Source organism: Paenibacillus sp. OK076 (assembly GCF_900110055.1).
Lineage (GTDB): Bacteria > Bacillota > Bacilli > Paenibacillales > Paenibacillaceae > Paenibacillus.
This window is the reverse complement of record NZ_FOCH01000001.1, coordinates 4035984-4093654: the sequence shown is the minus strand read 5'-3', so window position 1 is coordinate 4093654 and position 57671 is coordinate 4035984. Positions and strand designations below refer to the sequence as shown.

56 protein-coding genes and 1 other annotated feature (2 of these 57 cut by a window edge) are annotated in these 57671 nt (G+C 46.4%); of the genes, 52 read left to right on the top strand and 4 right to left on the bottom strand.

Features of this window, described 5'->3' with window-relative positions:
• The 4 genes from typA to BMY78_RS18330 form a co-directional block, all read left to right on the top strand.
• Positions 1 to 30, top strand: the 3' portion of a protein-coding gene (gene typA / locus BMY78_RS18345) for a translational GTPase TypA (protein ID WP_090901554.1). The gene continues 1815 nt to the left of window position 1, outside the view; only the last 30 of its 1845 coding nucleotides appear in the window; the start codon falls outside the window, past its left edge; the stop codon is at positions 28 to 30.
• A gap of 307 nt (positions 31 to 337) precedes the next feature.
• On the top strand, positions 338 to 634 hold the full coding sequence (locus BMY78_RS18340) for a YlaH-like family protein (RefSeq protein ID WP_053781242.1): 297 nt from the start codon (positions 338 to 340) through the stop codon (positions 632 to 634).
• Between the two features lie 90 nt (positions 635 to 724).
• Positions 725 to 1786, top strand: coding sequence for an LCP family protein (locus BMY78_RS18335; protein ID WP_090901551.1), 1062 nt, complete (start codon positions 725 to 727; stop codon positions 1784 to 1786).
• Between the two features lie 98 nt (positions 1787 to 1884).
• Entirely contained in the window at positions 1885 to 2337 is a 453-nt protein-coding gene (locus BMY78_RS18330) for a pyridoxamine 5'-phosphate oxidase family protein (protein WP_090901548.1), read from the top strand.
• A gap of 7 nt (positions 2338 to 2344) precedes the next feature.
• Here the strand turns inward: BMY78_RS18330 and BMY78_RS18325 are convergent, their stop codons facing one another.
• Positions 2345 to 3040 carry a YhcN/YlaJ family sporulation lipoprotein gene (locus tag BMY78_RS18325; protein WP_090901544.1) on the bottom strand — a complete coding sequence of 232 codons (696 nt, stop codon included), beginning with the start codon at positions 3038 to 3040 and terminating at the stop codon, positions 2345 to 2347.
• A gap of 153 nt (positions 3041 to 3193) precedes the next feature.
• Here BMY78_RS18325 and BMY78_RS18320 point away from each other — a divergent pair, with 153 nt between their 5' ends.
• Both BMY78_RS18320 and BMY78_RS18315 read left to right on the top strand, forming a co-directional pair.
• Positions 3194 to 4528 carry a PhoH family protein gene (locus BMY78_RS18320; RefSeq protein WP_024628438.1) on the top strand — a complete coding sequence of 445 codons (1335 nt, stop codon included), beginning with the start codon at positions 3194 to 3196 and terminating at the stop codon, positions 4526 to 4528.
• 222 nt (positions 4529 to 4750) lie between these two features.
• Positions 4751 to 6031: an ABC transporter substrate-binding protein gene (locus BMY78_RS18315; RefSeq protein WP_090901541.1), complete on the top strand. Its 1281-nt coding sequence runs from the start codon at positions 4751 to 4753 to the stop codon at positions 6029 to 6031.
• On the opposite strand, the gene BMY78_RS18310 is transcribed toward BMY78_RS18315, so the two are convergent.
• Together BMY78_RS18310 and BMY78_RS18305 are read right to left on the bottom strand one after the other, a co-directional pair.
• On the bottom strand, positions 6023 to 7102 hold the full coding sequence (locus BMY78_RS18310) for a coiled-coil domain-containing protein (protein ID WP_090901538.1): 1080 nt from the start codon (positions 7100 to 7102) through the stop codon (positions 6023 to 6025). The genes BMY78_RS18315 and BMY78_RS18310 overlap by 9 nt on opposite strands.
• Before the next feature lie 188 nt (positions 7103 to 7290).
• Entirely contained in the window at positions 7291 to 7527 is a 237-nt protein-coding gene (locus tag BMY78_RS18305) for a DUF2626 domain-containing protein (protein ID WP_053781237.1), read from the bottom strand.
• Between the two features lie 317 nt (positions 7528 to 7844).
• Between BMY78_RS18305 and BMY78_RS18300 the strand changes: the two genes are divergently transcribed.
• From BMY78_RS18300 to BMY78_RS18115, 37 genes are all read left to right on the top strand, one after another.
• Positions 7845 to 8495 (top strand): RsfA family transcriptional regulator, encoded by a 651-nt coding sequence (locus BMY78_RS18300; protein ID WP_063567002.1) that lies wholly within the window; start codon positions 7845 to 7847, stop codon positions 8493 to 8495.
• 141 nt (positions 8496 to 8636) lie between these two features.
• Positions 8637 to 9599: a ketopantoate reductase family protein gene (locus BMY78_RS18295; RefSeq protein ID WP_090901535.1), complete on the top strand. Its 963-nt coding sequence runs from the start codon at positions 8637 to 8639 to the stop codon at positions 9597 to 9599.
• The gene (locus tag BMY78_RS18290) at positions 9599 to 9973 is read left to right on the top strand and encodes a DUF3397 domain-containing protein (protein WP_090901531.1); all 375 of its coding nucleotides are present in this window, start codon (positions 9599 to 9601) and stop codon (positions 9971 to 9973) included. The genes BMY78_RS18295 and BMY78_RS18290 overlap by 1 nt, the downstream gene beginning before the upstream one ends.
• A 151-nt stretch (positions 9974 to 10124) precedes the next feature.
• Positions 10125 to 11822, top strand: coding sequence for a peptide ABC transporter substrate-binding protein (locus BMY78_RS18285; RefSeq protein WP_090901528.1), 1698 nt, complete (start codon positions 10125 to 10127; stop codon positions 11820 to 11822).
• Between the two features lie 189 nt (positions 11823 to 12011).
• Positions 12012 to 12944 (top strand): ABC transporter permease, encoded by a 933-nt coding sequence (locus tag BMY78_RS18280; RefSeq protein ID WP_090901526.1) that lies wholly within the window; start codon positions 12012 to 12014, stop codon positions 12942 to 12944.
• A gap of 47 nt (positions 12945 to 12991) precedes the next feature.
• A complete protein-coding gene (locus tag BMY78_RS18275; protein ID WP_371121656.1) occupies positions 12992 to 13873 on the top strand; it encodes an ABC transporter permease in 882 nt (293 codons plus the stop codon).
• 17 nt (positions 13874 to 13890) lie between these two features.
• Positions 13891 to 15654: an ABC transporter ATP-binding protein gene (locus tag BMY78_RS18270; RefSeq protein WP_090901523.1), complete on the top strand. Its 1764-nt coding sequence runs from the start codon at positions 13891 to 13893 to the stop codon at positions 15652 to 15654.
• Between the two features lie 155 nt (positions 15655 to 15809).
• On the top strand, positions 15810 to 17441 hold the full coding sequence (gene bshC, locus BMY78_RS18265; RefSeq protein WP_090901519.1) for a bacillithiol biosynthesis cysteine-adding enzyme BshC: 1632 nt from the start codon (positions 15810 to 15812) through the stop codon (positions 17439 to 17441).
• Between the two features lie 45 nt (positions 17442 to 17486).
• Positions 17487 to 18752: an adenosylhomocysteinase gene (locus BMY78_RS18260; protein WP_076288121.1), complete on the top strand. Its 1266-nt coding sequence runs from the start codon at positions 17487 to 17489 to the stop codon at positions 18750 to 18752.
• Between the two features lie 276 nt (positions 18753 to 19028).
• Positions 19029 to 19466 (top strand): division/cell wall cluster transcriptional repressor MraZ, encoded by a 438-nt coding sequence (gene mraZ / locus BMY78_RS18255; protein ID WP_017687291.1) that lies wholly within the window; start codon positions 19029 to 19031, stop codon positions 19464 to 19466.
• A gap of 18 nt (positions 19467 to 19484) precedes the next feature.
• On the top strand, positions 19485 to 20435 hold the full coding sequence (gene rsmH, locus BMY78_RS18250; RefSeq protein ID WP_090901516.1) for a 16S rRNA (cytosine(1402)-N(4))-methyltransferase RsmH: 951 nt from the start codon (positions 19485 to 19487) through the stop codon (positions 20433 to 20435).
• A 27-nt stretch (positions 20436 to 20462) separates the two neighbouring features.
• Positions 20463 to 20891, top strand: coding sequence for a hypothetical protein (locus BMY78_RS18245; protein WP_090901513.1), 429 nt, complete (start codon positions 20463 to 20465; stop codon positions 20889 to 20891).
• 50 nt (positions 20892 to 20941) lie between these two features.
• Entirely contained in the window at positions 20942 to 23272 is a 2331-nt protein-coding gene (locus BMY78_RS18240; RefSeq protein ID WP_090901510.1) for a penicillin-binding transpeptidase domain-containing protein, read from the top strand.
• 93 nt (positions 23273 to 23365) lie between these two features.
• Positions 23366 to 25330, top strand: coding sequence for a stage V sporulation protein D (locus tag BMY78_RS18235; RefSeq protein ID WP_090901508.1), 1965 nt, complete (start codon positions 23366 to 23368; stop codon positions 25328 to 25330).
• Between the two features lie 130 nt (positions 25331 to 25460).
• A complete protein-coding gene (locus tag BMY78_RS18230; protein WP_090901505.1) occupies positions 25461 to 26948 on the top strand; it encodes a UDP-N-acetylmuramoyl-L-alanyl-D-glutamate--2,6-diaminopimelate ligase in 1488 nt (495 codons plus the stop codon).
• The gene (gene murF / locus BMY78_RS18225; protein ID WP_090902589.1) at positions 26948 to 28360 is read left to right on the top strand and encodes a UDP-N-acetylmuramoyl-tripeptide--D-alanyl-D-alanine ligase; all 1413 of its coding nucleotides are present in this window, start codon (positions 26948 to 26950) and stop codon (positions 28358 to 28360) included. The genes BMY78_RS18230 and murF overlap by 1 nt, the downstream gene beginning before the upstream one ends.
• Positions 28361 to 28372: 12 nt before the next feature.
• Positions 28373 to 29341 carry a phospho-N-acetylmuramoyl-pentapeptide-transferase gene (gene mraY / locus BMY78_RS18220; RefSeq protein ID WP_063566988.1) on the top strand — a complete coding sequence of 323 codons (969 nt, stop codon included), beginning with the start codon at positions 28373 to 28375 and terminating at the stop codon, positions 29339 to 29341.
• 3 nt (positions 29342 to 29344) lie between these two features.
• A complete protein-coding gene (murD, locus tag BMY78_RS18215) occupies positions 29345 to 30766 on the top strand; it encodes a UDP-N-acetylmuramoyl-L-alanine--D-glutamate ligase (protein WP_090901502.1) in 1422 nt (473 codons plus the stop codon).
• Positions 30767 to 30814: 48 nt separating this feature from the next.
• Positions 30815 to 31912: a stage V sporulation protein E gene (gene spoVE / locus BMY78_RS18210; RefSeq protein WP_090901499.1), complete on the top strand. Its 1098-nt coding sequence runs from the start codon at positions 30815 to 30817 to the stop codon at positions 31910 to 31912.
• A 7-nt stretch (positions 31913 to 31919) separates the two neighbouring features.
• On the top strand, positions 31920 to 33029 hold the full coding sequence (gene murG, locus BMY78_RS18205) for an undecaprenyldiphospho-muramoylpentapeptide beta-N-acetylglucosaminyltransferase (protein ID WP_090901497.1): 1110 nt from the start codon (positions 31920 to 31922) through the stop codon (positions 33027 to 33029).
• A 148-nt stretch (positions 33030 to 33177) separates the two neighbouring features.
• On the top strand, positions 33178 to 34083 hold the full coding sequence (gene murB / locus BMY78_RS18200) for a UDP-N-acetylmuramate dehydrogenase (RefSeq protein WP_090901494.1): 906 nt from the start codon (positions 33178 to 33180) through the stop codon (positions 34081 to 34083).
• Positions 34084 to 34100: 17 nt separating this feature from the next.
• Complete coding sequence (gene murA, locus BMY78_RS18195; RefSeq protein WP_090901491.1) at positions 34101 to 35384, top strand: UDP-N-acetylglucosamine 1-carboxyvinyltransferase; 1284 nt, start codon at positions 34101 to 34103, stop codon at positions 35382 to 35384.
• A 58-nt stretch (positions 35385 to 35442) separates the two neighbouring features.
• On the top strand, positions 35443 to 36210 hold the full coding sequence (locus BMY78_RS18190) for a cell division protein FtsQ/DivIB (protein ID WP_090901489.1): 768 nt from the start codon (positions 35443 to 35445) through the stop codon (positions 36208 to 36210).
• Between the two features lie 293 nt (positions 36211 to 36503).
• Positions 36504 to 37787 carry a cell division protein FtsA gene (gene ftsA / locus BMY78_RS18185; protein ID WP_090901486.1) on the top strand — a complete coding sequence of 428 codons (1284 nt, stop codon included), beginning with the start codon at positions 36504 to 36506 and terminating at the stop codon, positions 37785 to 37787.
• A 149-nt stretch (positions 37788 to 37936) separates the two neighbouring features.
• Positions 37937 to 39049, top strand: a complete 1113-nt coding sequence (gene ftsZ / locus BMY78_RS18180) for a cell division protein FtsZ (protein WP_063566980.1) — start codon at positions 37937 to 37939, stop codon at positions 39047 to 39049.
• A gap of 253 nt (positions 39050 to 39302) precedes the next feature.
• Positions 39303 to 40283, top strand: a complete 981-nt coding sequence (gene spoIIGA / locus BMY78_RS18175; RefSeq protein ID WP_090902586.1) for a sigma-E processing peptidase SpoIIGA — start codon at positions 39303 to 39305, stop codon at positions 40281 to 40283.
• Positions 40284 to 40294: 11 nt separating this feature from the next.
• Positions 40295 to 41017: an RNA polymerase sporulation sigma factor SigE gene (sigE, locus tag BMY78_RS18170; protein ID WP_017687308.1), complete on the top strand. Its 723-nt coding sequence runs from the start codon at positions 40295 to 40297 to the stop codon at positions 41015 to 41017.
• A 111-nt stretch (positions 41018 to 41128) separates the two neighbouring features.
• Complete coding sequence (gene sigG, locus BMY78_RS18165; RefSeq protein ID WP_063566979.1) at positions 41129 to 41911, top strand: RNA polymerase sporulation sigma factor SigG; 783 nt, start codon at positions 41129 to 41131, stop codon at positions 41909 to 41911.
• Positions 41912 to 42111: 200 nt separating this feature from the next.
• Entirely contained in the window at positions 42112 to 42501 is a 390-nt protein-coding gene (locus BMY78_RS18160) for a YlmC/YmxH family sporulation protein (protein WP_371129143.1), read from the top strand.
• A 51-nt stretch (positions 42502 to 42552) separates the two neighbouring features.
• Positions 42553 to 43446, top strand: coding sequence for a peptidoglycan editing factor PgeF (gene pgeF / locus BMY78_RS18155; RefSeq protein ID WP_090901483.1), 894 nt, complete (start codon positions 42553 to 42555; stop codon positions 43444 to 43446).
• Positions 43447 to 43452: 6 nt separating this feature from the next.
• Positions 43453 to 44154 (top strand): YggS family pyridoxal phosphate-dependent enzyme, encoded by a 702-nt coding sequence (locus tag BMY78_RS18150; RefSeq protein WP_090901480.1) that lies wholly within the window; start codon positions 43453 to 43455, stop codon positions 44152 to 44154.
• The gene (locus BMY78_RS18145) at positions 44145 to 44612 is read left to right on the top strand and encodes a cell division protein SepF (RefSeq protein ID WP_063566976.1); all 468 of its coding nucleotides are present in this window, start codon (positions 44145 to 44147) and stop codon (positions 44610 to 44612) included. Before BMY78_RS18150 ends, BMY78_RS18145 begins: the two co-directional genes overlap by 10 nt.
• Positions 44613 to 44619: 7 nt before the next feature.
• On the top strand, positions 44620 to 44889 hold the full coding sequence (locus BMY78_RS18140; RefSeq protein ID WP_301290087.1) for a YggT family protein: 270 nt from the start codon (positions 44620 to 44622) through the stop codon (positions 44887 to 44889).
• Between the two features lie 16 nt (positions 44890 to 44905).
• Positions 44906 to 45688: a YlmH family RNA-binding protein gene (locus BMY78_RS18135; protein ID WP_090901477.1), complete on the top strand. Its 783-nt coding sequence runs from the start codon at positions 44906 to 44908 to the stop codon at positions 45686 to 45688.
• Positions 45689 to 45929: 241 nt separating this feature from the next.
• A complete protein-coding gene (locus BMY78_RS18130; RefSeq protein ID WP_063566974.1) occupies positions 45930 to 46439 on the top strand; it encodes a DivIVA domain-containing protein in 510 nt (169 codons plus the stop codon).
• 58 nt (positions 46440 to 46497) lie between these two features.
• Positions 46498 to 46789: a binding site (T-box leader), on the top strand.
• Between the two features lie 594 nt (positions 46790 to 47383).
• Positions 47384 to 50482 carry an isoleucine--tRNA ligase gene (ileS, locus tag BMY78_RS18120; RefSeq protein WP_090901471.1) on the top strand — a complete coding sequence of 1033 codons (3099 nt, stop codon included), beginning with the start codon at positions 47384 to 47386 and terminating at the stop codon, positions 50480 to 50482.
• Between the two features lie 237 nt (positions 50483 to 50719).
• Positions 50720 to 51076: a DUF5665 domain-containing protein gene (locus tag BMY78_RS18115; RefSeq protein ID WP_063567857.1), complete on the top strand. Its 357-nt coding sequence runs from the start codon at positions 50720 to 50722 to the stop codon at positions 51074 to 51076.
• 13 nt (positions 51077 to 51089) lie between these two features.
• Here the strand turns inward: BMY78_RS18115 and BMY78_RS18110 are convergent, their stop codons facing one another.
• On the bottom strand, positions 51090 to 51827 hold the full coding sequence (locus BMY78_RS18110; RefSeq protein WP_090901468.1) for a TraR/DksA C4-type zinc finger protein: 738 nt from the start codon (positions 51825 to 51827) through the stop codon (positions 51090 to 51092).
• 64 nt (positions 51828 to 51891) lie between these two features.
• Here BMY78_RS18110 and BMY78_RS32905 point away from each other — a divergent pair, with 64 nt between their 5' ends.
• The 9 genes from BMY78_RS32905 to BMY78_RS18070 all read left to right on the top strand — a co-directional run.
• On the top strand, positions 51892 to 52038 hold the full coding sequence (locus BMY78_RS32905; protein WP_177185771.1) for a hypothetical protein: 147 nt from the start codon (positions 51892 to 51894) through the stop codon (positions 52036 to 52038).
• Positions 52039 to 52047: 9 nt separating this feature from the next.
• Positions 52048 to 52542, top strand: coding sequence for a signal peptidase II (gene lspA / locus BMY78_RS18105; protein ID WP_090901464.1), 495 nt, complete (start codon positions 52048 to 52050; stop codon positions 52540 to 52542).
• Positions 52535 to 53518 carry an RluA family pseudouridine synthase gene (locus tag BMY78_RS18100; RefSeq protein WP_090901461.1) on the top strand — a complete coding sequence of 328 codons (984 nt, stop codon included), beginning with the start codon at positions 52535 to 52537 and terminating at the stop codon, positions 53516 to 53518. Before lspA ends, BMY78_RS18100 begins: the two co-directional genes overlap by 8 nt.
• 109 nt (positions 53519 to 53627) lie before the next feature.
• Positions 53628 to 54881 carry an LL-diaminopimelate aminotransferase gene (locus BMY78_RS18095; RefSeq protein ID WP_090901458.1) on the top strand — a complete coding sequence of 418 codons (1254 nt, stop codon included), beginning with the start codon at positions 53628 to 53630 and terminating at the stop codon, positions 54879 to 54881.
• 186 nt (positions 54882 to 55067) lie between these two features.
• Positions 55068 to 55982, top strand: coding sequence for a decaprenyl-phosphate phosphoribosyltransferase (locus tag BMY78_RS18090; protein ID WP_371129142.1), 915 nt, complete (start codon positions 55068 to 55070; stop codon positions 55980 to 55982).
• A gap of 33 nt (positions 55983 to 56015) precedes the next feature.
• On the top strand, positions 56016 to 56648 hold the full coding sequence (locus tag BMY78_RS18085; RefSeq protein ID WP_090901455.1) for an HAD family hydrolase: 633 nt from the start codon (positions 56016 to 56018) through the stop codon (positions 56646 to 56648).
• A 26-nt stretch (positions 56649 to 56674) separates the two neighbouring features.
• On the top strand, positions 56675 to 56965 hold the full coding sequence (locus tag BMY78_RS18080) for an EamA family transporter (RefSeq protein ID WP_090810048.1): 291 nt from the start codon (positions 56675 to 56677) through the stop codon (positions 56963 to 56965).
• Entirely contained in the window at positions 56952 to 57272 is a 321-nt protein-coding gene (locus tag BMY78_RS18075) for a DMT family transporter (protein ID WP_256222180.1), read from the top strand. The genes BMY78_RS18080 and BMY78_RS18075 overlap by 14 nt, the downstream gene beginning before the upstream one ends.
• A gap of 25 nt (positions 57273 to 57297) precedes the next feature.
• Positions 57298 to 57671, top strand: partial view of a DUF6080 domain-containing protein gene (locus BMY78_RS18070; protein ID WP_090901451.1) — the start only. 928 nt of this gene lie beyond the right edge of the window; the window shows 374 of its 1302 coding nt (coding positions 1-374); it begins with the start codon at positions 57298 to 57300; its stop codon lies beyond the right edge, outside the window.

The following is a 57671-nucleotide window of genomic DNA, read 5'->3' as shown; positions in this document are numbered from 1 at the left end:
AAACAACGCAAAATGGCTTCCAAAGCCTAATCATAACAACAAAATAAATGATATAAGTTAACGTTTGAGGGGACACATATACACCATCGACGTCGATTACAACCCGCTAAAGTAGTGGAGGATACGGAATCGATTCTGTAGGAGCGAAGCGTTCGCCTTTATCCCCGGATTTTACCATTGAGTAAATGGATCAAAAAAATCTGGAGATAACAGCGACCGAAAGAACGATCCGAATCCGAAACGGTCACATGCAGAGTTTTGTAATTAATGTTGTTGGCATGGTTCCATCAACCGGTTAACTTATATCTAGCATGAACACGAAAGGAGCTGGCTGTGCATGCAAGCATGGTTCGCATCAAACCCGATCGTAGCCTACATCGTCATCTTTGTATTGATTACTTACGTTTATAACAAGGTGTTTCGGGTACGTCAGAAATTGCCGCTTGGTAAGGAAATCGTTCTCTATATCTTGATGGCGATGGGCACATTCATGCTTCTTGTTTTTCAAATCGACAAGCTGCCCATTATTCAATGTTTGCTGGTCGCAGTTGGTTTGATGCTGTTAGTGAGAGTGCGCTATTTTATCGAAGGTCGTCAAAAGAAAAAAGCGGAAGCTGCCGCTCGAAACTCATAAATTCTGTATAGTTTAGACCATCCGTTTTCCTTAGGGAAAGCGGTTGTCTTATATATGGGCCAAAACAGATGTGATAAAGGTGTTGAAGATATGAACTCGAATTCGAACGGACTGCCTCCACGGAGACAGGCACCGACTCAATCCGGCGCTTCTGGATCGAAGAACGGCAAAGGCAAGCAACCAAAGAAGAAGAAACGGATGCGAACCTTTGGCAGACTGGTTTTAAGTTTATTGGCTATTGCAATTTTGGTAGGCGGCGGATATCTCTATTGGGTCTATAATCAGGTAGCGGATACGGGCATTGATAAACCGGTTCCTCCTGGAATGTCTGCCAAAACCAAACCCATTACGATGTTGCTGTTAGGTACGGATAATCGTCCGGAAACAGGTACGTATCTCTCGGATGTGGTTATGGTAGCTTCTCTGAATCCGGAGACCAAGACGGCAACCATTGTATCTTTACCTCGGGACACGCGTATTCAGCTGGATGGATATAAAGCGAATAAATTGAATTCTTATTATCCTAAATTTAAAGCACAGGAAAAAACCTCTGGCAAAAATGCAGAGGATCAAATGAAAGAAATGATGAGCAAGTATCTGGATGTGGATATCAATTATACGACTGTCCTGAATTTCCAGGCATTCCGGGATGCGGTCAATGCTGTAGGTGGCGTGGATGTGACAGTGGATAAAAACATGTGTTACAAAGATACGGCCGATGGCACGGATATTAATCTGGTGGCTGGTGCACAGCATTTGGATGGCAAAGAAGCACTTGATTTTGTTCGTTACCGTAAATCGAACTGTAAGCCGAAGACAGATGAATCCAACGACTTTGACCGAAATAAACGTCAGAATCAAGTGTTGAATTCTATGTTGGATCAGTTGAAATCACTGGGAGGCGTCACGAAGATTGGTAAAGTGATTGGTGCTGTTGACAAGAACATGACAACAGACGTGGAATCGGAGCAAATGAAGAACTTCATTTCAACCTACTGGAATATTTCCAAATCGGATGTGCACTACACACCTGTAACCGGAGAGTGGAGAAGTCCATATGTATATATCAACGAAACGGAATTGGCTAATGCCAAACAGGCGTTGAAGGATACACTATCAGGTAAAGTAACAGCATCTCCGACAGCTGAATAACATTCATTCTTTTGGATTGGAAGCGAGTTTGATGGTATGCTATAATAACATCAACAACGAATCAAGAATTGCATAAAGAAGATTAGGGGGCTGGTTGGATGTCCGAAGCCGTCACACAATTGACTGAATCTCTTTTACAGCAATTCAAGAATGAAACTTTTGTGCTCTTAAGCACCGTGGACATTGAATCTGGAGGTCCGACATCCACAGCAATCTCCTGGATTTATGCGGAGAATGCTTCTACTCTTCGTGTGGCGATTGATCATCGTTCGCGTCTCGTGAACAATATGATTGAGAATCCGGTCATTACCGTCACCATTTTTGGAGAAGAGATGGTGTATGCGGTAAACGGACGTGCTTCCGTACGACAAAATCCGTTACAGGATGTTCCGTTTAACATGTGCTGTTTCGACATTTCCATTGAAGCGGTGAGAAACGCCCTTTTTTATGGAGCCCAATTGTCCTCTGTGCCTCAATTTGTCAAAATATATGATCAGCGTGCTGCTGAGAAATTAGATGAGCAGGTTTTTACTGCAATGAAAAAAGCCTAGTGAGAGATCACTGGGCTTTTTGTTGTCTTTTGTCTGAAGAATGCAGTTGCTGCATTTGTTGTTCACGTTTTAGATGTTCATCCGGATTTTGACGGACTTTGACATCTTTCGGGAGTTGGGGAATGATTCGGCCCACCATGTCAGCGAGTTCTGAAGCGAAACCGGATATTGGATGACCTTGACGAATATGCTCGCCAATTTCCTTAATGCGTTCAGTGACATCAGCATCTGCGGTAACAATGGAATCTACACCTTCCGGATCTTTGCGGAGGGCTTCGGCCACAGAGTATTTAATTGTACCTACTCGTGCGCGTTCCAGTTCACCGTCAACATCAATGCCAACTACGGCTGTATTGCCAAGAATGACACAGTTGGCATCTTTGACACCTTCCACTTGCTTGGCAAGTGTTTTGAGGTGGGTGACCCTTTTTTCGTTTGGCATCCGAGCCGCCTTGGTGTTGTCCGTGACGTTTTTCTCATGAACCTCACCCGTATTTTCGGTCAGATGGTCCACAGCAGAAGGGTGCAACCGATCTTCCTGAGTATTGAGCATGTGAGATCCTTTCCGTTGATCTTGCTGAGTTGTAACATTTCCTCCGTAACCCTTGGCATGCTGACCTTGCTGCTGTGAGGCATTACGTGTAGAACTGTTGCAGCCTGTAAGTATAAAGATCAGAAGCAGCGTGCAAACCCAATATTTCATAAATGTTCATCCTTTCCTGGAGTTTTTCAGAATGGTTGACAATTATTTTGTCCTAGTCGAATACATTTATGTATGGGAGCATGATTGTCCATGCCGCTGCTGAAAGATCACACTTATCCATGCCTTTAACGACGCCGCTTTGGAGGGGATTGAATGAAAAAGATTTTTGTATTGGATACGAACGTGCTTCTGCATGACCCCAATGCCATATTTGCCTTTGAGGAACATGAGGTAATCATTCCCGCGGTTGTACTGGAGGAGATCGACTCCAAAAAAAGAAATGCTGATGAAATTGGTCGTAATGCCCGTAACGTATCCAGACTTCTTGATGGGTTGCGTGAACTGGGACATCTGCACAGTGGCGTCCCCTTGGCTAACGGAGGCAATCTGAAAGTGGAACTGAATCACCGCAGTTTTGTGAAAGTACAGGAAATGTTTGGAGAAGTGTCTAACGATAATCGGATTTTGGCCGTCGCCCTGAATTATCAGATTGAGGAAAATGAGAAAGAGGTTGTTGAGCGCCAGGTGGTTCTGGTCAGCAAGGATGTGCTTGTTCGTATCAAAGCGGATGTACTTGGTCTTTTCACACAGGATTACTTGTCAGATCGCACGGCAGGTCTCAGTGAATTATATCCAGGCTATACTGCCCTTAAGGTTCATCCTTCGGTCATTGATGAGTTTTACACATATCGCTTTTTACCGATCAAACCGTTACAGTTGTCTTATTCGCTTTACCCGAATGAATTTGTAATTCTCAAGGATGAGATGGGAACCAATAAATCGGCTTTGCTCAAAGTAAACACAGAGGGAACAAAGCTGGAGCCACTTTTTCTGAGTAATGATAATGTATGGGGCATCAGTGCACGTAACGCGCAACAGCGGATGGCCCTAGAACTGCTCCTGAATGATGACATTCCACTTGTCACGATTACAGGAAAGGCAGGAACGGGAAAAACCTTGTTGGCTCTTGCTGCGGGGTTGCTGAAAGTGGAGGATGATCATAAGTACAAAAAATTATTGATCGCCCGTCCGGTTGTTCCGATGGGGAAAGATATCGGTTATCTTCCTGGAGAGAAAGAAGAAAAGCTGAGACCATGGATGCAGCCGATTTATGATAACTTGGAATTTTTGTTTGATACCAAAAAAGCAGGCGACATTGATAAAATTTTGATGGGACTTGGCAGTATTCAGGTGGAGGCACTCACATATATTCGTGGTCGATCTATACCAGGACAGTTTATCATTATCGATGAAGCACAGAACCTGTCACGTCATGAAGTGAAGACCATTGTATCGAGGGTTGGTGAAGGCAGCAAAATTATTTTGATGGGTGACCCTGAGCAAATAGACCATCCTTATCTGGATTCAGCAAGTAATGGTTTGACGTATATTGTGGAGCGATTCAAGCAAGAGGGAATCAGCGGACACATTATGCTGGAAAAAGGAGAACGTTCCAAGCTGGCGCAGCTTGCGGCGGATTTATTGTAAGGAAACGGGAAGTTATTTCCCGGAAAATGTTTCTATTGAACCGGCTCTTCGAGCCGGTTTTTTTGCTGAAAAAATAAAAATCAGTTATTGCACAGAACTCGATATGCTCGAGGTATGCAAAATATCAGAAAACTGTTTTTTGGCAGGATAGGACAAGAGCACTACTTATTTGTTACAATGAGTGTTGCAGGAAAAAATTAGGTGAGCAAGGAGGGGAAGTTAATGAAGCGTGGACACCAGGTTATTTTGTTCGCAGTACTGCTGCTTTCGTTAACGATTCTGTCTCCCAGCTTTGATTTTAGAGGTTCACAGCATAATCAGGAGCGAGACCAGGAAAAAGATGCATTTCCCAACACGTCATCACGCAGCGAGGACCAACATGCCCCTTTAGAGATTGTAGTCTCGATGTCAGAGGCAGACTTTAAATCGTTTAAAAAAATGGCCAATGAAGTAGCGACTTCTCAACATGTGGAAATCAGTCTTCGGAATTTGGAGCCGGATACATATAAGCGAGTGCTTGATAATAAATTTTCGGTAGGGGAGAGCGGCGATATTATTCTTCTGGATAGTGCGGAAGTTCAATATCATGCCAAAAAAGGACATCTGTATCCGTTAAACGGTACAACGCTGTCCAAGTCGTTAGGAGGAACGGTGGTTGGCTTGCGGGAATTGACAGAGTGGAATGGTTACCAATGGGGTATGCCGTTTGATTTTGACGCTTATGTACTCGCAGCTCGTTCCCCATTCCTGGACAAAGCCGGTTTGGCAGGTTTACCCGAAAATAAGGAGCAGTGGGTCAAACTTGTACAACAAGCAAAGCAAGACGGAACGGATTTATTAAGTATAAACTTAAATGACCTGCAAGCGGTAAGTGCGTGGTTGAATCAGTTTGAGCCAGGCATGTCCCCGAGTAAAATTAAGAAAGCGCAAACTTCTTCGCAAACGGAGGCGTATCAACAGATTATACAGCTGCTGGATCAGATTCAATCGCATATTACGGCCGAATCAATGAATCCGACGATTTCTGCTTCTGGTGAACAAACGGAGGCTCCTATGGCAGTAACGTTGCTGTCAAGTTTGTTGAGCGTAAATCAAGGTGTGGAAGGTGAACAGGATTCATCGGAGAAGATAGCTTTCAGTGCGTTGGAACCTCTAAGATCAAGAAGTCTTGTTATCGCAGCTGGCTCACTTGAGGCGGAAGAGGCCAGCCGCTGGATTGAAGGAATGACTTCCTCTTCTGTGCAAACGGAATGGTACCAACAGGCTAACTACTTACCAGCAAAGCAACAGGAACTAGATCTTGAGTCACAGAAACTAATAACGAAATATGATACGACGGATGTAAAATCCTGGTTCCCAGCAGAATCTTCACAGACTGTAATGACTGAAAGTCCTATACTAGCTCCTGCCTTTCAAAAGAAGATCCAACAACTTCTCGTCGGAGAGATCACGGCTAATCAGTACGTCAAAAGCATTATTGCCTTGCAAAGCTCGTCAGAATGAAATGGCGAGCTTTACTTCAAGTATGCCTTCAGTTGTGGATACCTCTGTGGCTTTGACAAACGACAGAATTTTCTGTGGGTAAAATCCGAGATCGAATTCTCGTTCCAGCATACGACGTGTGGTATCAGGTAGTTCTAACTGATTAAACACAAGTTTATCGACATGAAATCGAATTGAATTCTGAGGTTCATTCTCGACCGTATAATGACCTTCAATGCTTAATTGCAACTGATCACGCTGCCCTGAGGCGGTAATTCGATCTTTGTCGAACTGAAAGGCGAAGTCTTTAAAGATCGGATTCTGCGATCGTAGGAACGTATTTAGCTCATCTTGTCCAATTTGAATGGTATACGTTGTTCCGGTCGTGGAGATGCCGCCGTTTTGTTCCTGGATAAATTGCGGCAGATTCTGCATGGCTGATGCCAATGCTTTGAAATATCGCTTGACCTCGTATATGCCGATGTTCTCCCAATAGATGGTCAACTCATCCATCAGTTTCTGCATGGCTGCAGCATCCCCGCTGGCAGCTACTTTTCCGTCAACTTCTTTCTGTAATGCAAGTACTCGTTCACGTTGATTTTGAAGATTGTTTTTAAGTTCAGACAGTTCTGCAGAGGTTTGGTTAATCTGGGCAGACGTTTGCTGCATGTTGCGATATCGATCCTGATACTTGTCCAGCACAGCCTGATCCCTGCCAATAATGATCTGATAGTAATCGTATAGAATGAACAGGTCCTTAATGGATCTTGCTCCCAGTACCGTCATCAAGAGGCTATCACGCTCTCCGATATAGTAGGATCTTACAACTGCACCCGCACGGTCTTGCTGAGTATGTATCTGGTCTTCCTGTTCCTGGAGCTGAATGGATAACGTCTGACGCTGTTCGTCCAGCTGTTTTTGTCTATCTGCAATACGTTCGATTTCATGATCGATTTCGACGATGGATAGGCTCTGTTGCAGTATTTCGCGTGTTTCCTCAGAGGAAGGCTCTCCATAGGCATAAGTCCAAGGTAGCTGGATCAAAAATATAATGCATACGATGAAGCCGGGAATGCCGTATCGACGTTTCACCCATCATTCTCCTTTCCATGTGTAATATGTACATACAATGCGAACGGGTTTAGCTCTTCCAGACAATATATGAAATAGATACGTGAAATATCCGTAGTGGTTACATAACACAAAGAATAGTCATTTAATCTGAAAACGACAAAAAAGCAATCCGACATTAGCCGGATCGCTTTGATGCTGCTGGCGGATTAGAGCGGCAAATCCATTTGGAATACGGTCCAGTAGCTGAACCCTGTGAATGTCACGATCATATAACCCCAGAAGAGCAATATGTACGTACGTTCCGTAAATTTCAAATATCCCAAAATGACAAAAAACGCAGTCTGCAGGAAAAAAAGCAAAGCCATTTCGACCAGGTCTCCTGCAAAAGCCATCAGGCCAATCGCTAGCGTGAAGAACCCGAGTACCCGAAACATGCGCGCCACGGTAAGTCCTCCTCTCCTATGTACGATCATAGATTGTCTACACAACATTATACCGGGAAAGGAAAAAGGTGTAAACAAAATTGGATATGAAAGCGAATTCTTTTTTTTTGGCTAAAAAGAGTTAAAGTATGGTTTGTTTTGCATATGTAACGTATGAGTACTCATAAATGTGGAAATACATTTTAGTATGAAATCAATTCTATGAACTCTATGAGAGGCATAAGAATGAATGAAGCAGCTTTTATACCTAATTCACATACCGGGAAATCGGTTATGCGGACGGTTATTTTAGGATGTTGTTAGGAGGGTATTATAGCATGACTGCAGTGAGACAGGATGCTTGGAGTACAGAGGACGATTTGATTTTGGCTGAGGTTACTTTGCGTCATATTCGGGAAGGAAGTACACAACTGGCCGCTTTTGAAGAGGTTGGCGAAAAAATAGGCAGAACTTCTGCCGCTTGCGGTTTTCGCTGGAACAGCTGTGTACGTAAGAAGTATGAGTCTGCTATTAGCAATGCTAAGGCTCAACGACAAAAACGAAGTTATCTCCGCAAACAACCGGCTTTGCTCGGACCACAGGTAGCAGCTTTGTCCACACTGGATACAGAAGAGAATTTGTACAAAGCGGATGGGATTTCGGAAGACTCTCTATCCATTGATGCAGTTATACGATTCTTGCGGCAATGGAAGGGAACTGTACAGGAAAATGGTCGCCAGCTTAAAATGCTTGAGAAAGAGCTTCGTGAAAAAGAGGATGAACTTCATGAACTGCGTTGCGAGAATGATCGTCTGTCTAAGGAAGTAAATGAAGTACAGACCGATTATCGTGTTGTAAACGACGATTATAAAGCTTTGATTCAGATTATGGATCGTGCTCGCAGACTCGCATTTCTGACAGAAGAAGAAGAGGAACTCAAAACGAGATTCAAAATGGACGCCAACGGGAATCTGGAACGAATTGAATAACAAAATGTGTTTGATGTTAAGCATTAGATAAGGGCCCGTCACACCTCCGTTACATAACGGCGGGTATGACGGGTTTTTTGTTTGCCGTTTTTGTTCTATTATAAGTAAAAGCAACTATTGGAGTAGAGGTAGGGATGCAGCATGATCATTGACGTTGTAGGATCAGGGTCACTGGGTCTTTTGTATGGAGGAAAGCTTCAGGACGCAGGCAACGAGGTTCGATTTTGGACCAGAACAGCTGAGCAGGCAAATAAACTGAGTTTAGAAGGATTTAAGGTCATTGAACGAGAGAAAACCATCCAGATATCATCTGAGCATATCCAGGTAAAACCGATTACGGAGTTAACCCGAGTGTGGGAACACTCGCCTGGAGATTGGCTACTATTAATGGTGAAACAGACAGCGATACAGGATGTTATACGTGAACTTGGTCCATTGGAGGCGCGAGTGATGAACATCGCATGTTTCCAAAATGGGGTTGGACATCTGGATTATGTGCAATCCAATATGCCGCATTCCAATGTATATAGCGTCATAACGACAGAAGGGGCGAAACGTCAGCAAGATGGAGTCATCCGTGCGGGTATAGGAGAGACCTGGTTGGGCAAAAGTGCAGATGTACGTATCTCATCTCTAACGCCGATGGATCAAAATGAACCCATTCGTTTACAGGGGCTTTTGCAGCAGGCAGGATTTGGCTGTACAGTGTCGAATGAAATCGATAAGCTGATTTATAGGAAGTTGTTAATCAATGCTGTTATTAACCCTCTTACCGCAATATGGCGTATTCCTAACGGTGAGTTAATCACAAGGGAAGAGCGAATTAGGTTCATGCGTCAGCTGTATGATGAGGCATTGGCAGTATATGAAGGCAGCGGAATACTTATTGATGGGGATGTATGGGAACAAATTCTCTCCGTCTGTCGTTCTACAGCCTCGAATACATCCTCCATGCTGTCGGATGTTTTGCATGGACAACAAACGGAGGTGCAATCCATTAACGGGCAAATCGTAAGTATGGCGTGTCGGTGTGGCCTGTTTGCTCCGACGCATGAAGTACTGCTTCATCTGATTGAAGGTATGCAACCGGAAGGAGTGAGTTAATGGGATTTTTTATTGTACTGAGCATACTGCCGTTCTTTCCGTTTATTCTTGTGTATTGGATCATGTACGGATGGAAGAAAGATAAGCGTGTGGCGTTGAGTTCGGCGATGGATGTAACAACCTTATTTCTTATTTTCTCAGTATCGGCGTTATTCAACTTAACATTTGATTCGAATTTTGGATTTTATTTAACACTTATACTCATACTAATAGCGCTTGGATTCATCGGAGGAGCACAAAATAGGCTCAAAGGTAAGGTCGATGGGGGTAGAATGTTCCGGGCCGTTTGGCGCATGGCTTTTGTCATAATGAGTTTTGGGTATGTTTTGTTTACTATATTTGGATTATTTAGATACTTCATGAAACAGATGTGAGGATACATAACGCAAAAAGGCTAAAAAATGTGTCGATTTTGTCGAAAACTGAAAAAAACATTACTTTCTGAAAAAGTAATGTAGATTTTTTTGACCGGTGGTTGTATAATCTATAAACATATACCACATCAATTTAGGGGGAAAGTGTTAGATGAAAAGGAAAAGTCTATTAGTCCTTTTGACGCTGATTTTGGCGTTCGGTACCGTACTTGCAGCGTGCGGATCGAAAAACGAAGGCACAGGTAACACCGATACTGGTTCTGCAACCGAAGGAAATGGTCTTGCTAAAGATCAAGTCCTGAAAATTAACCTGTCAGCTGAACCTCCTACGTTAGACCCGGCTCAAGCAAAAGACAGCCAAACCAACACTGTTCTGAAATTCTTGTATGAAGGTCTTGTGCGTATCGACGCTGATGGTAAAGAAGCTCCAGGCGTTGCTAAAGACTGGACAATCTCCGAAGATGGTTTGAAATATGTTTTCAACCTGAACCCGGATGCAAAATGGAGCAACGGTGATGCAATCACTGCCGAAGACTTTGTACGTTCTTGGGAACGTGCGTTGAAACCGGAAACAGCTTCTCCATATGCTTACCAATTGTATTACATCAAAGGTGCTGAGGGTTACAACCTGAGCAAAGACGAAACATATAAAGGTACTAAAATCACAGACTTCTCTCAAGTAGGTGTTAAAGCTACTGATGAGCACACGCTGGAAGTAACGTTGGAAAACCCAACACCTTACTTCTTGGGTCTGACAGCATTCTACACGTACTACCCAGTACACAAGTCTGCTGACACGAATGACAAATTCTTCACAGACTACAAAAACATGATCGTTAACGGACCATTCACAATGGATCAATACGCTAAAGGTCAAAAAATCGTCGTGAAGAAAAACGAAGGCTACCATGCAGCTTCCGATATCAAATTGTCTGAAATCAACATGTCCCTGACAAACAGCAGTGCTTCTGAACTGCAAGCTTACAAATCAGGACAATTGGACTACACAGGCGCACCTAACGGTGAAATTCCTTCCGACCAAATTCCTTCTGTAAAAGCGGAATTGCCGGACGAGTTTAAAGCTACTGGTATTGCTAGTACGTACTACTACCAGTTCAACGTTAATGAAGCTCCATTTAACAACGTTAAAATCCGTAAAGCTTTTGCAATGGCTATTGAACGTCAATTGATTGTTGACAAAGTAACACAAGGTGGACAAATTCCAGCTTTCGGCTTTGTACCTCCAGGTATCCGCGGTGAAAACGGCGAATTCCGTGATGAGCACAAAGATGACTACTTCACTGAAAACGTAGAAGAAGCTAAGAAATTGCTTGCTGAAGGTATGAAAGAAGAAGGCTACACAACATTGCCTGCAGTAACATTGATCTATAACACTAGTGACGGTCACGCGAAAATCGCTCTTGCTGTTGCTGATATGTGGAAGAAAAACCTTGGTGTTGACGTGAAAACGGAAAACCAAGAGTGGGGCGTATTCCTTGAGAACCGTCAAAACCAAAACTTCCAAGTGGCTCGTGCAGGTTGGTCTGCGGACTACAACGATCCGTACAACTTCTTGGAAATGTGGACAACAGGCAACACAAACAACGATGCTAAATTCAGCAACGAACAGTTTGACAAAGATGTTAAAGAAACTGTAAAATCGGCTGATCCTGCTACACGTATGGCTGCTTTTGCTGATGCAGAGAAAGTCCTGATTCAAGATGAAATGGCAGTAATGCCAATCTATTACTACACTAATGTATCTTTGACTAAGCCTTACCTGAAAGGCGTACAACTTGATTTCAGTGGAGCGATTGACTTCACTCGTGCATATCTGGAAGAGAAATAAGTTGTTCTGAAGTCTATATGATTACTTCGGGATATATATGTGGAATTCCATATATATCCCGATTTTTTTGTATGTGCACCGATTTTCCTTATAATTCTTGAAATTTCCGATAAATGGATTGGACATTATTCTTGTCTAATTCTACAATCGATTTGTATACAAAATATTGTTTGTGGAGGTGTGCAAGGGTTGGTTAAGTACGTGCTGAAAAAACTGCTATTTATGCTGCTATCGCTTTTCATACTCGCATCAGCAACCTTCTTCCTGATGAAGGCCATTCCGGGTGACCCTTTTACATCCGAGAAAAAAGTATCACCTGAAATCCGGGCACTTTTGGAAGTGAAGTATGGTTTGGACAAACCGATGTATGAACAATACCTGAAGTATATGGGTGGAATCATTCAGGGTGATTTCGGGGTTTCTATGAAATACCTGAATCAGGATGTAACCGGTATGATCACTCAAACGTTTACAGCATCGCTGAAGTTAGGTATCTTTGCGATTATTATCTCAATTGTTGTTGGTGTGTTGTTAGGGCTTATTGCCGCAGTTTACCATCGCAAGCTGATTGATGATATTACGATGATCCTCGCTGTTATCGGGATTGCTGTACCAAGTTTCTTGCTCGCATCCCTGGTGCAGTATGTTTTTGCATTCAAACTCGGCTGGTTTAACGTTATGGGCTTCGATGGCCCACTCGACTATGTGCTTCCGGTTGCAGCACTGTCGGCATCGCCAATTGCCTTTATCGCTCGTTTGACGCGTTCAAGCATGTTGGAAGTATTGCATGCCGATTACATCAAGACAGCCAAGGCCAAAGGTTTAAAATGGCCTGCTATTATGTTTAGACACGTTTTACGGAACGGTATTTTGCCAGTTGTTACTTATGTTGGTCCGATGACAGCAAATATTATCACAGGTTCCGTTGTTATTGAGCAAATCTTTAACATTGGTGGAATTGGTAAAGTGTTCGTAGAGAGTATTACGAATCGTGATTACACGATGATCATGGGAATTACAATCTTCTATGGTATTCTCTTGATGCTTGCGCGTTTCCTGACAGATATTGCTTACGTGTTGATTGATCCTAGAATTAAGCTAGAAAGCCGGAAGGGGGCATAACGTTGTCTGGCACGAATAACAACAATAATGAAACGGCGAACACAGGCCTGGATAGTCAGGCAGCGTTGAAATCGCAAGAGAGTGTATCGCTATTCAAAGACGCTATGTACAGACTTGCAACCAACAAGGCCGCTATGATTAGTTTGGCTGTTCTAGTCCTTGTTGTCATTTTCTCTATGATTGGTCCAACTTCGTTGTTCTCAAGCTATAATTATTATTCCAATGATTTGTTGAATGCCAATGCTGCACCGAGTGCAGAACACTGGTTTGGAACAGATGAACTGGGTCGCGATGTATGGGTAAGAACCTGGGTAGGTGCACGTGTGTCTCTTACTGTAGGTTTGGCGGCTGCTTTGATTGACCTTGTTATCGGGGTCATTTATGGAGCCATTATGGGCTTCTACGGTGGACGTGTTGATGGCATCATGAACAAGTTCTCTGAGATCCTGTACTCCCTGCCTTACATGCTCGTTGTTATCTTGTTGCTGGTTGTATTGGAGCCAAGTCTGACAACGATTATCATTGCACTTACCATCACAGGCTGGATCAGTATGTCTTGGATTGTGCGTGGTGAGATTATGCAGCTCAAAAACAGAGACTTTATCCTTGCTGCTCGTTCGATGGGCGCAAGCACTGGACGTCAACTGTTCCGTCATTTGTTGCCAAATGCTGTCGGACCAATTCTCGTTACATTGACGTTGTCCATCCCAAATGCGATCTTCGCAGAAGCATTTTTGAGCTTCCTCGGATTGGGTGTATCTGCACCTAAGTCCTCTCTTGGATCTATGATCAATGATGCACTTACAGGCTGGACGCTGTATCCTTGGCGGATGTGGTTCCCTGCAGGTTTGATGGTTATGACAATGCTTGCATTTAACTTGCTTGGTGACGGTTTGCGCGACGCGCTTGATCCGAAATTACGTAAATAGAAATAGGAGGTGGGATTATGGAGCCGATTTTAACAGTCAAAGACCTGAGTGTGTCATTTACGACGCGTTCTGGTGAGTTTGATGCCGTTAAAAATGTGAGTTTTGAACTTGGCAAAGGAGAGACGCTGGGGATCGTAGGTGAATCCGGTAGTGGTAAGAGTGTTACTGCCCAAACCATCATGAAATTGATTCCCTCCCCGCCTTCGAAGGTCAAAAGCGGAGAAATTACTTTTCACGGGCAGGACCTGCTGAATAAGACAGATAAACAGATGGAAGCCATCCGTGGTAAAGATATCGGCATGATCTTCCAGGATCCAATGACTTCTTTGAATCCTACCATCAAAATTGGTAAGCAAATTACCGAGGTACTGCGCAAGCATCAGAATATGTCCAAAAAAGACGCTGAAAAAAGCGCATTGGAAATGCTCGAACTTGTAGGCATCAAAAATGCGGAAGTGCGTATGAACCATTATCCGCACCAATTTTCCGGTGGTATGCGCCAGCGTGCTATGATTGCGATTGCCTTGGCATGTCGTCCATCCCTTCTGATTGCGGATGAACCAACAACTGCACTCGACGTAACGATTCAGGCACAAATCCTGGATGTTATGAAGGACATGCAACAAAAACTTGGAACTTCGATCATGCTTATCACACATGACCTTGGAGTAGTCGCAGGAATGTGTGATCGTGTTGTCGTTATGAAGGAAGGCGAAGTTGTCGAAACAGGAACAACTGCTGAAATCTTCAGTAATCCTCAACATCCATACACAATTAAATTGCTGAATGCTCTTCCTCGTCTGGACGAGCCTAAAAAAGAAAAGCCTACTCCAGTTGGTATTATCAAAGGTGCCAACAAGCCGCTGGTTCAAGTGAAGAACCTCAAACAATACTTCAATTTGGGCAAAGGGAATATTCTCAAAGCGGTTAATGATGTTAGCTTTGATATTTTTGAAGGCGAAACACTTGGAGTTGTAGGGGAGTCTGGATGTGGTAAATCCACAACGGGCCGTACAATTCTGCGCCTTTATGAGCCAACAGGCGGAAATGTTAACTTTAATGGAACTGACATCTACAAGCTGTCTCCGCGCAAGATGAAAGAAATGCGTAAAGATATGCAGATGATTTTCCAGGATCCTTATGCATCTTTGAACCCACGTTTCAACGTTATGGATATCATCGGTGAATCTCTTGATATTCACGGTCTGGCATCGAGTAAGGCAGAGCGGAAGAGACGCGTTGAAGAACTGCTGGATCTTGTAGGCCTGAATCCTAGCCATGCACTCCGTTATCCACATGAATTCTCAGGTGGTCAAAGACAACGGATCGGGATTGCCCGTGCATTGGCCGTAGACCCTAAATTCATCATCTGTGATGAGCCGTTGTCTGCATTGGACGTGTCCATTCAGGCTCAGGTCGTTAATTTGCTTGAAGAACTTCAGCAACGCCTCGGTCTGACATACCTGTTCATTGCGCATGACTTGTCCATGGTTAAACATATCAGTGACCGTGTAGCTGTAATGTACATGGGTAAAGTGGTGGAGTTGGCAGAAAGTGAAGAACTTTATGCGAATCCGATTCACCCTTACACCAAAACATTGCTGTCTGCGATCCCTGTACCTGATCCGGAAGTAGAAGCGAGCAAACGTCGCATTTTGCTTCCAGAAGAACAAGCACTTAAGAATGGATCTGGTGGTCCTGTAAATGATCCATACAACCTGCAGAACGCTCAATTGATTGAGGTATCCAAAGGTCACTGGGTTGCAGAACCTTACGTATAAAAAGTACAAATTTCATTTGGACTTATCCATGAATATCAAACCGCCGACTTTGTTCGGCGGTTTTTTATTTTTTGATGCACTTTCTTTTGACGAAGAGGGCTCTCATTCGGTACAATCAAGAAAGGCTCTTTGAAGCAGAATAGGAGGCAGACCTCATGAAAGGTATTACCGAGGCACTCCGCAGCGGAACGCGACTTGCAGAAGACTATGTCTGTTCAAGGGATGCTGCGCGTGGCCTTTACGAGTATGACATTCGCTGGGAATCGGGGCTTCATGCGCGTGCCGAGTGGCTGGACCAATCGGAGAACACACGTATTCCTCGTCAACGTCTGGCAGAGTATCTACGTATATATAATAAACGTGTGAACGATCATGGTGCAGTCCATGAATCCATCACACGTCTCGCGGAACAGGATGCGTTGGTTGTTACGGGAGGACAGCAAAGCGGCCTGCTTACAGGTCCGTTGTTTGTAATTTACAAAGCAGCAAGTGTAGTTGCAGCTGCGCGGGAAGCGGAGAACAGGCTACAACGGCCGGTCGTTCCCGTTTTTTGGATTGCAGGTGAAGACCATGACTGGGATGAAGTCAACCACACATATTTGCCTGACGCCAGCGGTGATATGACGAAGATCAAGTTACAAGGGCGGTTTGCAGGCAGGGATTCTGTGAGTAATGTCCATGTGGAAACAGAGCATTGGATGACTGTGCTGGAGCAGGTGGAACATCTGTTACCGGATACGGTGCACAAACCAGGTTTGATGAAGCTGGTTACGGAAATCCATCAGGCGAGTTCGAACCTGAGTGATGCGTTTGCTCGGTTTATCTCAGCGTTATTTGGCAGCAGTGGACTTATTCTGTTGGATGCTGCGGATCCAGACTTGCGCAGACTAGAGCAGCCTGTATTTGAACGCTTGATTCGTGAAAATGGGACATTACGCCAAGCCTATGCACAGGGGGCCTCCGCATTGAAACAAGCCGGATATGCCATGCCTGCTGAAGTTGCAGAAGATGGGGCCAATCTGTTTTACATACATGAAGGGGCACGATTGCTTCTGATGTTGAAAGACGGCTTGTACAGCGACCGTAAAGGTCTGGTTTCATTTACAGAAGAGCGACTGCTTCAGGAACTGGCTGAACATCCCGAGCGGTTTAGTAACAATGTATTGACCAGGCCATTAATGCAGGATTCCATTTTACCTGTAGCGGCTGTTATTTTGGGTCAAGGTGAAATCGCGTATTGGGGATTGACGCGTGAAGCGTTTGGCCGTTTCGGGCTGCAGATGCCTATCTTGCTTCCACGTCTGTCCTTTACCATCATGGAAGATGTTCATCACAAACATATGGTGCAGTACGGTCTTTCTTTCCAGGACGTTCAATATCATATGGAAGAAAAGAAGGAACAATGGCTGGCACAGCAGGAGACCTTCCAGGTCGATGAACAGTTCGAGCGCGTTCAGCAAGCATTTGCCGATCTATATCGTCCATTGCTTGATCAGATTGCAGAGATCCACCCTGGTCTGGACCGAATTGGAGATACCAATGTAGGCAAGATCAGCGCACAGATGCAATATCTGCAACAGCAGACCCACAAAGCCATTAAAGATAAACACAATGTGAGTCTAAGACACTGGAACGGGATGCAAAACTCACTCTTTCCCATGAACAAACCACAGGAACGAGTACATAACGTACTCTTTTACCTGAACCGTTATGGAACCGAGTGGATCGGACAACTGATTGAAAGTCAGAACGAATTCCGTGGACAACACCAAGTGATCACATTGTAGTGACCTTTTATAATAGAAGGAATAGATAATCTAGGAGGATGAGGAATGACTACCCCTGCATTGCAAAACAGTATCGTTAAGGATATGGGTCTCGCTTCGGAAGGTCATCTGAAAATTGATTGGGTAGAAGCGCATATGCCGGTGTTAAACCGCATTCGGCGCCAATTTGAACAGGATCTTCCGTTTAAAGGGTTGAAAGTAGCCATTTGCCTTCACCTTGAGGCCAAAACAGCTTACCTGGCGAAAGTCATTCAAGCTGGTGGTGCAGAAGTGACGATTACACACAGCAATCCATTGTCAACGCAGGACGACGTTTGTGCTGCTCTGGTGGAAGACGGCGTTACGGTGTATGCCAAACATAATCCAGACCCTGTAGAGTTCAAAGAACTGCAGCTCCGTGCACTTGAAGTGAAACCTGATCTGATTATTGATGACGGTGGAGACTTTGCCACTATTATTGCATCTGAACGTCCTGATCTAGCTGCGACGATTCGTGGCGGAGCAGAGGAAACGACAACGGGCATCATTCGTCTGAAAGCTTTGGCGAAAGAAGGACAATTGCGTTTCCCAATGGTTGCAGTCAATGACGCTTATTGCAAATACTTGTTTGATAACCGTTACGGTACAGGTCAGTCTGCATTCGATGGCATCATCCGTACAACCAATCTGGTCGTTGCAGGAAAGAACGTAGTTGTAGCGGGTTATGGATGGTGTGGTAAAGGTGTAGCGATGCGTGCCAAAGGGCTTGGAGCAAATGTTATCGTAACTGAAATCGATCCTATTAAAGCCGTAGAAGCACATATGGACGGATTTCGTGTCATGACGATGGTGGAAGCTGCCAAATTGGGTGATTTCTTCATCGCTGTTACCGGCAATAAAGACGTGATCACTGGAGAGCATTACGATGTGATGAAAGATGGAGCAATTCTTAGCAATGCGGGTCACTTTGACGTGGAAGTAAACAAACCTGAACTTGCTAAACGTTCCGATTCGATTCGTACCGTACGCCGCAACATTGAAGAATATCGCTTCAAAGATGGCCGTAAGATGTATTTGCTGGCTGAAGGACGTCTCGTAAACCTGGGTGCAGCCGATGGACACCCTGCCGAGATTATGGATACAACGTTTGCTTTGCAAGCGCTGGGTCTGCGTTATGTGAGTGAAAACTATGCGGAACTGGGTAAAACCGTTGTTAATGTACCTTATGACATCGATCAACAGGTTGCCAGCTACAAACTGGAAAGCTTGAATATTGCCATTGACTCCCTGTCCGCCGAGCAGGAAAAATATCTGGACAGCTGGAAATTCTAATAGTCATCCATTAATTACAAGCTGATTAAGTGCTACAAAGGGTTTAAAATAGTTTATTAATGATATGGCTCATATGCGGGTGTACGTACGATTGCCCGTAAGCGGGAAACGTCTTTGATCCTGAGTGACAGGATCAAAGACGTTTTTTTGCGGTTATTAAATTAAAAAAAAGTAAAGCCCGTAAGAAGGGTTTTGATTTTTTTGTGCGAATCTATTATGCTTAGGTGGTGGAAAGTGGGGCAAAGTGGGAGAAACGGGTGAGGAGTGAGTGGGCCAATGTTTATGGGGGAGTTCCAACATAGCATTGATGACAAGGGTCGGGTTATTATTCCGGCTAAATTCCGCGAATCTCTGGGACCGTCTTTCGTTGTCACACGGGGTTTGGACCAGTGTCTTTTCGTGTACCCCATGGAGGAGTGGGGGGTCATGGAACAGAAGCTCAAAGCACTGCCATTGATGAAATCCGATGCTCGTGCGTTTACCCGGTTTTTTTTCTCGGGTGCCACCGAATGTGAATTGGACAAACAGGGCAGGGTAAATTTGCCGGGCAATCTTAGAGAGTATGCCAAGCTGGACAAGGATTGCGTTGTTCTTGGCGTGTCGAACCGGGTGGAGATTTGGAGCAAAGGCATATGGGAGAGTTATTTCAATCAATCCGAAGAAGCATTCAACGACATTGCCGAAAAGCTGGTCGATTTTAATTTTGATCTATAAAGTCAGGAGGGGTGCAGGTTGTTTCACCACATAACCGTACTCAAAGAAGAGGCAACAGAGGGTTTAAACATCAAGCAGGACGGTATATACGTGGACTGCACTTTAGGCGGTGGCGGACACAGCTCCGTGATTGCATCCAAGCTCGGTCCAGGGGGACGTCTGATCGCACTGGATCAGGATGATTGGGCTTTGGATAATGCGCGTGAAAAATTGGCTCCATACGGAGAGCGGATTACATTGGTCAAAACCAATTTCCGTGATCTGGAGCAGGTATTGAAAGAACTGGATGTACCGATGAAAGATGGCGTGCCACAGGTAGATGGAATTTTGTACGATTTGGGGGTATCATCGCCGCAATTCGACGAAGGCGAACGTGGATTTAGCTACAACCACGATGCTCCGTTGGATATGCGTATGGATCAGGACGCGTCTCTTACCGCCAAAGAGATTGTTAACGAATGGCCGGAAGAGGAGATTGCCCGCATTTTGTATCGCTATGGTGAAGAGAAATTCTCTAGAAGAATTGCTCGTGTCATTGTTGAAAAACGAAAGCAGTCCACAATTGAGACTACTGGCGAACTGGTGGAATTGATCAAAGAAGGGATTCCGGCGGCGGCGCGTCGTACCGGAGGACATCCTGCAAAACGCAGCTTTCAGGCATTGCGAATTGCCGTTAATGATGAGCTGGGCGCGTTCGAAGAAGCGTTACATCAGGCCGTTCGGTGCTTGGCACCAGGCGGACGTGTATCTGTTATTACTTTTCACTCACTTGAGGACCGAATTTGCAAACAGATTTTTAGCAGTTATCTGGAGAAATGTACTTGCCCTCCCGATTTCCCGTTATGTGTTTGCGGCGGTAAGGGTGTCTTGCGTTTAGTGAACAGAAAGCCGCTGATTCCAACGGAAACGGAACTGGCCGAAAACTCCCGTGCTCGTTCAGCAAAGCTGCGCGTAGCCGAGAAACTGTAAATCAAGAGCAGAGGAGAGAATCGGAGTATGGCATATACACGTGGTAATCTGGCAGTGAAAGAAAAAGCGTCCCAAGAACGTGTGACCCAGCAGCGGTACAAGGAAACTACCAAAGTGGTGACCCGTCGTACCGGTCTTCCGGCACGCGAGAAATTTTTGTATCTGATTACTCTGTTTGCAGTGATTGTTGTGGGTGGTTTAATGATGTCGCGTTACGCTCAAATCTATGATCTGAATAAGCAGGCACAGACGACGCTGTCTGACGTGAGAGAAGCAGAGAAAACGATTGCAGATTTGCAAGTGGAAAAAGAAAAACTGAACAATCTGGTCATCGAGAATGCTCGCAAACTTGGTTACGTTGAGGCTTCCGGCAAGGATGTCATTTTTGTACCTCGCTCAACAAGTACAACGAACTCGACAGGGACTGAATCGTCCTCGGATACAGCAAATAAGTAGAACATTTTGTATCAAGCTATACAAAGTGCTGAAGCAAAAGAGGTGTACCGATGGTAAAAAGAATAAAGATGCGCACACTGCTTATAGGGGGATGTATTACCCTCTTTTTTCTTGTATTAATAACCCGCATCTTTTTTATTCAGGTTGTTAATGGCGGTATTTGGCAGGAGCGAGCGGCTGGTTTGGTTGAACGCGAACAAACCATCAAGGCCAGTCGTGGGACAATCACAGACCGCAATGGTAACATTTTGGCGACGGATGCGCCTGCTTACACGGTGTCTGTAAACCCAGAGATGATTAACAAGCTTGGAATTGAAGATGTGATTATTGACAAATTATCGAGTTTATTGGGTAAAAGTGAGAGTGAAATGCGAGCACTTGTAACAGCTAAAAAGGAAGATGGGACATTCTTTCAACAACGTGAAGTGCGCAGTGAAGGGTATAAAATTAGTCCAGAACTCGCTGCTAAGGTAGACGAATTTCGCGAAAAACTTCAGGATGACTACAAGGCTAAAAACGCGATTGTCATGACACAGGAGTCGAAGCGATATTATCCGGAAGAAACGCTTGCCTCTCATTTGCTGGGATACATGAGCCGTGATGGCAAAGCGGTTAACGGACTTGAAGTCTCCTATGATGAACAGCTTACAGGTACAGATGGTTATCTGAACTATCAGAAGGACGCCAAAGGGTACAAGCTGCCTGATTCCCAGGACAACTATCTTCCACCGCAGAATGGAAGTAACTTGAAGCTGACGATTGATGATACAATTCAGTACTACATCGAAGATGCAATGAAAGAAGCAGTGGCCCAGTACAATCCACTGAGCATGACTGTTATTGCAGCAGATCCAAACTCAATGGAAATCTTAGGAATGGCCAATTGGCCGACCTTTAATCCTAATACGTATGCGGAAACGCCGGATCAGAAAAATTTTATCAACCATGCGATACAATCCATCTATGAACCAGGGTCTACTTTTAAAATTGTTACTCTGGCGGGTGCAGTTGAAGAGAAGTTGTTTGATCCGAATGCTACGTTCGAATCCAAGCGAATCTATATCGGTGGCTATCCCATCAGTGATAACGGTCACGCCTATGGCCGGATTTCCTACTTGGAAGGTGTTAAACGTTCAAGTAACATTGCGTTTGTTAATCTGGGTTATAACATGCTTGGCGGTGAACGTTTGCGTCATTACATAGACCAATTCGGTTTTGGTAAAAAGACGGGTATTGATCTGCCGAGTGAATCAGCATCACCAATCAAGCCGCTGGTTTATAAATCGGAAATTGCCACAGCAGCATATGGCCATGGTCTTGTACAGGTAACTCCAATCCAGCAGGTAGCAGCCGTTTCGGCCATTGCCAACGGTGGGAAACTCATGGAGCCGCACTTGGTGAAGGAGATTATCAATCCAAATGACGGTTCATCCGAAGTGATCAAGCCTAAAGTCGTTCGTCAGGTCATTTCCAAAGAATCTTCCAAACTGGTGAGCGGGTACCTCGAGCAGGTTGTTGCAGATCAGACGATTGGTACAGGACGTAATGCTTACATTGAAGGGTATCGTGTGGCTGGTAAAACCGGTACGGCCAGAAAAGTTGTCAACGGGGATTACAGTAAATCCAAAGACGTCGTTTCGTTTATCGGATTTGCACCCGTAAATAATCCTAAAATTGCGATCCTGGTTGTGATTGACCAGCCGGACGGTGCCAATATTGGCGGGGGGACAGCCGCCGCACCGGTATTTAAAAAGATTGCCAGTCAAGCTCTTCAATATATGGGAGTGCCGAAAGATACGGTGAAAACCACTGACAAAAAGTCTAAAACAACTCCGGTCGTTCAAGCCAAAGCTCCTGATCTGTCAGGTAAGACAGCGAAACAGGCCAGAAGCCAGCTTTTGAACGCAGGGATTGCCTATGAAACGCTCGGTCAGGGTGAAAGTGTTATTCGTCAGTACCCTGTAGCGGGTGCGTCCATGAATCCCGGTCAGCGAATCTATCTGCTGACCGAAGAGAGCAGCAAGATGAAAATCCCTGATCTGACAGGTGAATCTCTCCGGGATGCACTTGAAGTACTTTCTCTTATGAAAGTGGGCGTAACCGTTAAAGGCGAAGGGTATGTCGTGAAGCAAACGGAGCAGGTGTCAGGCGAACAGAGAACGGTTCAGCTTAGCTTGCAGACAGCCAAAGCGGCGGTTACCGGTATAGCAGATGAAGCTCCTGAGTCTTCTGATCCAACGTCAGAAGATAAGGCTAACAACCAAGTGGAATCTGATGAAGCGGTGAACACCGAAGAAACGGGCAAAACGGATACTACAAATCCACCTTCAAATGAGACAAAATCGTCTGATAACACATCAGACGAGGCTTCGCTTCCATAGAGATCACAGACAGCTTGTTCTAACCCCCGGTTGTCCTGAATATTCATGAATGGAACACAATCATGATTTTGGGACGAGTGGGGGGATCTTTTCGTGAAGGGGTCAAGCGTAAATCTGCGCCGCAGGTTGTTATGGAGTTTAGTGATTTTAGTTCTGTTATTCTCAGCCTTGGTGATCAGGCTTGCTTATGTACAGTTAGGGAAAGGACCGGAACTATCTGCGAAAGCGGAAGAGTCTTGGCGGCGGAATATTCCTTATTCAGCCAAACGAGGAGAGATCCTGGATCGAAATGGAACCTCTCTCGCCTACAATATAACTACACCAACCATTATGGCGATTCCTGCCCAGGTGAAGGAAGCGGAGACCACAGCAAGAGCACTGGCTCCTTTGCTGGGTATGACCGAAGAGAAAGTGCTGGCAACCATCAAGAAAAGAGAACTAATTGTACGACTACAACCCGGTGGCCGCAAAATTACGATGGAGAAGGCTCAGCACATCCGTGATTTGAAGCTTCCGGGTATCGTTGTTGCTGAGGATAATAAACGCTTTTATCCTTATGATGATCTGGCGGCTCATATTCTTGGTTTTACGGGCATTGATAATCAGGGATTAACGGGTGTAGAGAAAAAGTATGATGATAAACTGAACGGTTTGAATGGCAGTGTGTCCTACTTGTCCGATGCGGCCGGAAGGCTTATGCCGGGCTCATCTGAGAAGTATGTGGAACCAAAGGATGGTCTGAACCTGAAGCTGACTATTGATAAATCGATTCAGTCCATCATGGAGCGGGAGCTGGATCAGGCTATGGTCAAGTTCCAGGCCAACTCGGCGCTTGCCATTGCAATGAACCCTAAGACGGGTGAAATTCTTGGCATGGCCAGTAGACCCGGATATGAACCAGCCGATTATCAGCAATATCCGGCCGAAGTATACAACCGGAATTTACCGATCTGGATGACGTACGAACCAGGTTCAACGTTTAAAATTATTACGCTCGCAGCAGCGCTTGAAGAGAAAAAAGTAAATCTGACGCAGGATCAGTTCTATGATCCCGGATTTGTTGAAGTTGGTGGCGCTCGCCTGCGCTGCTGGAAAAAGGGCGGCCATGGAAGTCAGACCTTCCTGCAAGTTGTGGAGAACTCTTGCAACCCTGGATTTGTTGCACTGGGTCAGAGACTGGGCAAAGAATCATTATTCTCCTATATTAAAGACTTCGGATTCGGTACCAAAACAGGCATCGATCTGAGTGGTGAGGCAAGCGGAATTCTGTTCAAACTGTCACGGGTCGGACCTGTGGAGCTTGCGACCACTGCTTTTGGTCAAGGGGTATCCGTTACGCCGATTCAGCAAGTAGCGGCTGTGTCAGCAGCTATTAATGGTGGTAAACTATACAAGCCATATGTTACAAAGGCTTGGGTTCATCCCGAAACGGGTGAAGTGATGGAAGAGGCCAAGCCGGAACTGGTTCGACAAGTCATCTCGGAAGATACGTCCAAGCAAGTACGTGAAGCACTTGAGAGTGTTGTTGCCAAGGGTACGGGACGTCCGGCGTTTATTGATGGATACCGGGTTGGCGGCAAAACGGGTACAGCCCAGAAAGTAATCAATGGACGTTATTCCTCAACTGAGCATATTGTATCCTTTATCGGTTTTGCTCCGGCGGATGACCCGCAGATTGTGGTGTATACGGCGGTGGATAACCCGAAGGGAATTCAGTTCGGCGGCGTGGTTGCCGCACCGATCGTACAGAACATTCTGGAGGATGCGCTGCATTATATGAATGTTCCGGTTAGGAAGGATCAGGTAGCCAAAGAATACAAGTATGGAGAAACCAAAATCGTGACGGTTCCCGATCTGACAGGAGCTACGGTCGAAGACCTGTATGAGGATCTGAATATGAACTTTATGCTTGCCAAATCCGGTAGCGGAAAATATGTCATTAACCAGGCTCCAAAACCAGGAGCTAGGGTTGATCAGGGTTCTACCATACGCATCTATATGGGTAATGTTCTGAATGATATTCATGATCACACCAAGGAGGAAGGACAAGAGCCCTGATGGGGCTCTTGATCCCCACCGCAACAAAATGCACTGAGTTGCGTTTCATTAATTGGCTGTGTTGACGATATTAGTGATTACAGAGAACTGTTGAAATTGAAGTAAACTTGGAAAAAGTGAGGTTATTCATGTGCTTTTAAAACAACTTTCATCAATGCTGACAACCGCCCGTATCATTGGCGAACCAAATACAGAATGTCAAAACCTACAGACAGATTCTCGCCAGGTACAACCGGGAGATCTGTTTATCTGTCTTCCAGGGCATACGGTTGACGGACATGACTATGCTGAGAAGGCCGTAAATGCTGGAGCTGTCGCTCTGGTTGTGGAACGAGAGCTGGATCTGCCTGTTCCGCAGCTGCTCGTAAAAGACAGCCGTTTCGCTATGGCTGTACTGGCGGATTCCTTTTTTGACTCACCAAGCCGCAAGATGAATATGATTGGTGTAACGGGAACCAACGGAAAAACAACGACTACCTATTTAATTGAAAAAATCATGAGTGACTTTGGTCAAAAAACAGGATTAATCGGAACTATTCAAATGCGCTACGATGGGCGCACGTACCCGATGTCAGGCACTACACCGGAAGCACTTGATCTACAGCGCAGTCTGAACGACATGGTCCAAGCGGGCACGGACTGTTGTGTTATGGAAGTTTCCTCCCACGCTTTGGAGCAAGGTCGGGTGAAGGGAACGGAATTCCGTACGGCTGTATTTACCAATTTGACGCAGGATCATCTGGATTATCATCATTCCATGGAGGAATATCGGGGAGCCAAAGGACTGTTCTTTGCACGGTTGGGTAACGGATATACCACGGATGCTTCTAAGCGCAAATTTGCAGTGATCAACGCAGATGATCCCGCTGCTGCTTATTTTATATCTGTAACGGCAGCTGAAGTCATTACATATGGCATGGAGGAAAATGCGGATGTACGCGCATCCCAAATTTCAATTACCTCGCAAGGTACTTCTTTCCATGTAGATACTTTCAGAGGCAGCACGGATATTCGTTTACGCATGGTAGGCAAATTCAATGTGTACAACGCAATGGCTGCCATAGCTGCTGCTCTGGTAGAAGACATTCCGCTGGAGGAGATCAAACGTAGCTTGGAGACGGTACCCGGCGTAGATGGACGTGTTGAGGCTGTTGACGAAGGACAGTCGTTTGCTGTCATTGTTGACTACGCTCATACTCCAGATGGCTTGGAGAATGTATTGCGGACCGTGAAAGAATTTGCTGAAGGACGTGTGATCTGCGTATTTGGATGTGGTGGTGACCGAGATCGCACGAAGCGGCCTCTAATGGGCAAAATTGCAGCGAAGTATAGCGATATCGTATTTGTTACTTCCGACAATCCGCGGACAGAAGATCCCGATCTGATTCTCAAGGATATTGAACAAGGCCTGATTGAAGATGCCATTCAACCTGATCGTTATACGATGATCGTGGATCGGCGCCAGGCGATTCATGAAGCTATTGAAATGGCAAGCCCTGCCGATGTAGTATTGATTGCGGGCAAGGGGCATGAGACCTATCAAATTATCGGCACAACCAAGACGGACTTTGACGATCGGATCATAGCGAAAGAAGCGATAAGGGGCAAATCCAATTGATAAAAAGAACATTGGCACAAGTGGCCGAGATGTGTGGAGGAACACTAACTGACGTTGCTGCTTATGGTGATGTTGGTGTTGAAGGTGTATTTACAGATTCGCGTAAGCCCGTTCTAGGCAGTCTCTTTATCCCGCTTGTTGGCGAAAGGTTTGACGGACATGAATTTGTGCAAACCTGTGTAGAGAAGGGCGCTGCTGGGGCATTATGGCAAAAGGATCATGGAACTGCACCTCAAGGTGCTGTGATTATTGTGGAGGATACCCTGGTTGCATTACAGGAGCTTGCGTCCTCCTATTTAAGAGAAAATAAGGCCTCCGTTGTAGGCATTACTGGCAGCAATGGTAAAACAACAACAAAGGACATTGTGGATGCCATACTGTCTACTACGTTCAAAGTGCATAAGACCCAAGGCAACTTCAATAATCATATTGGTTTGCCGCTTACCGTACTTAGTATGGAACCGGACACAGAGATCGTAATTCTGGAGATGGGCATGAGCGGCCGACGGGAGATTGAAGAATTATCTCTAATCGCCCAGCCGGATGTCGCAATCATCACGAATATTGGTGAATCCCATCTACTTCAACTGGGCTCCCGATTGGAGATCGCTAGGGCAAAAGTTGAAATTGCTGCTGGCATGAAACCAGGCGGATTGTTGATATACAACGGCGACGAACCGTTGATTGAGCAGGTTCTGGCAGAGCCAGAGACTAAGCTGCCTGAAAGACTTCAGCGGTATACATTTGGCTTACAGACGGATAACGATGATTATCCTACTGGAATGATGAATGCAAAGAGCGGGGTCGCGTTTACCACCAAGCAGTCTGGAGAGGGCGCTCTTACACTGCCATTATTGGGTACACATAATGTGGTCAACTGTCTTGCTGCATTAGCGGTTGCCCGTCATTTTGGAGTGGCTGCTGAACAGATTGCAGCAGGACTGTCACGTCTGAAATTAACCGGCATGCGCATCGAGATTATTAACGGTGTCAGTGGTTTGACCATGCTCAATGATGCTTACAACGCTAGTCCAACCTCCATGAGAGCCGCTGTGGATGTACTGGAGGGCCTCAAAGGGTACCGGATCAAAGTAGCCGTGCTCGGTGATATGCTAGAACTGGGTCCTCAGGAGCATGAGCTCCATCGGGAAATCGGTGAATATATCACACCCGACAAAATGAATATGGTGCTGGCTTATGGCCCTTTATCTGCGAGTATCGCAGAAGGAGCAAGACAAAACATGCCAGCAGAAGCCGTACACACTTTTGAGAGCAAGGAAGAATTGACCCGATATCTACTGGAGCATCTCCATTCCAGAGATGTTGTCTTGTTTAAGGCCTCCCGGGGCATGAAGCTGGAGGATGTGGTCGAAGCGCTAAAAATAGCTCCATTACAGAATAGAGTAGACTAGAGGGGTGAACCCATGGATTTTCAGGTATTACTGTTAACAATCGGTGTTTCATTTATTTTGGCGGTGATTGCTGCACCGCTCTTGATTCCGTTGCTGCGTCGAATGAAGTTCGGACAGCAGGTTCGGGAAGATGGGCCACAGAGCCATCTGAAAAAAAGCGGAACACCTACAATGGGCGGAGTAGTTATTTTACTCGCGTTCACATTGGCCTTTTTGAAATTTTCAGCGGTCAAAAATACGGACTTCTACGTCCTGCTGGTGGCTACACTCGGCTTCGGCCTGATCGGTTTTCTGGATGACTACATCAAGATTGTATTCAAACGTTCACTGGGGCTGACAGCTAGACAAAAGATGATTGGTCAGTTGTTCTTCAGTGCCGTGATGTGTTACTTGCTGATCCAGAATGGACACAGCACAGCCATATCGATTCCAGGTACATCAGTCTCCTTCGACTGGACGGGATGGTTCTACTATCCGTTTGTAGTTTTCATGATGCTTGCCATCACGAATGCAGTTAACTTTACCGACGGTCTGGACGGCTTGCTGTCCGGCGTGAGCGCCATCGCATTTGGAGCATTTGCCATTGTAGCGATGCAGGCAACATCCATGCCAGCAGCGGTATGTGCGGCGGCGATGATTGGTGCGGTACTGGGATTCCTGGTATATAACGCACACCCGGCCAAAGTATTTATGGGAGATACAGGCTCACTCGGCATTGGTGGTGCGATTGGTGCCGTTGCTATTGTGACGAAGACAGAACTTCTTTTTGTCATCATTGGCGGTATTTTCGTCATCGAAATCCTGTCCGTCATTATTCAAGTGGTATCATTCAAAACTCGTGGCAAACGCGTATTCAAAATGAGCCCGATTCATCATCACTTTGAATTGAGTGGCTGGTCGGAATGGCGAGTTGTCATTACTTTTTGGGCGGTAGGTGCCATTTTGGCCGCTCTTGGACTTTATCTCAACAAGGGGTTGTAAACAATGAATCATCCTGAATCATATCGTGGGCAACAAGTGGTCGTGCTTGGACTGGCCAAGAGCGGCGTGCAGGTCGCCAAAGTGCTGGATCGTGCCGGCGCAATCGTTACAGTTAATGATAAAAAAGAGAGAGAACAGTGTCCCGAAGCATCCGAATTGGAGGCTTTGGGAATTTCTGTTGTATGCGGGGGACATCCGGACGATCTGATTCATCGTGATGTGAAGCTTGTAGTCAAAAATCCGGGCATACCTTATCAGGCGCCTCCTGTGCAGCAGGCACTCGCCTTAGGCATAGAAGTGGTGACTGAGGTGGAAGTGGCATATCATCTATGCGCTGCACCTATGATCGGGATTACTGGCTCTAACGGAAAAACGACCACAACAACGTGGGTAGGCAACATGTTGGAGCTTGCCGGTTTGAAACCTATCGTTGCCGGTAATATTGGAACGCCTTTGTGTGAGGCGGCAGAGCAGGCTTCTGCGGATAACTGGATGGTGGTGGAGCTTAGCAGTTTCCAACTGAAAGGCACATCCGATTTCCGTCCGCGCATTGCCAGTTTGCTAAATGTGGCGGAGACTCATTTGGATTACCATGGGGACATGGATGATTATGTGGCTTCCAAAGCAAAATTATTCTCCAACCAGCAACCGGAGGATGTCGCTATCCTGAACTGGGATGATCCGGTATGCCGCGGACTGGTTCCTTATATTAAAGCAAGACTGCTCCCATTCTCACTGACAGAGAAGCTTGAAGCAGGAGTATACGCTGATCCTCCATACGTGGATGGGCAAGAGGATGATGTGAAGCGCCAGGTGATCTATGCAGACGATCAGGGTAACCGTCACGTCATTATTGATGTGGAAGACATCGGAATCCCAGGACGGTTCAATGTGGGAAATGCATTGGCAGCAGTAGCTATTGCTGTGTCCGCTGGAGCCGACCCCTCTGTGCTTGCTGCGCCTCTGGCTGACTTCAAGGGGGTTGAACACCGGCTTGAGTATGTACTTGAACATAATGGAGCGGGCTATTACAACAATTCCAAAGCAACCAACTCCAAAGCAACCGTAATGGCGCTGAACTCCTTCAAGGAACCGGTCGTGCTCATTGCCGGCGGACTGGATCGTGGTTCGGACATGATGGAATTGCTGCCGTTGTTCCAGGAGCGGGTGAAAGCTGTGGTTGCTCTTGGAGAGACACGAGAGAAAATTGCCAAGGTCGCGGAACTGGCGGGATTAAAGCAAATTAAGGTCGTCGATAATGAGGAGGACGCTGCCCGAACGTTAACCGCTGCCGTGCAGGAAGCTTCACAGTTTGCAGCTCCAGGTGATGTGGTTTTGTTATCACCGGCGTGTGCAAGCTGGGACATGTTTGCTTCCTATGAAGAGCGGGGACGCATTTTTAAAGAGGCGGCGCATAACTTGTAAGTAGGGGGGTGGAAAAGCCCCTACTTCCATGCAAGGGGTGGCCTCCTGATGAAACAGACGCGACCGGCGCCGGATCTCTGGCTCCTAATTTGTATTCTGGCATTGCTTGCCATCGGCATTATTATGGTATACAGTGCGGGCTCGGTGCTTGCTTTTCATGACTACGGTGATTCATTTTACTTTGTCAAAAGACAGCTGCTGTTCGCCGGACTTGGACTTGCTGCCATGTTTGTTACGGCAAATGTGGACTACCGGGTCTGGAGAAAGTATGCCAAGCCTATACTGATCGCCTGTTTTATCATGCTGATTGCGGTGCTGATTCCTGGCATCGGAGTGGTTCGTGGAGGGGCACGAAGCTGGTTGGGTATTGGCTCATTCGGCATACAACCTTCAGAATTCATGAAACTGGGCATGATCCTGTTTCTGGCTCACTGGTTAAGCAAGGAACCCGGCAAAATCAAAACGTTCACGACGGGGCTTCTGCCACCGCTCGGCTTGATTGGTTTGGCCTTTGGCATTATTATGCTTCAGCCCGATTTAGGGACAGGCACAGTAATGCTGGGTGCATCAATGCTGATTATTTTCACAGCAGGAGCACGGATGAAGCATCTCTTGCTTCTTGCTCTAGGCGGTGTAGCGGGATTTGCCGCGTTGATTGCGGCAGCTCCTTACAGATTGCAGCGAATAACGGCTTTTTTGGACCCGTGGTCTGATCCGCTTGGTGCCGGATATCAAATTATTCAATCTTTATATGCGATCGGCCCGGGAGGACTTGCAGGCTTGGGGCTGGGTATGAGTCGACAAAAATACAGCTACGTACCCGAGCCGCAAACAGATTTTATTTTTTCCATTTTGGCAGAAGAGCTTGGCTTCATTGGTGGAATGATTGTATTATTGCTGTTCCTGGTCCTGGTGTGGAGAGGGATGCGCGTAGCGATGACGGTACCGGATGCTTTTGGCAGCCTTCTGGGCGTAGGCATTGTGGGTATGGTGGCTGTGCAGGTCATTATCAACATTGGCGTCGTGATTGGGCTTATGCCGGTTACGGGGATTACACTCCCACTCATCAGTTATGGTGGTTCATCTCTGACCTTGATGTTGACAGCGTTAGGCATATTATTGAACTTATCCCGTTATGCGAGGTGAATGTACGATGCGAGTCGTTCTAAGCGGTGGCGGTACCGGTGGACATATTTATCCGGCCGTTGCTATAGCAAGACAATGTGAGGCGGAGAACCCCGACTCGACATTTTTATATATTGGTGGTACCCGTGGACTGGAAAGCAAACTGGTGCCACAAGAGAATATTCCGTTTCAATCGATTGATATTACAGGTTTTCGCCGGAAATTGTCCTTTGACAACGTGAAGACTGTGATGAGATTTCTGCAAGGTGTGCGCAAAGCCAAGAAAATGCTCAAGGAATTCAAACCCGATGTTGTCATCGGTACGGGGGGCTATGTGTGTGGGCCTGTTGTATATGCAGCAGCCAAACTTGGTATTCCAAGCGTTATTCATGAGCAGAATGCCATTCCCGGGTTAACGAACAAGTTCCTTACCCGGTATGTAGATACGGTAGCGGTTAGTTTTGAGGGTTCGGAGAAAGCATTCTCTGGAGCCAAAAAAGTCGTGTATACCGGTAATCCAAGAGCTACAACGGTAGCTCAAGCCAGCCGCGATCGTGGATTTGCGACATTGGGTGTGCCCATGGACAGCCGAGTAGTTCTTGTGGTTGGTGGCAGCCGTGGTGCGAAAGCCATTAATAAAGCCATGGTGGATATGGCACCGATGCTGGCCAAGCTTGAAGATGTGCACGTGGTCTACGTGACTGGTGATTCTTATTTTGATGAAACGCGTGAAGCGATCCGCAGTTCCCTTGGAACGATGCCAAATCATCTGCATGTGCTGCCTTACGTACACAACATGCCTGAGGTTCTTGCATGCACGTCGCTGATCGTAAATCGTGCAGGGGCATCATTCCTTGCCGAGATTACATCTCTCGGTATTCCATCTATCCTGATTCCGTCACCTAACGTGACGAATAATCATCAGGAGGCGAATGCTCGTACACTTGAGGGTGGCGGTGCATCCCTTACGATGCTGGAGAAGGATCTGACAGGCCAGGCGCTATATCAAGCGATTGCTGGAATTATGAATGACGAAGCGGCTCGTAAAAGGATGGCTGAAGCCTCCCGGAAACTGGGGAAACCTGATGCAGCCGAGGTGCTTGTGAGCGAGATTCGGCGTCTTGCTGTAGGGCGTTAAAGTGCGTTTTGGGCGATTGTCACACACACGGCGGGACTGACATAAGATACCCTATAAATCGTGACAATCGTTCCATGGCGCCGCAACACGGCCTGCAGCAACGAAAACTGCAGTGCTCATCGGTTTTGAAGTAAAGGAGGATGTTAATATGCAGCAGTGGATATCGTTACTATCCCAGAACAATGTCGGCAAAGTTCTTGAAAACGAGCCGCTAGCCAAATACACCACATGGAAGATCGGCGGTCCTGCAGATGCGCTGATCATACCGGAAAACAAGGAGCAGATGGTCAATCTCATCCAATTGCTGCACAAGCATCAGATCCCATGGATGCAGCTTGGACGGGGTTCAAACATGCTGGTCGCTGACAAGGGAATACGTGGAGTTGTCGTGAAACCGGGAGAAGGCTTTGATTATGCCGAGTTTCACGAGGGCGGGGTAACCGCCGGAGCAGCACATTCCTTTGTTAAACTCAGCGTTGTTGCTGCAAAGAAAGAGTGGACCGGTTTGGAATTTGGCAGCGGCATCCCCGGAACGGTCGGCGGAGCCGTATATATGAATGCTGGTGCCCATGGATCGGATGTGTCACGGATATTTCAATCCGCTGAGATTGTACTGGAGACAGGGGAATTGGTACGTTACAGCAAGGAGGACATGGAATTTGCCTATCGCCACTCTGTTCTGCATGACCGGAGAGGCATCGTGCTGGAAGCTACATTTGCACTCCAGCAAGGAGAACGCAAAGTCATTTCGGAATCGATGGCGGCTTATAAAGACCGTAGACGCCGTACACAGCCACTGCAGATGGCGTGTGCTGGCAGCGTGTTCCGGAATCCACCTGGTGATCATGCCGCCCGCCTGATTGAAGCAGCGGGGTTAAAGGGTATGACACAGGGAGGTGCACAGGTATCCACCATGCATGCCAATTTCATTGTCAATACAGGCCAAGCAACAGCAGAGGACGTTATCACCCTAATGCAGCAGATTCAGAACACTATATCATCTCAAAACGGTATTAACCTGGTACCGGAAGTCTTCGTAGTGGGTGAACGGTAAACCCCGGAGGTGATACATTGGACAAATTGGTGATTGAAGGCGGGAAACCCCTCTCAGGATCCATACGCATCCATGGAGCAAAAAATGCCGCTTTACCGATCATGGCCGCAAGTTTGTTGGCAGACGGAGAAGTTACGCTGCATAACGTTCCACACTTGCTGGACATTGAAGTGATGCTGTATATCCTGGAACGACTTGGATGCACGTGTCGGCATGAACAGGGAACAGTGACGATTGATACGTCGTCCATCCGGTCATATGATGTGCCTGAGGATCTCATGAAGCAGATGCGTTCTTCCATTTTTTTGATGGGTCCATTGCTGGCTAAGTTTGGGCAAGTATCCGTGTACCAGCCAGGTGGCTGTGCCATTGGGGAACGTAAAATTGATCTTCACCTTCGGGGCCTGGAGGCGCTCGGAGCTTCGATTGAAGAACTGGATCAGCAGATCATATGCCGCGGGCGCAAGCTGGTGGGTACAGACATTCATCTGGACTTCCCAAGTGTAGGAGCCACAGAAAATATTATGATGGCTGCTGTTACGGCTGAAGGTACAACTACAATATTTAATGCAGCCAGAGAACCAGAGATACAGGATCTGCAACATTTTCTGAATGCAATGGGTGCACGAATTATCGGTGCTGGAACGGACACGATTACCATTAATGGTGTGGAGAAACTCAAGCCTTGCTCTTATGAAATTATACCTGATCGGATCGTTGCAGGAACGGTGATGATTGCAGCCGCAGCAACGAGAGGGAATGTAACGCTTACACACTGCAATCCGGCCCATCTTACTTCCCTTATACATGTGTTGAAGCGTACTGGTGTTCAAATCACAGTCTGCAATGATATAATGACGGTGAGTTGTATGAGCCGTCCCAAATCAGTAGACCGCATTGTGACTTCTCCGTATCCTTCATTTCCAACAGACCTACAGTCTCAGATTATGGTGCTGCTCAGTCTGGCAGACGGTTTCAGTGTGATGAAGGAAACAGTATTCGAGGGTCGGTTCAAACATGTGGATGAGCTGAATGTCATGGGAGCCGATATTTCGGTTGACATGAATGCAGCATTTATCCGTGGCGTTCCCCGTTTGTACGGGGCTACAGTGGAAGCAACCGATCTGCGTGCAGGTGCAGCACTAGTCATTGCTGGCCTTGCTGCCCAGGGAAAAACGGTTGTGGAGCAAGTGCATCATATTGATAGAGGGTATGATCGTATCGAGAAGCTCTTTCAGAGCCTTGGAGCTTCGGTTGAGCGACAGTCCCCCGTTTCGAAGCAGCTGGATTTTGCCAATTAACGTCCTTTGAGTCCCCTTCTTAAGGGAAGGGGGCCGAAGGCTTTGTGGAGCGCGACCTATGCCTAAAAGTCAAATTCCGGTTCTGAAGCAGAATCGGCCCAAACGAAACACAAGCCGTAAAATTGTTTTTATTCTCTTATTTCTTTTTATTGTATTACTTGCTGTACTTTTTTTTCGTTCTTCGATGAGTCGGATTTCGGCAATTGAGATTACGGGTAATGTATACACAACAACTTCGGAGCTGCTGGAGAAAAGCGGTCTGAAGGAGGGCGAACAGTTTTTTGGGACAACCTCTGCTGATGTGATTGAGCGACTGAAAACGATCAAGGCTATATCAACCGTAACTGTGGATAAACAATTCCCCGGCACTATTCTTATCAAGGTGCAGGAATATCCAACGGTTGCGTATGAACTTGGTTCTGACGGTACGCTAAAAGCCATACTGGCAAGCGGGACAAGCTTAACGGTTCCTGCTACCATTGGAGTTGCGGTTGAGAAACCGATTCTGACCCAATGGAAGGCGGATGATCCGCTCAAGGCAAAGCTGAGTGAAGTGTTGGCCAAGATTCCGAATGAACTAACGACGGATATATCGGAGATTATTCCGAATCCTACACCTTCATTCCCGGATCAGATTCGGATGTATACCAAGTCACAGTTTGAAGTGATTACAACCGTTTCTCTATTGTCCGATAAAGTAGAGTATCTCAATCAGGTCATTGAGACCGAACGTCCAGGGAAAATCACGATGCTGGAGGCCGATACGTACGTGCCTTTCATTCCGGATAACCCTGAAGAAGATGCTGAGCCAGGAGCAACTCCCTGATTTCCGCCTTTATTCGGTTGAGCATTATTCAAAACCAGGCGGGATCGGGGTTTAGCCCCTTATATCCAGAGAAAGTTGTTCTTTCTGAGACGAAGAAAAAATGATACACTTGAACTTATGGCACCTGAGTTGCCTCCTTCTTTTTTCTTCAAGGTTTTATGTCTCGCAACCAGATCTTGGCACCCAAAAAAATTGTAGAAAAAAGAGGGAAAGCCTTAAGTGTGTTGAATATGTTTTAAGAGTGTTTAAACCCGAACGTATTTTACTATTTGGAGTCAGGAGGTGCCACAGACTTGAGCAACAATGACATCATTGTTAGTTTGGACATCGGTACATCCAAAATTCGCGCTATTATTGGGGAAATGAATAATGGAACCTTTAATATTATTGGAGTTGGATCTGCCGACTCGGAGGGAATTCGCAAAGGTGTAATCGTAGATATCGATCAGACGGTGCAATCGATCCGCAATGCAGTGGATCATGCAGAACGTATGGTGGGTATTCAAATATCCGAAGTATATGTTGGAATCTCGGGAAATCATATCGGACTGATGAGCAGTCACGGCGTCGTGGCAGTATCTAACGAGGATCGTGAAATCGGAGAAGAAGACATGGAGCGGGTGTTGAAAGCAGCCGAAGTAATTGCGGTTCCACCGGAACGGGAAATTATTGATGTTGTAGCCAAGCAGTACGTTGTTGATGGCTTGGAAGGCATACAGGACCCCCGTGGTATGATTGGTGTTCGTCTGGAAGTGGAGGCGACCATCATTACGGGTGCAAAAACCGCGATACATAATCTTTTGCGCTGCGTGGAAAAAGCGGGTCTGAAAGTAAGTGATTTGGTACTCATGTCACTTGGAGCAGGTCAGCTGGCATTGTCCAAGGATGAAAAAACGATGGGTTCCGTGCTTGTTGATATCGGAGCCGGGGCTACAACCATTGCCATCTTCGAAGAAGACAGTCTCGTTGCCACTTCAACGCTGCCTATCGGCGGGGAGTTCGTAACGAATGACATTGCCTATGGTCTGCGCACATTAACAGATCAAGCCGAAAAGGTTAAACTGAAATATGGCTGCGCATGGCTGGATGATGCTGCTGCGGACGTCATGTTCAAAGTAACACGGATCGGTAGCAACGTAGACAAGGAATTCTCTCAAGAGGATCTGGCGGCTATTATCGAACCGAGGGTTCAGGAAATATTCCAGATGATTTCTCAAGAAGTGAAGCGTCTTGGTTACAATGATCTTCCTGGAGGTTATATACTAACGGGAGGTACGGTCTCTATGCCGGGTGTCCTGCAGGTCGCTCAGCATGAGCTTGCTGCTTCGGTACGAGTCGCGGTGCCGGATTATATCGGTGTACGTGACCCTGGCTTTACGAGCGGAGTCGGCATTTTGCACAGTGTAATCCGCAGTTTGCGTATTCGTCCCTCGATCAACAACGGCGGTGGAAACAACAACAATAATAATAACAACAAAAAACCGACCAACCGTCCTAAGCCGAATCCGGCTCAGGAATCGGAGCAGAAACCAGGTCTGTTCGAACGGCTGAAAAATATGTTCAGCGAATTTATATAAAAGGTTGAATCCATTTCATACAATTCTGAAGCCGTTTGAATGCGCTGGTTCTAAAATAAACGCTTTCGTTCGTCGATATATGAAATTGATTCGGTTCAATCACAAATTGGACGGGCCATCCATGCACATTGAGGGGGAGATGGAATAATATGTTGGAATTTGATTTCGAGATGGAGAGCTTGGCTCAAATTAAAGTCATCGGTGTAGGCGGCGGCGGAAGCAATGCAGTCAACCGAATGATTGAAAATGGTGTACAAGGTGTTGAATTTATTACGGTGAATACGGATGCACAGGCACTACACCTGGCGAAATCCGAGCACAAGTTGCAAATCGGTGATAAATTAACCCGTGGTCTTGGTGCAGGGGCCAACCCGGATGTAGGTAAAAAAGCAGCGGAAGAATCCCGTGATTTGATCATGAACACCTTGAAAGGTGCAGACATGGTATTTGTTACAGCAGGTATGGGCGGCGGTACAGGTACAGGTGCAGCTCCGGTTATTGCCGAAATTGCCAAAGAGTGCGGCGCACTTACCGTGGGTGTAGTTACTCGCCCGTTCACATTTGAAGGACGTAAACGTTCCAGCCATGCAGAGCAAGGTATTGAAGCTCTCAAGGAAAAAGTGGACACGCTAATCGTCATTCCAAATGATCGTTTGCTTGAGATTGTAGACAAAAAGACCCCAATGCTTGAAGCATTCCGTCAAGCAGATAATGTACTTCGTCAAGCCGTACAAGGTATCTCTGACTTGATCGCTGTACCGGGTCTGATCAACCTTGACTTTGCAGACGTCAAAACGATCATGCATGAGCGTGGATCTGCGCTAATGGGTATCGGTGAATCGACTGGCGAGAACCGTGCAGCAGAAGCGGCACGCAAAGCCATCATGAGTCCTTTGCTGGAAACTTCCATCGAAGGTGCACGTGGTGTCATCATGAACATTACGGGCGGCATTAACCTGTCCCTGTATGAAGTCAATGAAGCAGCTGAGATCGTTACGTCAGCTTCCGATCCGGAAGTGAACATGATCTTTGGTGCCATCATTGATGAGGATCTGAAGGAGGAAATCAAAGTGACGGTCATTGCGACTGGCTTTGAAGATAAACCTGCTTCCCCACCACCAGGACGTAAACCGGCTCCAGCAAGTGAGCCTGCGGATAACCGTTCGCCGAATCTGCGTCCGTTCGGAAATCAGCCGAGCAATGATCAGCTGGATATTCCGACATTTTTACGCAATCGCTCACGCAATAATAACAACGATTAATACTCCAATAGATTTCAATGAAGACCCGGTACTCCTGATAGGAGTACCGGGTCTTTTTGTTTTTTTATTATCCTATCACATTGTATTGAACAAATTCTGAACAACGGGTCTGAGCAATTCCGACAAAAAAAGTTGGAACGCTCCCCCCATGATTAGACAGACTTTGAAAAGTGAGCTCCTTATACTTGTGAATATGCTCATGAATATCGGGATAACGTTATTTCGATATGCTGCGCGCAGGCAGGTGAAGAATGTGATTGTATATGTGGATCTTATTTTTTTGACGAACCTGTGTATTGACGGTGCACTCATCGGACTGACGGCCTGGATGCGCAAAACGAAGTTGGTCTGGTGGCGATGGTTGCTGTCCGCAATCGTGGGTGCGCTGTATGTCGTCATGATTTTTGTACCGGAGTTTGATTTTATGTTCACCTTTTTGATCAAGTTTGGATTGTCTCTGGTGATGCTGAGTATTGCATTTGGGTTTAAGGGTCTTCAGGCATTTATGAGGACCTTGGGCACCTTCTATGTAATCAATTTTGTCGCCGCAGGGGGAATTCTGGGTGTTCACTACATGCTGCAGAGCTCTGGGGAATTGTTTAACGGCATTTGGTTTACGGCATCGGGTGGAATGTCTTTTGATTTGAAAATTGCCTTCTGGTTCACGTTTGTCGTCTTTTTTGCCGTGCTTTTTCTATTCAAAGCTGTGCAGAGCTCCAAACGAAAAACAGACCGAATGACAACGTACTTGGGTAAAGTGGAGGTTTTTATTGACGAGGTGACTATTTCTTGTACAGGCCTTCTGGATACAGGAAATCAACTCACAGACCCCCTTTCACGAATGCCCGTCATGGTAATGGAGGTATCATTATGGCAAGACATGCTGCCTGCTGCATGGAAGGGCAGGTTGAAGGATGAGGCGCCGGACAACCTTATCATGGAGCTCGATCAGGAGGATTTTCACTGGCAGGATCGTTTAAGGCTGGTACCTTATCGAGGCATTAACAAAGGAACTGCGTTTATGCTGGCGATGAAGCCAGACCGGGTGAAGGTAACGATGGATGAGATGTGTTTTGATACGACAAAAGTATTAATAGGGTTGGACGGGGGCGTACTGTCATCCGATGGAAAATACCAGGCCGTGATTCACCCTGAGCTTGTGCAAGACGCTGCTTCTGCGCAGTCTACGGCTATCTCTGCGGGAGCAACAGAAAAGCCGCTGAATGTGGTATAGGAGGAACGTACATGCTTGTAAAATGGAAACTGGTGGCGCAGCTGCAGTACTATCGTTTATTATTTCTGCTTGGTTTGAAAAGTGAAGAGATTTATTATATCGGAGGCAGTGAGGCGCTACCGCCCCCCTTAACACGTGAAGAAGAAGAATTTTTGTTGCAAAAGTTGTCTTCAGGGGATTCCGCGATCCGTGCCATGCTGATTGAACGGAACCTTCGACTGGTGGTATACATTGCACGCAAATTCGAAAATACAGGTATCAATATCGAGGATCTGGTCTCCATCGGTGCGATCGGGTTAATTAAAGCCGTTAATACGTTTGACCCGGAAAAGAAAATTAAGCTGGCCACCTATGCTTCCCGTTGTATCGAAAATGAAATTTTGATGTACCTGAGACGTAACAGTAAAATTCGTACAGAAGTTTCTTTTGATGAACCACTCAATATTGATTGGGATGGAAATGAACTATTATTATCGGATGTACTCGGTACGGAGAACGATACAATCTATCGGAATATCGAAGAACAGGTAGACCGGAAGCTTTTGCATAAAGCATTGGAAAAATTAACCGAGCGGGAGCGAATGATTATGGAGCTTCGCTTTGGCTTGACGGATGGGGAAGAAAAGACACAAAAAGATGTCGCCGATCTGCTTGGAATCTCCCAATCCTATATCTCTCGTCTCGAAAAAAGAATCATTAAAAGACTCCGCAAGGAGTTCAACAAGATGGTCTGAACAGGAGCATTTTCTATAATGGGTATTAATGGCAAGGATGCCAAGTGCGAATAAAATAGCCTGCCCCGGAGATAATGTACATTAATGTTTCTCCTTGGGAGGTAAGTCACGATGACCCGAAACAAAGTCGAGATTTGTGGCGTGGACACCGCAAAATTGCCTGTCCTCACCAACATAGAAATGCGGGAATTGTTTCATTCCCTACAGCAACACCATGATCGCTCAGCAAGAGAGAAATTAGTGAATGGCAACCTGCGCCTGGTGCTCAGTGTCATTCAGCGCTTTAACAATCGGGGAGAGTTTGTCGATGATCTGTTCCAGGTTGGATGTATCGGCCTGATGAAAGCCATTGATAATTTTGATTTATCCCAGAATGTCAAATTTTCAACCTACGCGGTGCCGATGATTATCGGTGAAATCCGTCGATACTTGCGCGATAATAACCCCATTCGGGTATCTCGTTCCTTGCGGGACATTGCTTATAAAGCACTTCAGGTGCGTGACAGCCTGACGAATAAAAATTCCCGTGAACCGACGATATTCGAAATTTCTGAGGTACTGAATGTGCCGAAGGAAGATGTGGTTTTTGCATTGGATGCCATTCAAGACCCGGTTTCACTCTTCGAACCGATCTATCATGATGGTGGAGATCCGATCTATGTGATGGATCAGATCAGTGATGACAAAAACAAGGATGTGTCCTGGATTGAGGAAATTGCACTGCGTGAAGCGATGCACCGTCTCGGTCAAAGGGAGAAAATGATTCTGTCGATGCGGTTTTTCGAAGGGAAAACCCAGATGGAAGTGGCTGATGAAATTGGCATTTCCCAGGCGCAGGTATCCCGTCTGGAGAAATCAGCGATACAACAAATGCAGAAACATGTGAAGTCGTAACAAGGGGTTAGCCAGAAGGCGATCAAAGGGTAAAGATATTCCTTTGATCGCCTTTTTGTTTTTTTGATTTCGACATCAGAGGCATTATGAATTGTTCCCTTGCCTTTCGTTCGAAAAAGAGGACATTTTTCGCGTATGAAACATATATTGTATAGAAGCGGAGAACGGGCAGAAGCGGATGAATCGGGGGGCGGGAGCAAATGAAAGTGAGTACAGGTGAACCAGTGGGTAGCGGGATGAAAATTTCGGATTTTCAAACCAAAGATGTAATTAACATTACGGATGGCAAACGTCTGGGTCAGATTAGCGATTTGGAGCTGGATCTGAAGCAGGGACGAATTGAGGCAATTGTTGTGCCAGGTTACAGTCGTTTTATGGGGCTGTTCGGCGGTGGAACGGATCTGGTCATCCCTTGGAGAAACATTGTGAAGATCGGTTCGGATGTGATTTTGGTTAAAATGGATGAAATAAAGGAAAATAACTACGATGAGCGTGACCGTGAAGCCCGCTTGTATGACGAACAGAACGGCCGGATGGACCGGGTGGAACGTATTGAACGGTTGGATCGGAACCAGCGCCGAACGATATAACCGAGACAGAACGGGGTTCATTTGGTACACTGGAAGTTGTGAGGTGAGAAGATGGAACCGTTTATTTTGGATAAGGAAATACGGTCGGGAAGCCAGAACTCAAATGAGGGTCCTGACCCGTTGTTACTATATGTAGAGCCGTGGAAATTGCAGTTTAAGCATATGAAAGCCGGTTTTACGACAAGGCAGGGTGGTGTCGGAAGCACACCTTACGCCAGTCTCAACTGTGCCTATCATGTGGGTGATGATCCGGCTGACGTGCTGAATAATCGCAAACTTGTGGCTGAAAAGCTGGGTTTCCCTTTGGAATCCTGGACATGTGGAGAACAGGTACATGGTAAACATGTCGCTGTAATCACGGCTGAAGATCGGGGTAAAGGTTTGCTGGATCGACAGTCTGCGTTACAGGATACGGATGGGTTAGTCACTAATGTACCTGGTGTGCTGCTGACTTCCTTTTATGCAGATTGTGTACCCCTTTATTTCTATGACCCCGTACAACAAGCGGTGGGGCTTGCTCATGCCGGATGGAAAGGTACAGTTGCTGGTATAGCCGAATCAATGGTCGAAAAGATGGAGCAGGAATATGGAAGTCGCAGACAGGATATCCATGCTGCAATAGGTCCCTCCATTGGGGATTGCTGTTATGAAGTGGATGAAGCGGTTATGCAGCATGTACGGGTTTGGCTGGACCACTCCTCAGGTAATGATGAATACAAGAACTCTGCATCTAATTCAGTATATCGACCTGCCGGAAATGGCAAAACGATGTTAAACTTGAAAGAATGCAATCGACACATTATGATGAAAGCAGGAATATTGCCGGATCATATCGAATGTACAACTTGGTGTACAAGCTGCAATCCCGAGCTATTTTTCTCTTATCGTAAAGAAAATGGCATTACCGGGAGAATGGCGAGCTGGATTGGGCTGGAAGAGAGGTGACCCTCTGTGTCATTGGAGGAGCGTATACAACTGGTAAATCAGAAGATCGAAGCAGCGTGTCAGCGCAGTGGCCGTCAACGTGAAGATGTGAATGTGATTGCTGTCACGAAATACGTCTCACTTGAAACAACGGGAGCTGTGCTGGACCACGGTCTTGAGCATATTGGCGAGAACCGCTGGCAGGATGCACAAGCGAAATGGGAAGCATTCGGTCAGCAGGGAACCTGGCATTTTATCGGTCATTTACAGACGAATAAGGTGAAGGACGTCATCGGTAAATTCCGTTACATACATTCACTGGATCGTTTGTCCCTGGCCAAGGAGTTGGATAAAAAGGCGGCGTCTCTTGGCATCCAGGTGGAAACACTATTGCAGGTGAATATTTCGGGTGAAGAGAGCAAGTTTGGCTTGCAGCCTGAACAGGCGAGTTCCTTTTTGCGCGAAATCAGTTCGTTCAACAACCTGAAGGTCATCGGCCTGATGACCATGGCACCCCATGAGGAAGATCCGGAGCTTACACGTCCCGTATTCCGCGGACTGCGTGAGCTTAGAGACCATTTGAATGGACAAGCTTTGACAGCGGAGCCATTGACCGAGTTGTCGATGGGCATGTCCAATGATTTTGAAGTGGCGATTGAAGAAGGGGCAACCTGGGTTCGGCTTGGATCGATTCTCGTAGGAAAAGAGGAGGGTTCGCAATGGGCGTAATGAATAAGTTTATGAATTTCCTCGGACTTCAGGAAGAGGAAGAGATTGTGGAACGTGAGCGTATGGCGGCACAAGAGGAACATGATCCTGATCAACAGGAAGCTGAAACCTCAAGTCTCGATAAACGTAGAAACCAAAGGGGTAATAATGTGGTGAGCATTCATTCCCAGAAAAATGTTAAAGTCGTCCTTTATGAACCGCGTTCTTATGACGAAGCACAGGAGATTGCTGATCATCTGCGCTCCCATCGTACCGTTGTCGTTAACCTGCAGAGGGTGCGTCAGGATCAGGCACTGCGCGTCATTGATTTCTTGAGTGGCACAGTGTATGCACTGGGCGGCGGTATTTCAAAAATTGGCGGCAACATTTTTCTCTGTACGCCAGACACGGTTGAAATTCAGGGTTCAATTACGGAAATACTGGCTGACAGCGAGCAAGATTATAACAGAATGAGGTGAGCCACTTTTGTATCAGATTGAAAGCGTGTTGTACACGTTATACCAGATTTACTTTTACATGGTCATTGTCTACATATTGATGTCATGGCTTCCCAACGCACGGGAGAGCTTCATCGGTGAATGGCTAGGTAAGTTTGTGGAACCATATTTAAGACCTTTCCGCCGATTTATTCCGCCTTTGTTCGGTGTGTTGGATATTTCACCGATTGTGGCGCTGATCGTTCTTCAACTTGCGCTTAATGGGCTGATCTCCATCCTCCGATACTTTGTTTATTAAGGTAGGGTGAACATAGATGAGCGGTGAAATTTACGAGCATTTTAGTCATGATGAGCGGGATTTTGTGGATAAAGCCTCAGACTGGGTTGAACGGGCAAGTAAGTATCATGACATAAAGCTAACTGACTTTCTTGATCCCAGACAGGTCTTTATTTTACAAACACTTGTGAACCGTCGAGATGATGTACAGATTCGTCTGGATGGTGGTTATGAAGCAGCTGAACGTAAGCGTGCGCTGATTGCACCGGATTATCGATATCTGGACGATGAAGATATGGGTATGCAGGTGATGAGCATTACGTCTGACGATCAGAAAATCAAAGAGCTGGAGCATGGGGACTATATGGGTGCCCTGCTCGGGCTTGGCATGAAGCGTGGCAAGATCGGTGATATTCAAGTGCTGGAGGACGGGTGCCATACGGTGGTGGCGTCGGAAACCGGCGCTTTTTTATCGCTTCAACTGAATCAGGTGCACCGGGTACATGTGTTTACGGAGCTGTTGGCACTGGATCAGCTGAAATGGTCCGAGAGCAAACTGGAGACGATGGACATTACTGTGGCTTCCCTGCGTTTGGATGGCATCTGTGCAGATGTGTATCGGCTTAGTCGCAGTAAAGTTCTCGTTCCGATCAAGGCTGGCCGCTGTCGTGTGAATTGGAAGGTGGAGGAAGATCCGTCCAAAGCGCTGAAGGCGGGAGATGTGGTATCCATTCAAGGATTTGGTCGATTCAAGGTGATGGAACAGGATGGGTTGACCAAAAAGGGACGCTGCCGCGTAAAAATCGGCAAATTTGCCTAAGTGTGTTGCAGGAAAACCCGCTTTCTTGTCGAAATGTTTAAGGTAAAGGTGCAAAAAACATTCGGTGTTTCCGATATACATTAAAGTGCAAAGGTTGATATGACCGCCAAAGGATCAAAGTCTGATCCTGCATTCCGTATTCTTGCCAGGATTGGGCATCACAAATACGGCCCCTTGGGTGGAACCCATATGCTGCAAACCTTCTCAGTCCGGGAAGGAACTTTAACAGGAGGTGGACAGCATGCCATTAACGCCGCTGGACATACACAACAAGGAATTTTCCCGACGCTTGCGCGGGTATGACGAGGATGAGGTCAATGAATTCCTGGATCAAGTCATCAAAGATTACGAAGGCGTCATTCGCGAAAACAAAGAGCTGAGCAATCAGTTGCTGTCCGTTCAAGAGAAGCTTGATCATTTTGCAACGATTGAAGAGACGCTGAGCAAAACGATCATCATTGCGCAGGAAGCTGCGGATGATGTGAAGAACAATGCGAAAAAAGAAGCACAGTTGATCGTGAAGGAAGCCGAGAAAAATGCGGACCGGATCGTAAACGAATCTTTGTCTAAATCACGCAAAATTGCTTTGGAAGTCGAAGAGCTGAAAAAGCAGGCGTCCATCTATCGTGCCCGTTTCCGTACACTTGTGGAAGCACAGCTTGAATTGTTGACTCAGGATGGTTGGGAAGCGCTGGAGAGCCGGGAGCAGGAAGTCCGTGACCGTGAGCGGGAAATGAAGGAAATTTATTAGTCTATCCGCCTGGTTGACTTTTGCCTGTAAAGAGGCTATAACTATATTCATAATGAATAGTGATTCCATGACGGGTTCAGTACGTTATGATCTCATCCCTCAGAGAGTTGGCGTCTGGTGCAAGCCAATGGATGAGTTATAGCCGAATATCTCCCCGGAGAAGTGACGCTGAAGCGGTGAAGGATTGGCCGTGTGTAAGCGAAACCGTGAGCCGAACGTTATATCGGCACCCTGCTGTAGTTAAGCGGGGCATAAGCGCTGTTGATGACAGAGCATACCCAATTTACATTGGATGTGGTTTGTGATGAACAGAATTAGGGTGGTAACGCGAGCATAACCTCGTCCCTTTCCAGGGATGAGGTTTTTTTGTGTCCAAAAAAAGCAGCGAACGTACATGAGGCCCGAAGGACCTCAAGGAGAGAGCCCGCCGCCGGAGGAGCGAAGCGTCCGGCCCCGGGTTTCCGCCAAGCGAACGTGCATGAGGCCCGAAGGACCTCAAGGAGAGAGCCCAGCGCCGGAGGAGCGAAGCGCCCGGCACCGGGTTTCGCTAAGGCGAACGTACATGAGGCCCGAAGGGACCTCAAGGAGAGAGCACGCCGCCGGAGGAGCGAAGCGTCCGGCACCGGGTTTCGCTAAGGCGAACGTACATGAGGCCCGAAGGGACCTCAAGGAGAGAGCCAACCGCCGGAGGAGCGAAGCGTGCGGCAACTCCCTTCTCGCGGTAAGGCCCTGCGGCGTTCCCGAAGGGGACAGCCGCAAGAGGGCCGACTCAACCATACACACCCTCGCCAACGCCGCCGCAGTGCCCGCCAAAGACAACCCATTCCGGGTGTCCAGAGGGCGGAGCGCCTATGGGGTCCCCCTTGGTAAGGGGGATTTAGGGGGATTGAAACGCTTTTTGTGGACGGTCCACAATTTAACCAAAGAAAGGGAAGATGATTATCATGCAACGAGTTGACGTCAAAGAGAAAGCACGCGCCAGAGAACTACGCGTGTTAAACAAATGGAAAACGGAGAATACATTCAAAAGATCCATCGAAAACCGCGAAGGCAAGCCAAACTTTGTATTTTACGAGGGACCGCCTACAGCCAACGGTAAACCGCATATCGGTCACGTACTGGGCCGAGTAATCAAGGATTTCGTGGGACGTTATAACACGATGAAAGGTTACCGCGTTGTTCGTAAAGCAGGCTGGGATACACATGGTCTGCCTGTAGAATTGGGTGTTCAGAAAAAGCTGGGCATCTCCCACAAGTGGGAAATCGAAGATTATGGCGTAGAGAAATTCATTAACGAATGTAAAGCGAGCGTGTTCGAATACGAACAACAATGGCGCGATCTGACCGAAGGTATTGGTTACTGGACAGACATGAATAATCCGTATATCACACTCGACAACAATTACATCGAAAGTGTGTGGAACATTCTGGCGACGATTCATGAAAAGGGTCTGCTGTATCGTGGTCACCGTGTGAGTCCGTACTGTCCGTCTTGTCAGACTACACTTAGCTCCCATGAGGTAGCGCAAGGGTACAAAGACGTGAAAGACCTCAGTGCTACAGCCAAATTCAAGCTGGATGACAGCGGCGAATTCGTGCTTGCCTGGACAACAACGCCTTGGACATTGCCTTCACATGTTGCGCTTGCCGTGAACCCGGATATGGACTACTCCCGCGTTCGTCAGGACAACGAAGTATATATCATGGCGACTAATCTTGTTGAGAAAGTCATGAAGGACGCCAAAGGTGAATATGAAGTCATCGGTGCCCTGAAAGGTTCTGACCTGGTTGGCAAAACGTATGATCCTCCGTTCAACTACGTGCAGGCTGAGAAAGCAAACATCATCCTGGGCGCAGGCTTTGTAACTGATGCAAGTGGTACAGGGATTGTACACATGGCACCTGCACATGGTGAAGATGACTATCGTGTATGTCGTGAGAATGGCATCAGCTTTGTGAATATGGTGGACTTGGAAGGCAAGTTTGTGCCGCAGGTAACTGATTTTGCCGGACGTTTTGTTAAGGATTGCGATATTGATATCGTAAGATACCTGTCGGAAAAAGGGCGTTTGTTCAGCAAAGAAAAATATGAGCACAGCTACCCATTCTGCTGGCGTTGTGATACACCACTTCTGTACTATGCAATGGACAGCTGGTTTATCCAAACAACAGCAATCAAGGATCAGCTGATCGCCAATAACAGTGAAGTAGACTGGTACCCGGGCCACGTCCGTGATGGGCGTTTCGGGAAGTTCCTTGAAGATCTCGTGGACTGGAATATCAGCCGTGACCGTTATTGGGGAACGCCACTGAACATCTGGGTATGTGAAGAGACGGGTGAACAATTTGCTCCGCATAGCATCGCTGAACTGCGTGCTCGTGCCATTGGCGACGTGCCTGAGAATCTGGAGCTGCATAAGCCCTATGTAGATGACGTCAAAGTCATGAGCTCTTGTGGTAAATATGAAATGAAACGTACTCCGGAAGTGATCGATGTCTGGTTCGACAGCGGCTCCATGCCGTTTGCCCAGCAGCACTATCCATTTGAAAATAAAGAAATATTTGAACAGCAATATCCGGCAGACATGATCTGTGAAGGAATTGACCAGACGCGCGGCTGGTTCTACAGCTTGCTGGCTGTATCTACACTTTTGACAGGCAAAGCACCTTACAAAGCGGTTATGGCAACAGGCCACGTTCTCGATGAGAACGGACAGAAGATGTCGAAATCCAAAGGTAACGTTATCGATCCTTGGGAAGTTATTGAAGAATACGGTACAGATGCATTCCGGTGGGCTTTGCTGTCTGACAGCGCACCATGGAACAGCAAACGTTTCTCCAAAGGCATCGTGGGCGAAGCGAAATCCAAAATGGTGGATACGCTGGTTAACACCCATGCATTCCTGACGCTGTATGCTACGATTGATGGATTTGATCCACAGGAGCATCCGTTCAAATTGTCTTCACACAATCTGGACCGCTGGATTTTGTCAAGACTGAACAGCCTGATTCTCGTTGTAGAAAAAGCGCTGGCTGTTAACGACTATCTGAACTCTTCCAAAGCCATTGAAGCGTTTGTAGATGAGCTCAGTAACTGGTACATCCGTCGTTCCCGTGACCGTTTCTGGGGCAGCGGATTGACAGAAGACAAACTGGACGCTTACCGTACACTTACCGAGGTGCTGGTGACTACTGCCAAGCTCGTGGCTCCATTCACACCAATGCTTGCAGAAGATATCTATCTGAACCTGACTACTGGTGAGAGTGTGCATATGGATGATTATCCGGCTGCCAATGAAACGCTGATTGACTTGAATCTGGAGCAGGATATGGAGACAGCACGCCGAATCGTGGAACTTGCCCGTAATGTCCGTAACGAAACAGGAATCAAGACACGTCAACCGTTGTCCGAACTGATCGTTTCTCTGGATAAAGGCTTCGATCTGGCAAGTTATGAAGAGATCATCAAGGATGAGATCAATGTCAAAACGATTCGTACCGAGCATGATGATGCAGATTTCGTTGATTTCACTTTGAAGCTGAACCTGAAAGTAGCGGGTAAAAAATACGGTAAAAACGTAGGCTTCCTGCAGAACTTCTTCAAGGGAATGTCAGCAGACGAGACGCGTAAAGTAGTGACAGAAAATCTTCTGAACGTCGTTTCTCCGGAAGGTGAAGAGCTGCAAGTGACGGGTGAAGAACTGCTGGTGGAGAAACAAGCCAAATCCGGTTTTGCCTCGGCATCCGGCTATGGTCTGACGGTAGCCCTCAATACGGAGATCACAACAGAACTCGAACAGGAAGGCTGGGTCCGCGAAGTCATTCGTGCAGTTCAAGACACACGGAAGAAGCTGGATCTGCCGATTGAGAAAAGAGTACGTTTGACGCTGGATGTGGACGCTGCTTTACAAGAAGCGATTCAGGCCTTCGATCATGTGCTGCGTGAGAATGTGCTCGTTACCGAAGTGACCTTCGGTACGAATGATTCGATGCAACGTATTGAAGCCGGAGGTAAAGCCATCGGTGTATATATCGAGGGGTAATACAGTAATTCTCTAATTCTCACGTAAGGCGTTCCTGAAGAAAGGATTGCTTTGTCTGACTTTAACGGGGACAGAGTAACTCTATTTCAAATAGGACAGTATATAGAGACAGACATGCCAACGAGCCTCAGATGCAGGAGAACAATCCTGTGTCCTGGCTCGTTTGGTTTTTCAGCAAATGGGCAATGATTTCTATTGTGCAGACATTCTATATACATCAAAGGAACTGAGTAAATTATGAACGAACAGGATACCCAATCGCCATCAAATTCAGAATCCACAACGCATTCCAAAAATGCGGAGGACAAGATTGAAGAACTTCACAAGCTCACTAACCGGCTCGCCAATGAACTCGAACGTTCACGAATCGCACAGTATACGGAATTATTGAACCGGCCATGGAAGCTGATCGGACTTAATCTGTTGTCTGGCGCCGCAAGGGGCGTGGGGATCGCCATCGGTTTTACTTTTTTTGCAGCAACGATCATTTACGTGTTACAAGTGCTAGGTGCGCTTAATCTGCCCATCGTGGGTGATTACATCGCAGATATTGTACGGATTGTGCAGCGACAGCTGGAATTAAACACTTATTAGGTTACCTGCAGGTTTAATACGAGTCGTCTGATTCGATATCCGGTTCTAACAGGCCATCGCCTTCACGGTTCTCCAGATACTGTCGATATTGCCGATTGCGTACGATGGAAACGTCATGACCGTAGATATCGGTTGCGACAAAGCTCTCATATGCCTCAACGCAGCCCTCCACTTCGTCAGAGGCTTCAATCGCCATAACGTCGTAACTGTCGATGTCCCGTCCCTCAGCCATGGCCGGAGTATTGGAGGTGCCCCAACTTTCAACAATCTGCCATGCGTCTTCACCGTCGAAGCCGTTCTGGTCATCACGTTCATCCAGACTTGTGCGGCCAAAGGCAGGGGCGAGGAATTCTTCCTCGACAGGGCGATTTTCGGAGACAACGGTTTCCGGTTGATGCTTTTTGCAGTATTTGGTGTAAGGAACAGCCTGCATGCGTTCATAGGGGATAGGTTGCTGACACACGGCGCAAGTTCCATAATGACCTTCTTCGATGGAATGCAGGGCAGAGTCGATGCGCTCCAGTTGAAATTCATCATGCTCCAACAGGGAAATATCCTTTTCGCGATCATACATCTCGGTAGCTACATCACCCGGATGGTTGTCAATCGGTGATAATTCGCCTGTCTGAAGCTTCATGGAGTCACCAAGACCATAATGTTCGTTCTGCTCCAGTCTATGTTCAATATCACGCTTTTCGGTTATCAATTGGGAACGTAACGATTGCAGTTGTTTGGCAGTGAAATGTGACATCATTTTCCCCTTTCTGTTCCGTATGGACTCCGGATTTTGACTCTGTTGTAGGATGTGCCATTTCGTGCAGAATTACAGAAGGGAAATGTTATCGTTTTTGCCATCCGGGCTGCGGCTAACCGCGTCGTGGACGATTTCCAAACAGCTGTGCTACAATGAACAAGTCTGGCGTAAAGCCTGGTATCGTTTGGAAAAGACAAGAACGGAGTGACAAACAAACGTGGTGTATTATATCCTCGCTTTTATCGTATTTTTAATCGATCAGGGAACAAAGTTCCTAATTGCAACCCGGATGGAACTTAGAGATGAAATTCCGGTGATTGGCAACTTCTTTGTCATCACATCACATCGTAACTCAGGTGCAGCTTTTGGTATTTTACAGGATCAACGCTGGTTCTTTATCGTGGTTACACTGGTTGTCGTGGTGGCTTTGGTTTGGTATTTGCAAAAGGTAAAAGATACTCCTCACAAATTGCTGCCCGTAGCGCTTAGTTTGGTGCTTGGGGGAGCTATCGGGAACTTCCTGGATCGGGCTTTGACCGGAGAAGTTGTCGATTTTATCCAGCTTAATTTTGGTAGCTATACGTTTCCCATTTTCAACATAGCCGACTCGGCGATCTGTATCGGTGTGGTACTGATTATTGTGGAAACATTGCTTGAAGGACGGCGCGAGAAAGCAGCCGCAAAGGTCGAAGGGAATGAACATCATGAGTAAATCGCAAAATGAAGAACAGACTAACGGAGACACGTCAACGTATGATGATGAACTCTTGAATGGCAATGATCGTATGGAATGGACGGTTGCCGCTGAACATAATAAAGAACGAATTGACAAATATATTACAGAATCCATGGATAACGTATCGCGCTCCCAAGTTCAATTGTGGATTGGAGACGGATTCGTAACGGTGAACGGGGCTAAAGTCAAAGCTAACGCCAAATTATCTCAAGGCGATCTGGTAGAGCTTCTGATCCCTGAGCCAACGACTGTCGAGATTATTGCTGAAGATATTCCACTTGAAGTGGTATATGAGGATAGCGATTTGATCGTTATTAACAAACAGCGCGGCCTTGTTGTTCATCCAGCACCAGGACATACGTCGGGAACACTTGTTAATGCGCTGATGTATCATTGTAAAGATCTGTCAGGCATTAACGGCGAGCTGCGTCCCGGTATTGTGCATCGGATTGATAAGGACACATCAGGTCTAATCATGGCAGCCAAAAATGATCGTGCTCACGCCTCGCTGGCCGCTCAGCTCAAAGAGCATAGTGTGAATAGAAGATATATTGCACTCGTTCATGGGCATCTTAGCCATGATCAAGGTACGATTGATGCACCGATTGGTCGAGATACCAATGATCGCAAAATGTACACCGTTACAGAGCGTAACAGTAAACATGCGGTCACGCATTTTACTGTCACAGAGCGTATCAATGACTACACATTGCTGGAACTGAAACTGGAGACAGGGCGTACACACCAGATTCGTGTTCACATGAAGTTCATTGGTCATCCGCTTGTTGGAGATCCGACGTATGGTCGTAACAAAGGGATCAAAATGCAGGGACAGGCCTTGCATGCAGCGATTCTTGGTTTTGTACATCCAACGACCGGAGAATACCTTGAATTTACAGCACCGCTTCCGCAGGATATGGAAGATGTTCTGGCCTCCTTGCGCAGCCGCTGACAGCTCGAGAAAGTACAAATGTTCGGATAATTTGTCCATGGTTTTGAACGCGCAAATGCTTCATATTAAAGTGTAGAAATTTGCGTCAAATGAGGAGATGAACAAAATCATGAGTATCGATAAATATCAGGAAACGTACATTCAGACTAATTTTGCCGACCGTATTGGCGGCTCCAACTATGGTAAAGACACCAACATCTATAAATTCGAGAAAATCAAACGTGCTAAAGCTTCGGCTAAAAAAGATTTTCCAAATGTAGAATTGATTGACCTCGGCGTAGGTGAACCAGACGAGATGGCAGATGCAGGCATCGTAGCTGCATTGGCGGAGCAAGCCTCCAAACCAGAAAACCGTGGATACGCGGATAACGGTATTCCTGAATTCAAGGAAGCGGCAGCTGCTTACCTGAAAAATGTATTTAATGTTGAAGGTATCGATCCATCAACTGAAATCGTGCATTCCATCGGCTCCAAGCCAGCTTTGGCGATGATGCCTTCTTGCTTCATCAATCCAGGTGATGTAACGATTATGACGGTGCCAGGGTATCCGGTTATGGGTACACACACCAAATACCTGGGTGGCGAAGTGTTCAACATCCAGTTGACCAAGGAGAACAACTTCCTGCCAGATCTGTCGGCTATTCCAGAAGATATTGCGAAACGTGCGAAGTTGCTCTATCTGAACTACCCGAATAACCCGACGGGCGCGAGTGCTACCGTGGAGTTCTTTACGGAAGTGGTTGAATGGGCGAAGAAATACAGCGTAGTCGTTGTGCATGATGCTCCCTACGCAGCACTGACATATGACGGCAAAAAACCGTTCAGCTTCCTGTCTGTACCTGGTGCGAAGGATGTGGGCGTGGAATTGCACTCCCTGTCCAAGTCTTACAACATGACAGGCTGGAGAATTGGTTTTGTTGCAGGTAACCCGCTTGTAGTTAAAGCATTCAGCGACGTAAAAGACAATAATGACTCCGGTCAGTTCATCGCGATCCAGAAGGCTGCTGCCTATGGATTGAACCACCCGGAAATCACGGAAAAAATCGCCGAGAAATATTCCCGTCGTCACGACCTGCTGGTAGCTGCACTGAACGAGCTGGGCTTCCAGGCTGAGAAACCTAAAGGTTCCTTCTTCCTTTATGTTGAAGCTCCAAAAGGTATTGCCGGAGGCCGCCGCTTTGAATCAGGCGAAGACTTCTCCCAGTTCCTGATCCGTGAAAAACTGATCTCTTCGGTGCCTTGGGATGATGCTGGTAACTTTGTTCGTTTCTCCGTTACCTTTGAAGCTAAAGGAGAAGAGGAAGAGAAACGTGTTATTGCTGAAATTAAACGCCGCCTGAGCGACGTGCAATTCGAATTTTAATTAATTCACATCATCATTATGATGTAACGTAAAAGAAAGAAGAGACCGGAAACGGTCTCTTTTTTTTATGCAAAAAAATATAAATTTTCCCTGTAATCCCTTTACAAAATAATACAAGCAACATATGATTAGATCTTTACGTTATTTATATAAGTCAGAAGTTGCTTTTGAAGGGAGTTATGGAAATTGTTATCATCACGTACCAATACTGTGTCCACACCTGCTGCAGGGACAGGCAATACCGTTTCAGGATTGCTTAAATTATTGAGACCCAAACAATGGACCAAAAATTTGTTGTTATTTGCCGCGCTGCTTTTTTCTTTTGAGGAAATTCGGACGGAGACCATTCTATCGACTTTGCTAGGTTTTATTTTATTTAGCCTGGTTGCAGGCTGCGTTTATATTTTAAACGATTATGTAGATCGCGACAGAGATCGTCAGCATCCTGTGAAGATGTTCCGTCCTCTTGCTTCTGGACAGGTCAATCCGGCTCACGCCTTGCTGTTTGGAATTCTGCTGTTGATTCTTTCCGTCGGGACAGCCTTTGTGATGAACTCGTTATTCGGAGTGTTATGTATAGTTTATTTCCTTTTGAATGTGTCGTACTCATTTGTTCTGAAACATCTCGTTATTTTGGATATGATGACCATTGCGGCTGGATTTGTGCTTCGTGCGATTGCGGGCGGTGTGCTGATCCATGTACCATTTACGCCGTGGTTTCTCATCTGTACGATGCTGCTGTCCCTGTTCCTGGCCATTGGCAAACGTAGGAATGAACTTACTCTGCTTGAGGGAAATACCGGTTCACATCGTAAAGTATTGGATAACTACTCGATTACGTTATTGGATCAGTTCAATACCATTGTCACAACCGCGACCATTATCAGCTATTCGCTATTTACGTTCACATCCGATCGCACCATTCATTTAATGTGGACGATTCCTTTGGTCATATACGGCATGTTCCGTTATCTGTATCTGATTCATATGAAGAACCAAGGTGGTTCACCTGATCGAGTTTTGTTTGAGGACAAGCCCGTCTTGATCACGGTCATTTTGTATGTCATAAGTGTTATTTTGATTTTTGCTATTTTTGAATAAACGTTAGAGTCTGGAAGATAGAGGGGGATCAGGGTGAAAAGCACGAAAGTCGCCATCTTTGATATTGATAAAACGATTATACGCAGAGATTCCATGTTTCAGTTTGTACATTACGGCGTTCAGCGTTATCCATGGCAGGTATGGAGATTGCCTGTAATTGCATTTCATACCGCGCTGTTCAAGGCAGGTCTGATGACCGTTGAGCGTGTCAAACGTTCCTACTTCAAGAGTATTGAGCGCATGTCTGAAAAAGATCTGGAGCATTTTTTTGATACACGATTGCGTACTGCCATTTTTGCGGAGGCAAGTGTAGAGATGCAGCATCGTAAGGAAGAAGGCTATCATGTATTGCTGGTGACCGCATCTCCACATGCTTATATGAAATATTTTAAAAACTTTCCCTGGGTGGATCATGTCATCGGTACCGATCTGGTTCGTCACTCGAATGGCTATACCTGTAGGATTGAAGGCAGCAATTGCAAGGGGGATGAGAAGGTTCGCCGAATCCAGGCCTATCTGGATGAGAAAAAGATGGTGATTGATTATGATCAATCCTGCTCCTACTCTGACTCCTTATCCGATCTTCCAGTGATGCAGTTGGTGAGTCAGCGATACTTTATTAACAAGCGCGTCCCAGAGATGGAGGCATTGTCGTGGGGGAGATAAAAGGGCGCCATACAGGCAAGTTGTTGATGCTGGTCTCCGCTTTTCTTACAGCGACGGGCCAACTGTTCTGGAAGTGGGGGCTGACCGAGTGGATCTACCTGGGCATCGGCTTTCTGTGTTATGGACTGGGTGCCATTTTGATGATCAAGGCGTTTGCTTTGGAAAAGCTGTCTGTGGCCTATCCTTTGATGTGTGCCAGCTATGTGTTTGCGCTGATCTATGGATACTTTTTGTTAGGAGAAGAAATTACGGTGCAGAAGTTGGCCGCTGTTGTGCTGCTTGGAATCGGGGTGACGTTGACCAGTGTTGATCGATAGCTGGATGATTGCTGTATTAATTGCAATGACCCTGTGTGGAGCGATGGGAGGAGCGGGTTTGAAAGCCTACGCCACCAGTCGCAAAAAGCTGCATGTTCTAATGGGACTTGGATTCTATGGTACAGGTGCGATGCTGAACATTGTATTGTTGAAATTTCTTCCCTTAACGGTTGTGCTGCCTGCCAATGCGTTAACGTATGTGTGGACGCTCATTATAGCGCGCTTTGCCTTTAAGGAAGCAGTGGGTCCTTTGCGCTGGATCGGTGTCGCTTGTATTATGGGCGGGTTGTGTTTATTGGTTTTCTAGAATAATTGAAACTGGATGTGAGCGCATGAAATTTTTGGACTACATATTTTATAATCGCAGAACCAATTGGACGGCATTTGGCCTGTTTGCGGGTTTTGCTCTTTTTTACGGTCTCATGAATGGACCTTACGTAACGTACATAGCAAATCACGCAGAGCTTCTTGGGTCATACACGCCATTTAGTACGACGCAGTTTCCACTTAATTTATTTAATTTCGATCCTTCCATGTATTATGGAGACAACAGTTCTTCGGTGATTCATCCGTTAATTTCCTTCCTTGCGGTTACGCTTGAAGCAGGTGCTCAGCTGCTGGGCGGGAATTGGTTCTTTCTAGTCCTGCAATCACTCGTGAATGCAGGTTCGGTTGTGTTGGTATTTCTGTTTTTGAGTCAAAAAGA

Excerpts from the sequence above, each read along its gene's own strand:
- BMY78_RS18080 (WP_090810048.1), top strand. The coding sequence starts at position 56,675 with ATGCTGGTCTCCGCTTTTCTTACAGCGACGGGCCAACTGTTCTGGAAG.
- BMY78_RS18335 (WP_090901551.1), top strand. The coding sequence starts at position 725 with ATGAACTCGAATTCGAACGGACTGCCTCCACGGAGACAGGCACCGACT.
- BMY78_RS18320 (WP_024628438.1), top strand. The coding sequence starts at position 3,194 with ATGAAAAAGATTTTTGTATTGGATACGAACGTGCTTCTGCATGACCCC.
- BMY78_RS18315 (WP_090901541.1), top strand. The coding sequence starts at position 4,751 with ATGAAGCGTGGACACCAGGTTATTTTGTTCGCAGTACTGCTGCTTTCG.
- BMY78_RS18115 (WP_063567857.1), top strand. The coding sequence starts at position 50,720 with ATGAACGAACAGGATACCCAATCGCCATCAAATTCAGAATCCACAACG.
- BMY78_RS18190 (WP_090901489.1), top strand. The coding sequence starts at position 35,443 with ATGCCTAAAAGTCAAATTCCGGTTCTGAAGCAGAATCGGCCCAAACGA.
- mraY (WP_063566988.1), top strand. The coding sequence starts at position 28,373 with ATGGATTTTCAGGTATTACTGTTAACAATCGGTGTTTCATTTATTTTG.
- murG (WP_090901497.1), top strand. The coding sequence starts at position 31,920 with ATGCGAGTCGTTCTAAGCGGTGGCGGTACCGGTGGACATATTTATCCG.
- spoVE (WP_090901499.1), top strand. The coding sequence starts at position 30,815 with ATGAAACAGACGCGACCGGCGCCGGATCTCTGGCTCCTAATTTGTATT.
- ileS (WP_090901471.1), top strand. The coding sequence starts at position 47,384 with ATGCAACGAGTTGACGTCAAAGAGAAAGCACGCGCCAGAGAACTACGC.
- ftsZ (WP_063566980.1), top strand. The coding sequence starts at position 37,937 with ATGTTGGAATTTGATTTCGAGATGGAGAGCTTGGCTCAAATTAAAGTC.
- sigG (WP_063566979.1), top strand. The coding sequence starts at position 41,129 with ATGACCCGAAACAAAGTCGAGATTTGTGGCGTGGACACCGCAAAATTG.
- BMY78_RS18295 (WP_090901535.1), top strand. The coding sequence starts at position 8,637 with ATGATCATTGACGTTGTAGGATCAGGGTCACTGGGTCTTTTGTATGGA.
- BMY78_RS18100 (WP_090901461.1), top strand. The coding sequence starts at position 52,535 with ATGAGTAAATCGCAAAATGAAGAACAGACTAACGGAGACACGTCAACG.
- murD (WP_090901502.1), top strand. The coding sequence starts at position 29,345 with ATGAATCATCCTGAATCATATCGTGGGCAACAAGTGGTCGTGCTTGGA.
- BMY78_RS18260 (WP_076288121.1), top strand. The coding sequence starts at position 17,487 with ATGACTACCCCTGCATTGCAAAACAGTATCGTTAAGGATATGGGTCTC.
- BMY78_RS18300 (WP_063567002.1), top strand. The coding sequence starts at position 7,845 with ATGACTGCAGTGAGACAGGATGCTTGGAGTACAGAGGACGATTTGATT.
- pgeF (WP_090901483.1), top strand. The coding sequence starts at position 42,553 with ATGGAACCGTTTATTTTGGATAAGGAAATACGGTCGGGAAGCCAGAAC.
- BMY78_RS18110 (WP_090901468.1), bottom strand. The coding sequence starts at position 51,827 with ATGTCACATTTCACTGCCAAACAACTGCAATCGTTACGTTCCCAATTG.
- bshC (WP_090901519.1), top strand. The coding sequence starts at position 15,810 with ATGAAAGGTATTACCGAGGCACTCCGCAGCGGAACGCGACTTGCAGAA.
- BMY78_RS18290 (WP_090901531.1), top strand. The coding sequence starts at position 9,599 with ATGGGATTTTTTATTGTACTGAGCATACTGCCGTTCTTTCCGTTTATT.
- BMY78_RS18095 (WP_090901458.1), top strand. The coding sequence starts at position 53,628 with ATGAGTATCGATAAATATCAGGAAACGTACATTCAGACTAATTTTGCC.
- mraZ (WP_017687291.1), top strand. The coding sequence starts at position 19,029 with ATGTTTATGGGGGAGTTCCAACATAGCATTGATGACAAGGGTCGGGTT.
- BMY78_RS18245 (WP_090901513.1), top strand. The coding sequence starts at position 20,463 with ATGGCATATACACGTGGTAATCTGGCAGTGAAAGAAAAAGCGTCCCAA.
- BMY78_RS18330 (WP_090901548.1), top strand. The coding sequence starts at position 1,885 with ATGTCCGAAGCCGTCACACAATTGACTGAATCTCTTTTACAGCAATTC.
- BMY78_RS18145 (WP_063566976.1), top strand. The coding sequence starts at position 44,145 with ATGGGCGTAATGAATAAGTTTATGAATTTCCTCGGACTTCAGGAAGAG.
- BMY78_RS18130 (WP_063566974.1), top strand. The coding sequence starts at position 45,930 with ATGCCATTAACGCCGCTGGACATACACAACAAGGAATTTTCCCGACGC.
- BMY78_RS18160 (WP_371129143.1), top strand. The coding sequence starts at position 42,112 with ATGAAAGTGAGTACAGGTGAACCAGTGGGTAGCGGGATGAAAATTTCG.
- sigE (WP_017687308.1), top strand. The coding sequence starts at position 40,295 with ATGCTTGTAAAATGGAAACTGGTGGCGCAGCTGCAGTACTATCGTTTA.
- BMY78_RS18285 (WP_090901528.1), top strand. The coding sequence starts at position 10,125 with ATGAAAAGGAAAAGTCTATTAGTCCTTTTGACGCTGATTTTGGCGTTC.
- BMY78_RS18340 (WP_053781242.1), top strand. The coding sequence starts at position 338 with ATGCAAGCATGGTTCGCATCAAACCCGATCGTAGCCTACATCGTCATC.
- BMY78_RS18325 (WP_090901544.1), bottom strand. The coding sequence starts at position 3,040 with ATGAAATATTGGGTTTGCACGCTGCTTCTGATCTTTATACTTACAGGC.
- BMY78_RS18135 (WP_090901477.1), top strand. The coding sequence starts at position 44,906 with ATGAGCGGTGAAATTTACGAGCATTTTAGTCATGATGAGCGGGATTTT.
- murB (WP_090901494.1), top strand. The coding sequence starts at position 33,178 with ATGCAGCAGTGGATATCGTTACTATCCCAGAACAATGTCGGCAAAGTT.
- BMY78_RS18270 (WP_090901523.1), top strand. The coding sequence starts at position 13,891 with ATGGAGCCGATTTTAACAGTCAAAGACCTGAGTGTGTCATTTACGACG.
- BMY78_RS18240 (WP_090901510.1), top strand. The coding sequence starts at position 20,942 with ATGGTAAAAAGAATAAAGATGCGCACACTGCTTATAGGGGGATGTATT.